Annotated in this window: 53 protein-coding genes and 1 pseudogene (2 of these 54 running past the window's edge); 37 read left to right on the forward strand and 17 right to left on the reverse strand. The window is 67.7% G+C overall.

Features of this window, described 5'->3' with window-relative positions:
• The 4 genes from JTE92_RS17805 to glxR all read left to right on the forward strand — a co-directional run.
• Positions 1-303, forward strand: the 3' end of a protein-coding gene (locus JTE92_RS17805) for a PDR/VanB family oxidoreductase (RefSeq protein ID WP_063238471.1). It extends 663 nt beyond the left edge of the window; the window shows 303 of its 966 coding nt (coding positions 664-966); its start codon lies beyond the left edge, outside the window; the stop codon is at positions 301-303.
• On the forward strand, positions 293-1,501 hold the full coding sequence (locus JTE92_RS17810) for a RidA family protein (RefSeq protein WP_147318549.1): 1,209 nt from the start codon (positions 293-295) through the stop codon (positions 1,499-1,501). The genes JTE92_RS17805 and JTE92_RS17810 overlap by 11 nt, the downstream gene beginning before the upstream one ends.
• Positions 1,498-2,610 (forward strand): M20 family metallopeptidase, encoded by a 1,113-nt coding sequence (locus tag JTE92_RS17815; RefSeq protein WP_063238473.1) that lies wholly within the window; start codon positions 1,498-1,500, stop codon positions 2,608-2,610. The genes JTE92_RS17810 and JTE92_RS17815 overlap by 4 nt, the downstream gene beginning before the upstream one ends.
• 98 nt (positions 2,611-2,708) lie before the next feature.
• The gene (gene glxR, locus JTE92_RS17820; RefSeq protein ID WP_063238474.1) at positions 2,709-3,620 is read left to right on the forward strand and encodes a 2-hydroxy-3-oxopropionate reductase; all 912 of its coding nucleotides are present in this window, start codon (positions 2,709-2,711) and stop codon (positions 3,618-3,620) included.
• Between the two features lie 135 nt (positions 3,621-3,755).
• Here glxR and JTE92_RS17825 read toward each other — a convergent pair whose 3' ends face one another.
• On the reverse strand, positions 3,756-4,106 hold the full coding sequence (locus JTE92_RS17825; protein ID WP_063238475.1) for a hypothetical protein: 351 nt from the start codon (positions 4,104-4,106) through the stop codon (positions 3,756-3,758).
• A 181-nt stretch (positions 4,107-4,287) separates the two neighbouring features.
• On the opposite strand from JTE92_RS17825, the gene JTE92_RS17830 reads away from it, so the two are divergent.
• A complete protein-coding gene (locus tag JTE92_RS17830; protein WP_063238476.1) occupies positions 4,288-4,542 on the forward strand; it encodes a hypothetical protein in 255 nt (84 codons plus the stop codon).
• A 102-nt stretch (positions 4,543-4,644) separates the two neighbouring features.
• Here the strand turns inward: JTE92_RS17830 and JTE92_RS17835 are convergent, their stop codons facing one another.
• The gene (locus JTE92_RS17835; RefSeq protein WP_063238477.1) at positions 4,645-5,415 is read right to left on the reverse strand and encodes a ferredoxin--NADP reductase; all 771 of its coding nucleotides are present in this window, start codon (positions 5,413-5,415) and stop codon (positions 4,645-4,647) included.
• 198 nt (positions 5,416-5,613) lie between these two features.
• Here JTE92_RS17835 and JTE92_RS17840 point away from each other — a divergent pair, with 198 nt between their 5' ends.
• Together JTE92_RS17840 and JTE92_RS17845 are read left to right on the forward strand one after the other, a co-directional pair.
• Positions 5,614-6,036 (forward strand): hypothetical protein, encoded by a 423-nt coding sequence (locus JTE92_RS17840; protein WP_147318550.1) that lies wholly within the window; start codon positions 5,614-5,616, stop codon positions 6,034-6,036.
• 103 nt (positions 6,037-6,139) lie between these two features.
• Positions 6,140-9,649 (forward strand): pyruvate carboxylase, encoded by a 3,510-nt coding sequence (locus tag JTE92_RS17845; protein WP_063238479.1) that lies wholly within the window; start codon positions 6,140-6,142, stop codon positions 9,647-9,649.
• Between the two features lie 27 nt (positions 9,650-9,676).
• Here JTE92_RS17845 and JTE92_RS17850 read toward each other — a convergent pair whose 3' ends face one another.
• Positions 9,677-10,552 (reverse strand): LysR family transcriptional regulator, encoded by an 876-nt coding sequence (locus JTE92_RS17850; protein ID WP_063238480.1) that lies wholly within the window; start codon positions 10,550-10,552, stop codon positions 9,677-9,679.
• 168 nt (positions 10,553-10,720) lie between these two features.
• On the opposite strand from JTE92_RS17850, the gene JTE92_RS17855 reads away from it, so the two are divergent.
• Positions 10,721-11,155: a VOC family protein gene (locus tag JTE92_RS17855; protein WP_063238481.1), complete on the forward strand. Its 435-nt coding sequence runs from the start codon at positions 10,721-10,723 to the stop codon at positions 11,153-11,155.
• 64 nt (positions 11,156-11,219) lie between these two features.
• Here the strand turns inward: JTE92_RS17855 and JTE92_RS17860 are convergent, their stop codons facing one another.
• Positions 11,220-12,161 carry a CaiB/BaiF CoA transferase family protein gene (locus tag JTE92_RS17860; RefSeq protein WP_371136926.1) on the reverse strand — a complete coding sequence of 314 codons (942 nt, stop codon included), beginning with the start codon at positions 12,159-12,161 and terminating at the stop codon, positions 11,220-11,222.
• A gap of 217 nt (positions 12,162-12,378) precedes the next feature.
• Here JTE92_RS17860 and JTE92_RS17865 point away from each other — a divergent pair, with 217 nt between their 5' ends.
• The 3 genes from JTE92_RS17865 (at position 12,379) to JTE92_RS17875 (ending at position 14,210) form a co-directional block, all read left to right on the forward strand.
• On the forward strand, positions 12,379-12,618 hold the full coding sequence (locus JTE92_RS17865) for a hypothetical protein (protein WP_063238482.1): 240 nt from the start codon (positions 12,379-12,381) through the stop codon (positions 12,616-12,618).
• A 51-nt stretch (positions 12,619-12,669) separates the two neighbouring features.
• A complete protein-coding gene (locus JTE92_RS17870; RefSeq protein ID WP_063238483.1) occupies positions 12,670-13,134 on the forward strand; it encodes a MaoC family dehydratase in 465 nt (154 codons plus the stop codon).
• Between the two features lie 191 nt (positions 13,135-13,325).
• Positions 13,326-14,210, forward strand: coding sequence for a pirin family protein (locus JTE92_RS17875; RefSeq protein WP_063238484.1), 885 nt, complete (start codon positions 13,326-13,328; stop codon positions 14,208-14,210).
• A 189-nt stretch (positions 14,211-14,399) separates the two neighbouring features.
• On the opposite strand, the pseudogene JTE92_RS30455 reads toward JTE92_RS17875, so the two are convergent.
• Together JTE92_RS30455 and JTE92_RS17880 are read right to left on the reverse strand one after the other, a co-directional pair.
• Positions 14,400-14,498 (reverse strand): annotated as a pseudogene (locus JTE92_RS30455) (3-oxoacyl-ACP reductase); the annotation flags it as partial.
• Between the two features lie 6 nt (positions 14,499-14,504).
• Entirely contained in the window at positions 14,505-17,351 is a 2,847-nt protein-coding gene (locus tag JTE92_RS17880) for a winged helix-turn-helix domain-containing protein (protein ID WP_063238485.1), read from the reverse strand.
• Positions 17,352-17,680: 329 nt separating this feature from the next.
• On the opposite strand from JTE92_RS17880, the gene JTE92_RS17885 reads away from it, so the two are divergent.
• The 8 genes from JTE92_RS17885 (at position 17,681) to JTE92_RS17920 (ending at position 26,251) form a co-directional block, all read left to right on the forward strand.
• Positions 17,681-18,439 carry an IclR family transcriptional regulator gene (locus JTE92_RS17885; RefSeq protein ID WP_063238486.1) on the forward strand — a complete coding sequence of 253 codons (759 nt, stop codon included), beginning with the start codon at positions 17,681-17,683 and terminating at the stop codon, positions 18,437-18,439.
• Positions 18,440-18,589: 150 nt separating this feature from the next.
• Positions 18,590-20,224 (forward strand): ABC transporter substrate-binding protein, encoded by a 1,635-nt coding sequence (locus tag JTE92_RS17890; protein WP_063238487.1) that lies wholly within the window; start codon positions 18,590-18,592, stop codon positions 20,222-20,224.
• 25 nt (positions 20,225-20,249) lie between these two features.
• The gene (locus JTE92_RS17895) at positions 20,250-21,221 is read left to right on the forward strand and encodes an ABC transporter permease (protein ID WP_063238488.1); all 972 of its coding nucleotides are present in this window, start codon (positions 20,250-20,252) and stop codon (positions 21,219-21,221) included.
• A gap of 54 nt (positions 21,222-21,275) precedes the next feature.
• A complete protein-coding gene (locus tag JTE92_RS17900) occupies positions 21,276-22,223 on the forward strand; it encodes an ABC transporter permease (RefSeq protein WP_063238489.1) in 948 nt (315 codons plus the stop codon).
• A gap of 16 nt (positions 22,224-22,239) precedes the next feature.
• Positions 22,240-23,208 carry an ABC transporter ATP-binding protein gene (locus tag JTE92_RS17905; protein ID WP_063238490.1) on the forward strand — a complete coding sequence of 323 codons (969 nt, stop codon included), beginning with the start codon at positions 22,240-22,242 and terminating at the stop codon, positions 23,206-23,208.
• A complete protein-coding gene (locus JTE92_RS17910; RefSeq protein WP_063238491.1) occupies positions 23,205-24,164 on the forward strand; it encodes an ABC transporter ATP-binding protein in 960 nt (319 codons plus the stop codon). Before JTE92_RS17905 ends, JTE92_RS17910 begins: the two co-directional genes overlap by 4 nt.
• Before the next feature lie 165 nt (positions 24,165-24,329).
• Positions 24,330-25,382, forward strand: coding sequence for a porin (locus tag JTE92_RS17915; RefSeq protein WP_063238492.1), 1,053 nt, complete (start codon positions 24,330-24,332; stop codon positions 25,380-25,382).
• A 2-nt stretch (positions 25,383-25,384) separates the two neighbouring features.
• Positions 25,385-26,251: an N-formylglutamate amidohydrolase gene (locus JTE92_RS17920; protein ID WP_063238493.1), complete on the forward strand. Its 867-nt coding sequence runs from the start codon at positions 25,385-25,387 to the stop codon at positions 26,249-26,251.
• 18 nt (positions 26,252-26,269) lie between these two features.
• Here the strand turns inward: JTE92_RS17920 and JTE92_RS17925 are convergent, their stop codons facing one another.
• Genes JTE92_RS17925 through wrbA form a run of 3 tightly spaced genes read right to left on the reverse strand, consistent with a single transcriptional unit; the run spans position 26,270 to position 28,728 of the window.
• A complete protein-coding gene (locus JTE92_RS17925) occupies positions 26,270-27,688 on the reverse strand; it encodes an FAD-binding oxidoreductase (RefSeq protein ID WP_063238494.1) in 1,419 nt (472 codons plus the stop codon).
• 33 nt (positions 27,689-27,721) lie between these two features.
• Positions 27,722-28,129, reverse strand: a complete 408-nt coding sequence (locus JTE92_RS17930) for a DUF2069 domain-containing protein (RefSeq protein ID WP_063238495.1) — start codon at positions 28,127-28,129, stop codon at positions 27,722-27,724.
• A complete protein-coding gene (gene wrbA, locus JTE92_RS17935; RefSeq protein ID WP_063238496.1) occupies positions 28,126-28,728 on the reverse strand; it encodes an NAD(P)H:quinone oxidoreductase in 603 nt (200 codons plus the stop codon). Before wrbA ends, JTE92_RS17930 begins: the two co-directional genes overlap by 4 nt.
• Before the next feature lie 288 nt (positions 28,729-29,016).
• Between wrbA and JTE92_RS17940 the strand changes: the two genes are divergently transcribed.
• Positions 29,017-30,357, forward strand: coding sequence for a YihY family inner membrane protein (locus JTE92_RS17940; RefSeq protein ID WP_063238497.1), 1,341 nt, complete (start codon positions 29,017-29,019; stop codon positions 30,355-30,357).
• Between the two features lie 18 nt (positions 30,358-30,375).
• Here the strand turns inward: JTE92_RS17940 and JTE92_RS17945 are convergent, their stop codons facing one another.
• Together JTE92_RS17945 and JTE92_RS17950 are read right to left on the reverse strand one after the other, a co-directional pair.
• Positions 30,376-31,200, reverse strand: a complete 825-nt coding sequence (locus JTE92_RS17945; protein ID WP_063238498.1) for an alpha/beta fold hydrolase — start codon at positions 31,198-31,200, stop codon at positions 30,376-30,378.
• Positions 31,200-32,507 (reverse strand): O-acetylhomoserine aminocarboxypropyltransferase, encoded by a 1,308-nt coding sequence (locus JTE92_RS17950; protein ID WP_063238499.1) that lies wholly within the window; start codon positions 32,505-32,507, stop codon positions 31,200-31,202. Before JTE92_RS17950 ends, JTE92_RS17945 begins: the two co-directional genes overlap by 1 nt.
• Positions 32,508-32,743: 236 nt before the next feature.
• On the opposite strand from JTE92_RS17950, the gene JTE92_RS17955 reads away from it, so the two are divergent.
• The 5 genes from JTE92_RS17955 to JTE92_RS17975 all read left to right on the forward strand — a co-directional run bounded on the left by JTE92_RS17955 (position 32,744) and on the right by JTE92_RS17975 (position 38,561).
• Positions 32,744-33,187 carry a CBS domain-containing protein gene (locus tag JTE92_RS17955; RefSeq protein WP_029049702.1) on the forward strand — a complete coding sequence of 148 codons (444 nt, stop codon included), beginning with the start codon at positions 32,744-32,746 and terminating at the stop codon, positions 33,185-33,187.
• 254 nt (positions 33,188-33,441) lie between these two features.
• Positions 33,442-35,340: an MFS transporter gene (locus JTE92_RS17960; protein WP_063238500.1), complete on the forward strand. Its 1,899-nt coding sequence runs from the start codon at positions 33,442-33,444 to the stop codon at positions 35,338-35,340.
• A gap of 45 nt (positions 35,341-35,385) precedes the next feature.
• Positions 35,386-36,084, forward strand: a complete 699-nt coding sequence (locus tag JTE92_RS17965; RefSeq protein WP_063238501.1) for a glutathione S-transferase C-terminal domain-containing protein — start codon at positions 35,386-35,388, stop codon at positions 36,082-36,084.
• Between the two features lie 82 nt (positions 36,085-36,166).
• Positions 36,167-37,276 carry a chorismate synthase gene (gene aroC / locus JTE92_RS17970; protein WP_063238502.1) on the forward strand — a complete coding sequence of 370 codons (1,110 nt, stop codon included), beginning with the start codon at positions 36,167-36,169 and terminating at the stop codon, positions 37,274-37,276.
• Between the two features lies 1 nt (position 37,277).
• The gene (locus tag JTE92_RS17975) at positions 37,278-38,561 is read left to right on the forward strand and encodes an MFS transporter (RefSeq protein ID WP_063238503.1); all 1,284 of its coding nucleotides are present in this window, start codon (positions 37,278-37,280) and stop codon (positions 38,559-38,561) included.
• On the opposite strand, the gene JTE92_RS17980 is transcribed toward JTE92_RS17975, so the two are convergent.
• Complete coding sequence (locus JTE92_RS17980) at positions 38,483-39,589, reverse strand: NAD(P)/FAD-dependent oxidoreductase (RefSeq protein ID WP_063238504.1); 1,107 nt, start codon at positions 39,587-39,589, stop codon at positions 38,483-38,485. The two genes, JTE92_RS17975 and JTE92_RS17980, sit on opposite strands and share 79 nt — an antisense overlap.
• A gap of 64 nt (positions 39,590-39,653) precedes the next feature.
• Positions 39,654-40,364, reverse strand: coding sequence for a FadR/GntR family transcriptional regulator (locus tag JTE92_RS17985; RefSeq protein ID WP_063238505.1), 711 nt, complete (start codon positions 40,362-40,364; stop codon positions 39,654-39,656).
• Positions 40,365-40,606: 242 nt separating this feature from the next.
• On the opposite strand from JTE92_RS17985, the gene JTE92_RS17990 reads away from it, so the two are divergent.
• Positions 40,607-41,530: a flagellar brake protein gene (locus tag JTE92_RS17990; RefSeq protein WP_063238506.1), complete on the forward strand. Its 924-nt coding sequence runs from the start codon at positions 40,607-40,609 to the stop codon at positions 41,528-41,530.
• An 81-nt stretch (positions 41,531-41,611) separates the two neighbouring features.
• On the opposite strand, the gene JTE92_RS17995 is transcribed toward JTE92_RS17990, so the two are convergent.
• Entirely contained in the window at positions 41,612-43,300 is a 1,689-nt protein-coding gene (locus JTE92_RS17995) for an electron transfer flavoprotein-ubiquinone oxidoreductase (RefSeq protein ID WP_063238507.1), read from the reverse strand.
• 302 nt (positions 43,301-43,602) lie between these two features.
• Here JTE92_RS17995 and JTE92_RS18000 point away from each other — a divergent pair, with 302 nt between their 5' ends.
• The 5 genes from JTE92_RS18000 (at position 43,603) to JTE92_RS18020 (ending at position 48,093) form a co-directional block, all read left to right on the forward strand.
• Complete coding sequence (locus JTE92_RS18000; protein ID WP_029049693.1) at positions 43,603-44,388, forward strand: SDR family oxidoreductase; 786 nt, start codon at positions 43,603-43,605, stop codon at positions 44,386-44,388.
• A gap of 269 nt (positions 44,389-44,657) precedes the next feature.
• Entirely contained in the window at positions 44,658-45,260 is a 603-nt protein-coding gene (locus tag JTE92_RS18005; protein WP_063238508.1) for a TRAP transporter small permease, read from the forward strand.
• Positions 45,257-46,561 (forward strand): TRAP transporter large permease, encoded by a 1,305-nt coding sequence (locus tag JTE92_RS18010; RefSeq protein WP_174544854.1) that lies wholly within the window; start codon positions 45,257-45,259, stop codon positions 46,559-46,561. The genes JTE92_RS18005 and JTE92_RS18010 overlap by 4 nt, the downstream gene beginning before the upstream one ends.
• 49 nt (positions 46,562-46,610) lie before the next feature.
• Complete coding sequence (locus tag JTE92_RS18015; protein WP_063238509.1) at positions 46,611-47,639, forward strand: DctP family TRAP transporter solute-binding subunit; 1,029 nt, start codon at positions 46,611-46,613, stop codon at positions 47,637-47,639.
• A 52-nt stretch (positions 47,640-47,691) separates the two neighbouring features.
• A complete protein-coding gene (locus JTE92_RS18020) occupies positions 47,692-48,093 on the forward strand; it encodes an acyl-CoA thioesterase (RefSeq protein ID WP_063238510.1) in 402 nt (133 codons plus the stop codon).
• Positions 48,094-48,096: 3 nt separating this feature from the next.
• Here the strand turns inward: JTE92_RS18020 and JTE92_RS18025 are convergent, their stop codons facing one another.
• A complete protein-coding gene (locus JTE92_RS18025) occupies positions 48,097-48,642 on the reverse strand; it encodes a PAS and helix-turn-helix domain-containing protein (RefSeq protein WP_063238511.1) in 546 nt (181 codons plus the stop codon).
• A gap of 189 nt (positions 48,643-48,831) precedes the next feature.
• Between JTE92_RS18025 and JTE92_RS18030 the strand changes: the two genes are divergently transcribed.
• The 3 genes from JTE92_RS18030 to JTE92_RS18040 all read left to right on the forward strand — a co-directional run bounded on the left by JTE92_RS18030 (position 48,832) and on the right by JTE92_RS18040 (position 50,771).
• Positions 48,832-49,533, forward strand: a complete 702-nt coding sequence (locus JTE92_RS18030) for a CoA transferase subunit A (protein WP_063238512.1) — start codon at positions 48,832-48,834, stop codon at positions 49,531-49,533.
• A 12-nt stretch (positions 49,534-49,545) separates the two neighbouring features.
• Positions 49,546-50,184, forward strand: a complete 639-nt coding sequence (locus tag JTE92_RS18035) for a CoA transferase subunit B (RefSeq protein ID WP_063238513.1) — start codon at positions 49,546-49,548, stop codon at positions 50,182-50,184.
• A gap of 206 nt (positions 50,185-50,390) precedes the next feature.
• Positions 50,391-50,771 carry a putative zinc-binding protein gene (locus JTE92_RS18040; RefSeq protein WP_063238514.1) on the forward strand — a complete coding sequence of 127 codons (381 nt, stop codon included), beginning with the start codon at positions 50,391-50,393 and terminating at the stop codon, positions 50,769-50,771.
• A 50-nt stretch (positions 50,772-50,821) separates the two neighbouring features.
• On the opposite strand, the gene JTE92_RS18045 is transcribed toward JTE92_RS18040, so the two are convergent.
• Together JTE92_RS18045 and JTE92_RS18050 are read right to left on the reverse strand one after the other, a co-directional pair.
• A complete protein-coding gene (locus tag JTE92_RS18045; RefSeq protein ID WP_116386766.1) occupies positions 50,822-51,310 on the reverse strand; it encodes a DUF411 domain-containing protein in 489 nt (162 codons plus the stop codon).
• A 35-nt stretch (positions 51,311-51,345) separates the two neighbouring features.
• The gene (locus JTE92_RS18050; RefSeq protein ID WP_063238515.1) at positions 51,346-52,122 is read right to left on the reverse strand and encodes a 3-hydroxybutyrate dehydrogenase; all 777 of its coding nucleotides are present in this window, start codon (positions 52,120-52,122) and stop codon (positions 51,346-51,348) included.
• Positions 52,123-52,361: 239 nt separating this feature from the next.
• On the opposite strand from JTE92_RS18050, the gene phaZc reads away from it, so the two are divergent.
• The 3 genes in view from phaZc to JTE92_RS18065 are tightly spaced (at most 52 nt apart) and all read left to right on the forward strand, a layout consistent with a single transcriptional unit that may run on beyond the window.
• Entirely contained in the window at positions 52,362-53,240 is an 879-nt protein-coding gene (gene phaZc, locus JTE92_RS18055; protein WP_063238516.1) for a 3-hydroxybutyrate-oligomer hydrolase PhaZc, read from the forward strand.
• A 52-nt stretch (positions 53,241-53,292) separates the two neighbouring features.
• On the forward strand, positions 53,293-53,655 hold the full coding sequence (locus tag JTE92_RS18060) for a RidA family protein (RefSeq protein ID WP_063238517.1): 363 nt from the start codon (positions 53,293-53,295) through the stop codon (positions 53,653-53,655).
• A 15-nt stretch (positions 53,656-53,670) separates the two neighbouring features.
• Positions 53,671-55,287: the 5' portion of a RelA/SpoT family protein gene (locus tag JTE92_RS18065; protein ID WP_063238518.1), read on the forward strand. Its footprint extends 609 nt past the window's final position; only the first 1,617 of its 2,226 coding nucleotides appear in the window; it begins with the start codon at positions 53,671-53,673; its stop codon lies beyond the right edge, outside the window.

Genomic DNA, 55,287 nt, shown 5'->3' on the forward strand with positions numbered 1-55,287 from the left:
TGGTTCGCTGCCCCCCAGGATGACGGCAAGCCGAACGAGCCTTTCGAGATCGAGATCGCTTCAAGCGGAAAGGTCTTCCCTGTGTCGGCAGAGGAGACCGCACTTGAGGTGTTGCGCGCCCACGGTATCGACATCGGGAGCAGCTGCGAGGAAGGGGTATGTGGCACCTGCGAGGTGCACGTCCTGTCCGGCTGCATCGAGCACCGCGATGTGCTGCTGAGCGAGGCGGAGCGCGCGGGCAACAAATGCATGATGACCTGTGTGTCCCGTGGCCGGCGTGAGCGCATAGTCCTTGACCTTTAACCTGACCATTAACCTGACCATTAACGCCGACGAGGAGAAGAAAATGGGCGTCCCCGCATCAAACGAGCATATTCCTTCGTTGCGCCGCGTCGGCGAGACTGTCTATGTGGGATTGCAGTTGCCACTCTCCTCCGCGGGAGGAACGGACATTGCCGAACAGACCGACCAGGTTTTTCGGAGCCTTGTCGCACGTCTGGAGGAGGCCGGTGGCACGATGGCAGACCTCACCAAACTACATACCTACTATCTCTTCGCAGGCGACGGTGCGGACGTGACCGCGTACTGGGAGCGAATGACCGCAGTACGCCTGCGCCATCTGGCCAACCCGGGGCCGGCGGCCACCGCGCTGCGTGTCCATGGGGTCGGACATGGCCAGGCATTGATTGCAGTCGATGGCATTGCCGAACTCTGCCGCGACAAGCAGCGCATCATGCCCGAACATGCATGGGATTGGAGTATTCCAACGCCATTCTCGCAAGGCTGGCGCGTGGGCGAGAAAATCTATGTCGGTGGCCAGATATCTGCAGACCGGCAGGGGCGGACCATTGCACCGGGTAGCGCGGTTGCACAGACGAAGAACACGCTGGAATACATCGAGCATGTCCTGCACGACGCGCAGGTAAATTGGGCCAATGTATGCGCGCTGAAGATTGCATACAAGCATGGCGGTGATGCCGAGGCATCCCGACAGCTTGGGGCGTCCATCGTGGCCGAGGTCGCGCGTCGCTTCCCGGCACAAAGGCCCGTCATCACCGTTATTGGCGTTGACTTGCTGTACGAGGGTTTGCTGCTCGAGATTGATGCAGTCGCTTCAAGAGACGTGGGTCTGCCAGTGAGGCCGGAATATGCGGCGTCGCACGTAGCGCCGCTGGCGTTCTCGCCCGGGTGGCTCAGTGGCGGCGAGCTGTACATAGGAGCGCAGTCAAAGTCGGATGCCGGACAGCTTGAGGCTCAGCTCGAAGGAGCCTTGGCCGGGCTCGCAGCGGTGATCCGTGCCAGTGGCGCTTCTGTCGGAGATCTGGTCAAGCTCAACGTGTTTCTTCTGCCGGGCGAGTCCACCGAGACAGTACACCGGGTTCTTGAGCGGTTCCTGTCACCGGGCCGTACGGTCGTCAGCATCGTCCAGGTGGCGGGCTTCCTCGTAGATGGCCAGAAAGTGCAGGTCGATGGCGTGGCCTTGCCGGAGCAGAGGTCATGATCGATGCGATCAGCCTTACTCAGGAATTGGTGCGGATTCCGTCCGTTAATCCGCCGGGCGACGAAGAGCGCTGTGCGCGCTATCTTGCTGGGTTGCTGGCCGACGCCGGCTTTAGTGTGGAACTGGATGTCTTCGGTCCGCACAGATTCAACCTGGTCGCGGTGCTCAACGGAAAGGGCGAGGGCAAGCCGCTAGGCTTTACCGGACATCTGGATACCGTTCCACTTGGCGCTGCCCGATGGGAGCACGATCCGTTTGGTGCGGAAATCGTCGACGGAAAACTATACGGTCGTGGCAGCAGCGACATGAAGGCTGGCATTGCCGCGTTCATCGTCTCCTGTTTGCAGGCACGCGACACAATCCGCGAAGGTAACGGTTTGCGGCTGCTATTGACCGGCGGGGAGGAAACCGGATGCGACGGTGCGCGAGCGCTTGCAGCCAGTGGAAAGGGGGCGCAGGCCCTCTCCCTGCTGATCGTCGGGGAACCCACCGCAAACTATCCGTGCATCGGCCACAAGGGGGCGCTTTGGCTTGAAGGCGTGGCATTTGGCAAGACCGCCCACGGCTCGATGCCCGAAAAGGGCGACAACGCCATCTACAAGGCAACACGCGCCATCGAGACATTGCGCGAGATGCGTCTTGAAGACCAGCATCCGCTGATGGGTCGTGCAACACTGAACATCGGAACCTTCCACGCAGGGCTCAATATCAATTCGGTGCCGGACCGGGCGACATTCACGGTCGACATGCGGACAGTACCAGGCATGGTCCACGAATGCCTGTGCAGCAAGCTCAGGAACCTGTTGGGCAATGGCATCGCGCTGGAGCCGCTTGTCGATGTCCCGCCCCTGCATTCCGAGGCAGGGAATCCGGCCATCGCAGCCGTGTTTGACGTCTGTGCGAAGTACCACGATGCCCCGCTCGTTTCCCGTTCCGTTCCGTTCTTCACTGACGGCAGCACGCTCGGCCCGCTCACAGGCAATCCACCGACGGTGATTCTGGGACCGGGTGAGCCCGCCATGGCGCATCAGACCGACGAGTATTGCCACACCGCACGCATCGAGGAAGCGGTGACCATCTATCGATCGATCATCGAGGCGCATTGCTGAGCGCCGGGGTCCAGGCGGGAAGACCGGTTCGGGCGTGTGTATATCGGCGCGTATCAAGAATCTATACGAGCGAAACACCATATCTTGGAGACTTTGAGATGAGTCGGAATGTTGGATTTGTTGGCCTGGGGATCATGGGCGCGCCGATGGCGGGACATTTGCGGTCGGCCGGTCACAAGCTGTTTGTCCACGATGTCAATCCTGCCCCGCAACACTTGGTGGATACCGGTGTGACGGTATGCACAAGTGCGGAGGAGGTGGCTAGGCGTGCAGACGTGTTGATCATCATGGTTCCAGACACGCCCCATGTCGAAGCGGTGCTCTTCGGCGAAAAGGGCGTAGCGGCAGCGTACCAGGCCGCTGGAACGGCTGCGACACAGGGCAAGGTTGTCGTCGACATGAGTTCGATCTCGCCGATTGCGACAAAACAATTTGCTTCACGTATTAACGGACTAGGCGCTGCCTACCTGGATGCGCCTGTTTCAGGCGGGGAGGTTGGCGCGAAGGCGGCGTCGCTGACCATCATGGTGGGTGGGCCCGCGGAGGTTTTCGAAAACGTAAGGCCCTTATTCGAGCTGATGGGCAAGAACATCACCCTGGTTGGTGGAAATGGCGACGGACAGACGACGAAAGTCGCCAATCAGATCATTGTGGCCCTTAACATCCAGGCAGTGTCCGAAGCGTTGCTGTTTGCATCCAAGGCCGGTGCGGATCCAGCCAAGGTAAGGGAAGCGTTAATGGGCGGTTTCGCGGCGTCTCGCATTCTGGAGGTTCATGGCGAGCGGATGATCAAGCGAACTTTCGACCCGGGCTTTCGCATTGCGCTGCACCAGAAGGACTTGAACCTTGCATTGCAAGGCGCGAAAGCGCTCGGGGTGTCGTTGCCCAATACCTCGACCGCACAGGAGCTTTTCAATGCCTGCGCAGCCAATGGCCTTGGAGGATTGGATCACTCGGCACTGTGCCGGGCCATCGAGATCATGTCGAATCACGCCATTGGCGTGGACTGAGCGTGATCATATGCCGGATACTGGCTGTCTAGTGCCTTCCATGGCACATCTTGGGGCTGTTTTATCCCGTTGTTCTTGAGACCGCAGTTCCCTTATGACGCGGGTTCGTGCAGCCTGGCCCCCCGCGATGCACCGCTACGTGCAATTATCCCGATACGCCTGCTGCAGCTCCTTGCGCGACTTGTCGCGCTCGATCTTTGGAACCGGCCGGCCTTGCGCGTTCTGCGTCGCCGTAGTGGTCGTCTGGTACGAGCGCTTCTTCGACGTGGCGTTGTACTGCTCTTTCAGCGACTCGCATTTGTCGCGCGTGATCTGGTCGGGGTCGAGCGTGGGGGCGGACGGCGGGCGGTAGGGGTTGGTGCCTTCCTGCACGGCTTCCGAGATGGCACCCGCGGCGCCCTTTGGCGGGGATTGCTGGGCCAGCGCTGTCGAGGCGCTGCCCAGTGCCAGCAGTCCGGTCACGAGCCATCTAGTCGATATCGGCATTTTGTCCCTCCCCGAATGCGAGGCCGCCGGCCTCCCGACAATCATCATATGTGCCATGCCCGGAAATGCCAGGATCCGATGGCGGGGGGCGGTGGGCCGCCATTTGCGTTCTGGCCCTGCCTGCCATAAACCTAGATCAGGGACACGCCCGCAAGGGCCTCCAGGACTTCAGGAGACGTCAATGAGTGTGCTGATGCTTTCGAACGTCGACATGGAAACCACCGACGACGAGATCCGCGATTTCCTCATCCGCTACGGTTTCCCGGCGTTCGACGAGATCGAGCGGCTGCCGGGGGATGGGACTCGCCCGGCGGTGGCGGTGCATTTCAACGCGGTGGAGGATGCCGCGCTGCGGATGCTGCAGCCGCGCATCAATCATTTGTTCTGGAATAAGCGCCAGGTTGACGCAATGGTGCTCACCGAGCGCTTCGAGTAGGCGGGAAGTCAGGCAGGGAGTCTGGCAGGGAGTCTGGCAGGAAGGGCGCCCGCGGGCGCGACGTCCCGCAGGCTGCAGGCCGGGCCTGCGGGGTGCCGGCGCTTAGCCGACGAAGGCCTTTTCGAGCACGAAATGGCCGGGCTCGCTCATATTGCCTTCCTCGAAGCCACGCTCCTCCAGCATGACGCGGATTTCCTTGAGCATATCGGGGCTGCCGCACAGCATCAGGCGGTCGTTCTCGGTGGAGAACGGGGGCAGGTCCAGGCGCTCGAACAGCTCGCCCGACTCGATCAGTTCGGTGATGCGGCCGCGCGTGTGGAAGTCTTCGCGCGTGACGGTGGGGAAATAAACCAGCTTTTCGCGCACCATCTCGCCCAGGTACTCGTGCTCCGGCAGATGCTCGTTCAGCAGCTGCTGGTAGGCCAGTTCGTCGACATAGCGGCAGGTGTGGGTCAGCACGATCTTGTCGTAGCGCGCATACACCTCGGGATCGCGGATGATCGACAGGAACGGGGCCAGGCCGGTGCCGGTGGCCAGCAGCCACAGGGTCTTGCCGGGCAGCAGGTTTTCGACCAGCAGGGTGCCGGTCGGCTTCTTGCCGACAAAAATCTGGTCGCCTTCGCGCAGGTGCTGCAGGCGCGACGTCAGCGGGCCGTCCGGCACCTTGATGCTGAAGAATTCCAGGGTTTCTTCATAGTTGGCGCTGGCGATGCTGTAGGCACGCAGCAGCGGGCGGCCGTTGACTTCCAGGCCGACCATGGCGAACTGGCCGTTTTCGAAGCGGAATCCCGGGTCGCGCGTGCAGGTGAAGCTGAACAGCGTGTCGGTCCAGTGGTGAACGGAGAGGATGGATTGCTGGTAGAGGTTGCTCATCGGAGGAAACGCCAAGGCCCGCGGGCAAGCCGCCGGGAAGGATGGTGACCGGACATGTGCGCCTGTCGGCGGTTACCGGCAAGGCGGCGGATCACGGGAACGCAATGATCCACTTCGTCGCGTATTGTAAAGCGGCAGCGCCGGACGCGCCCGGGCCGCGTCGGGGGAACCCCGAGCGGGATAGGGTTATGCGCAGCAATGAAATCCGGAATTTCAATTCTGAAATCCGTATGCCGGATTTGCAGCGCGGAATCTTGCCAGATCAACGGAATTCGCCTTGGCCCGCTTTTTGCGCTCCGAGACCCGCCGCGCGTCCAGCCGTCGTGCCGGCACAGCTGCCGTGACCCGACGATCGCATTGCGTTGCAGGGCAGGCGCCCTTGGTCTTGAACAGGAATGCATCGCGATGTACTACGGAACCAACGCAGCCGGCGCAGATGGCGGAGATCGCCGCGCGCTTGCCGCAGACGCCAGCCAGCCACGTGCCGGCCACCACCACGAAACGCGTTGCGGCGGCAAGCCGGCGCCCCAACGCACCAACTGGGCCTGGGCGGCCGTGGCCAGGCATGACGACTGGATGGATTCACACACCCCGTTTGCGCAGTTTGCGCATCTCGACTAGCCGCCGGCCACGGCACTTGCCGTTGCGCTGTTCCTTCGAATGACCCGAGACGCCGTGCCGACCGCGCGGCGTCTCAGTTGCCCTCAGTTTCCTTGTGCGTGCCATGAACTACGCTCCCATCAAATCGCTGCTGATTGCCAACCGTTCCGAGATCTCGATCCGCGTGATGCGCGCTGCGGCCGAGATGAATATCCGCACGGTGGCGATCTATTCCAAGGAAGACCGCCTGGCGCTGCATCGCTTCAAGGCCGACGAAAGCTACCTCGTCGGCGAGGGCAAGAAGCCGCTGGCGGCCTATCTCGATATCGACGACATCCTGCGCATCGCGCGCCAGGCAAAGGTCGATGCGATCCATCCGGGCTACGGCTTCCTGTCGGAGAACCCGGACTTCGCGCAGGCCGTGATCGATGCGGGCATCCGCTGGGTCGGCCCCTCGCCCGACGTCATGCGCAAGCTCGGCAACAAGGTGGCCGCGCGCAACGCGGCGATCGAGGCGGGCGTGCCCGTGATGCCGGCCACCGACCCGCTGCCGCACGACCTGGAGGCCTGCAAGCGCCTGGCCGCGGGCATCGGCTATCCGCTGATGCTCAAGGCCAGTTGGGGCGGCGGCGGGCGCGGCATGCGCATCCTGGAGAGCGAACAGGACCTGGAAGGCTCGCTGGCCGCGGCGCGGCGCGAGGCGCTGGCTGCGTTCGGCAACGACGAGGTCTATGTCGAGAAGCTGGTGCGCAACGCGCGGCACGTCGAAGTGCAGGCGCTCGGCGACACGCATGGCAACCTGGTGCACCTGTACGAGCGCGACTGTACCGTGCAGCGCCGCAACCAGAAGGTGGTGGAGCGCGCGCCCGCGCCGTACCTTGACGATGCCGGCCGTGCCGAGCTGTGCGAGGCGGCGATGCGGCTGATGCGCGCGGTCGGGTATTCCCATGCCGGCACGGTCGAGTTCCTGATGGACGCCGACACTGGTCAGTTCTATTTCATCGAAGTCAACCCGCGCATCCAGGTCGAGCACACGGTCACCGAGATGGTCACCGGTGTCGATATCGTCAAGGCGCAGATCCGGATCACGGAGGGCGGCTATATCGGCATGACCGAGAACACGCGCAATGAAGACGGCGACATCGTCGTGCGCGCCGCGGGCGTGCCGGTCCAGCAGGATATCCATCTGAACGGCCACGCGCTGCAGTGCCGGATCACGACCGAAGACCCGGAGAACGGCTTCCTGCCGGACTACGGCCGTCTCACCGCGTATCGCAGCGCCGCCGGTTTCGGCGTGCGCCTGGATGCCGGCACCGCCTATGGCGGCGCGGTGATCACGCCGTACTACGATTCGCTGCTGGTCAAGGTCACCACCTGGGCGCCGACCGCGCCCGAGTCGATCCGGCGCATGGACCGCGCGCTGCGCGAGTTCCGCATCCGCGGCGTGGCCTCCAACCTGCAGTTCCTCGAGAACGTCATCAACCATCCCGCGTTCCGCGCCGGCGACGTCACCACGCGCTTTATCGACAAGACGCCGGAGCTGCTGGAGTTCACCAGGCGCCTGGACCGCGCCACCAAGCTGCTGCGCTACCTGGGCGAGATCAGCGTCAACGGCCACACGGAAATGACCGGCCGCACGCTGCCGCCGTTGCCGCTGCCGGCACCGGTTCTGCCCGCCGTCGACAACAGCAGGCCGCTGCCTTACGGCACGCGCGACCGCCTGCGCGAGCTTGGCGCCGAGAAGTTCTCGCGCTGGATGCTCGAGCAGAAGCAGGTGCTGCTGACCGACACCACCATGCGCGACGCGCACCAGTCGCTGTTCGCCACGCGCATGCGCACCGCCGACATGCTGCCGATCGCGCCGTTCTATGCGCGCGAGCTGTCGCAGCTGTTCTCGCTGGAGTGCTGGGGCGGCGCGACCTTCGACGTGGCGCTGCGCTTCCTGAAGGAAGACCCGTGGCAGCGCCTGGAGCAGTTGCGCGAGCGCGTGCCCAACGTGCTGTTCCAGATGCTGCTGCGCGGCTCCAATGCCGTCGGCTATACCAACTATGCCGACAACGTGGTGCGCTTCTTCGTGCGCCAGGCCGCCAGCGCCGGCGTGGACGTGTTCCGCGTGTTCGATTCGCTCAACTGGGTGCGCAATATGCGCGTGGCCATCGATGCCGTCGGCGAAAGCGGCGCGCTGTGCGAAGGCGCGATCTGCTATACCGGCGACCTGTTCGACAAGTCGCGCGCCAAGTACGACCTGAAGTACTACGTAGGCATCGCGCGCGAGCTGCAGCAGGCCGGCGTGCATGTGCTGGGCATCAAGGACATGGCGGGCATCTGCCGTCCGCAGGCGGCGGCCGCGCTGGTCAGGGCGCTCAAGGAAGAGACCGGGCTGCCGGTGCATTTCCATACGCACGACACCAGCGGCATCTCGGCCGCGTCGGCGCTGGCCGCGATCGAGGCCGGCTGCGATGCGGTGGACGGCGCGCTCGATGCGATGAGCGGGCTGACTTCGCAGCCCAACCTGTCGAGCATCGCCGCGGCGCTGGCCGGCACCGAGCGCGATCCGGGCCTGAGCCTGGAACGCCTGCACGAAGCGTCGATGTACTGGGAAGGGGTGCGCCGCTACTACGCGCCGTTCGAATCCGAAATCCGCGCCGGCACCGCCGACGTTTACCGCCACGAGATGCCCGGCGGCCAGTACACCAACCTGCGCGAGCAGGCGCGCTCGCTCGGCATCGAGCATCGCTGGACCGAGGTGTCGCAGGCGTACGCAGAGGTCAACCAGATGTTCGGCGATATCGTCAAGGTGACGCCGACCTCCAAGGTCGTCGGCGACCTGGCCCTGATGATGGTGGCCAATGACATGAGCGCCGCGGACGTGTGCGACCCGGCCAAGGAAATCGCTTTCCCCGAATCGGTGGTGTCGCTGTTCAAGGGCGAGCTGGGCTTCCCGCCCGACGGCTTCCCCGCGGAGCTGTCGCGCAAGGTGCTGCGCGGCGAGCCGCCCGCGCCGTACCGGCCCGGCGACCAGATTGCGCCGGTCGACCTCGATGCCGCGCGCGCTGCGGCGGAAGCCGCCTGCGAGCAGCCGCTCGACGACCGCCAGCTGGCGTCGTACCTGATGTACCCGAAGCAGGCCGTGGACTACCACGCGCATGTGCGCAACTACAGCGATACCTCGGTGGTGCCGACGCCGGCATTCCTGTACGGCCTGCAGCCGCAGGAAGAAGCGGCTATCGACATCGCCGCGGGCAAGACGCTGCTGGTTTCGCTGCAAGGCATGCACCCGGATGCCGAAGAGGGCCTCATCAAGGTCCAGTTCGAGCTGAACGGGCAATCGCGCACCGCGCTGGTCGAGCAGCGCAGCACCGCGCAGGCGGCAGCCGCGCGCCACAGCAGGCCGGTGGCCGAACCCGACAACCCGCTGCATATCGCCGCGCCCATGCCGGGCTCGATCGTGACCGTGGCGGTGCAGCCGGGGCAGCGCGTGGCCGCGGGCACGACGCTGCTGGCGCTGGAAGCGATGAAGATGGAAACCCATATCGCCGCCGACCGCGACTGCGAGATCGCCGTGGTGCATGTGAAGCAGGGCGACCGGGTGGCGGCGAAGGACCTGCTGATCGAGCTGAAGCCGGCGCAGTGACGCGGCCGGCGCCGCTGCAGCGCGGCGTCAGGAAGGCGCCATGCTCTGCGCGGCCTGCGCGATGCGTTGCGCCAGCAGCGTGGCCGCCGCCTGGCGGCTATGCTGCGGGCGCTCGACCAGCCCGATCTCGCGATGGAAGGTGTCGTCGCCGAGGCTGAGCGGCACCACGCCTTTCGGCCATGGCGCCGTGCCGGTGATCGGCACCAGCGCGACGCCGAGGCCGCGCTGCACCAGCTGCGCGATACCCTCCAACTCGTCCAGTTCGATCGCGTCCCTGACCGGGATACGCGCCCGCCGCAGGAACTGGTCGACCACGCGCCCGCCGAACGAGCCGCGGTCATAGCGGATAAACGGCTCGCTCTCCAGCAACTCGCGCCATGGCCGCTTGCCGTGGGCGCGAGGCGCCAGCAGCACGAAGGGTTCGGCCAGCAGCGTGCGCCACCGCAGGTCGGAAGGCAACGCGAACGGCGGCCTGATCATCACCGCGATATCGATCTCGCCCGAATCGACCTGGCCAAGCAGGTTCAGCGACACGCCCGGCACCAGCCTGACCCGGTATCCCGGCATCTCCTGCCGGAAGCTGGCCAGCGCATCGGCAAGGAACGAGACATGGACCGATGCGATCGCGCCGATGCGGACCAGCCCGGTGCGCGGGCTGCCCGCATGGCGGCCGAGCCTGGCGTACACCGCCATCAGCTCTTCGGCCACCGCCAGCGTTTCGCGGCCATCCGCATTGAGCACGGCCGCACGGCCGGTGCGGTCGAACAGCGCGAAGCCCAGTTCCTGTTCCAGCCGCTGGATCTGTGCGCTGACCGCCGATTGCGTCAGCCCGATATGGGCGGCCGCGTTGGCAAAGGTGCCGTAGCGGACCACCGCGAGGAACGTCTGGAGTTCGCGCAGCATCGCGACTGATCGAAATATTTGTTGCTCAGGGCAAAAATATATCGCTTTTCATGGTGAATGGCGATGCTTAGACTAGGCGGACGGTGGCGGTTTCGAGACGGTTTCGAATGGATTGCAAGAAGCCGCCGCCCGATTCATTCCCCACTCAGCCTCACTTAGTCCGAGCCCATGACCACTGCCGCCCCCCGCATCCCTCCCTTCCACCTTGCCTTCCCCGTGCGCGACCTCGCCGAGGCGCGCGCATTCTATGGCGAACTGCTCGGCTGCCCCGAAGGGCGCAGCTCGCCGGACTGGATCGACTTCAACTTCTTCGGCCATCAGATCGTGGCGCACCTGGCACCGGAGGAAGTCGGCCACAGCAAGACCAGCGCGGTCGATGGCGACCAGGTGCCCGTGCGGCACTTCGGCGCGGTGCTATCGATTCCCGAATGGGAGGCGATGGCCGAAAAGCTGCGCGCGGCAGGCGTCAAGTTCATCATCGAACCCCATATCCGCTTCAAGGGTGAGCCCGGCGAGCAGGCCACCATGTTCTTCCTCGACCCGTCGGGCAACGCGCTGGAGATCAAGGCCTTCGCCGACCTGTCGTCGTTGTTCGCCAAATAAGGCGGCTACGCGCGTTGAATAAGGTCAGGCAGCCGCTCCGGCTGCCGCCTGCCCGCCTGGCGCCTCAGATGGCGCCCGCTGCCGCCAAGGCCTCGATCTCCGCATCCGGCATCCCGATCGATCGCAGCACGGCGGCGGAATGCTCGCCCACGGACGGCACATCGCCCATGCATGCGGCCACGCCCGACAGCGTCGCGGGCGGCAACAAGGCCTGCACCACGCCACCCGGCGTGCGCACGTCGCGCCAGCGCTCGCGCGCGGCGAGCTGCGGATGGCGCCAAAGGTCGTGCATGTCGTTCAACGGCGAATTGGCGATGCCGCCGCGATCGAGCCGCTCGACCAGCTGCTCGCGGGTCATGCCGCGCAGATGCCGGCCGATCTCCTGGTCCAGCTCGGCACGATTGGCGACGCGCTGCAGGTTTGAGTTGAAGCGCTCGTCCGCGGCCAGCGCGGGGTCTTCTAGCACGTCCACGCAGAAGCGCTGCCATTCGCGCTCGTTCTGCAGCCCGAAGATCACGCTGGCGCCGTCGCCGGTCTGGTACTGCCCGTAAGGTGCAATGCCGGGGTGCGCCACGCCATTGCGCGCAGGCGGCGTGCCGCCGTAGTGGGCGAAGTTCAGCGGGTACGACATCCATTCGCCGAGCGCCTCCAGCATGGTGACTTCGACGCGCACGCCGGTGCCGGTGCGGGCGCGCTGCAGCAGCGCCGAGAGGATGCCGGTATAGGCATACATGCCCGCGGCGATGTCGGCGATCGAGATGCCGGTGCGCGACGGCGCGCCGTCGGTGCCGGTCACCGAGATCAGGCCGGCCGCCGCCTGGATCAGCAGGTCGTAGGCCTTCTTGTCGCGGTACGGGCCGCTGTCGCCGTAGCCGGAGATATCGCAAACGATCAGGCGTGGAAAATCCTCATGCAACGACGCGAAGTCCAGCCCCATGCGCCGGGCCGCGCCGGGGGCCAGGTTCTGGATAAAGACGTCGGCACCGGCAAGCAGCTTGCGCACCACGGCTTTTGCCTCCGATGGCAAGGAATACGCGCAGGTCGGTCAGTTCGAAACGCATGCTTGTCTCCGGTTTCCAGCCGCGCCGGCGAGCCCTTTAGAAGATTTCTAACGGCACCCGTGGCGCTTTCGACTGGTGTGTTCTGAAGGTCGGATTTTATAGTTCCGCTCGTCGCGGCAGCCAGTCCATGGCGATGCCGGGAACCAGAACCAGGAGACCGACATGACTTCAAACTCGCGCAGGATCGCCGCCGTCCTGGGCAGCGCCGCGGCATGGCTGGCGTGCGTGCCGCCGGCAGCGGCACAGGGGGTGCTCGGCGATCCGGCGCTGCAGGGCAAGGCCTATGAGCTTGGCCTGGTGCTGGAAAGCAAGCCGACGCCGCAGGGCCTGCGCGATTTCCTGCATGCCGAACTGGAAAAGTGGAAACGCGTGGCCGTTGCGACCAGCATGAAGGCGGAATGACCGGAGTTTCCCGGCTTGCCGCGAGCGATTCCATCGCAACAAGGAGAACCGATGAAGGCCTACCAGCTTTGCCCGCAACGCTATTTCGAGGATTTCGAGCTCGGCGAGCGTTTCAACCTGCCGTCCCGCACCATGACCGATGCGCTGTTCGCCGCCTTCCAGCTGGCCAGCGGCGACAACCATCCGGTCCACTACGACGTCGAGTATTGCCGCGCGCATGGCATGCCGCATATGCTCGCCCACGGCTTCCAGGTCGTGATCCAGACCGCGGCAGGGGCGGGGCTGTTCCCGCATATGGTCGAGGAATCGCTGAAGGGCTTTATCGAGCAGAGCAGCCGCTTTCTTGCGCCGGTCTACGTGGGCGACACCTTGTACAGCAGCCTCACGGTCAGCGAGCTGGTGCCGGGGCGCACCACCGGCGTGCTGGCGATGCGGTCCGAGGTGCGCAACCAGAACGACGTGTGCGTGATGGAAGGCACGCAACGCTACTTGCTGCGTAAGCGCACCGCCAGCTGAGCCGGCGTGGCCGGCCGGCTGGGTGCGATGCCCCGGGCCCATCGTTCCAGCGGCAGAACGCTGCGATGCGCCGGCGCCGTCTACCGCACCTGGCACGCGACACCTATGATCGATCCATCAACTGGCGCCGGCCGCCTCGGCAAGATCCCGCGCATCGCGGACTGTCCCGGCCGGCATTTCCGGAGATCGACATGAAGCGCATCCTGGGTGTCTACAGCGCACCGCGTTCGCACTGGGTCGGAGACGGCTTTCCGGTGCGTTCGATGTTCTCTTACCAGAGCCATGGCAGGCAGCTCAGCCCGTTCCTGCTGCTGGACTATGCCGGCCCGGCGGACTTTACGCCGACGCAGGCGCCACGCGGCGTGGGTCAGCATCCGCACCGGGGCTTCGAGACGGTGACGATCGTCTACAAGGGCGAGGTCGCGCACCGCGATTCGACCGGGCAGGGCGGCGTGATCGGGCCCGGCGATGTGCAGTGGATGACCGCGGGCGCGGGCATCCTGCATGAGGAGTTCCATTCGCCGGACTTCAGCCGCAGCGGCGGCGCGCTGGAAATGGTGCAGCTGTGGGTCAACCTGCCCGCCCGCGACAAGATGGCCGCACCCGGCTACCAGGCCATCGTCGACCGCGATATTCCCGAGGTGGCGCTGCCCGATGGCGCCGGCAGCGTGCGCGTGATCGCCGGCGAGTACGGCGGCAAGGCCGGCCCGGCCCGCACCTTTACGCCGATGCACGTGTGGGACCTGCGCCTGCAGCAGGGTGGGGCGGTCAGGCTGCCGCTGCCCGACGGCTGGCATACCGCGCTGGTGGTGCTGCGCGGCCGCGTCACCGTCAATGCCGAGGCAACCGTCCGGGATGCCGAGATGGTGGTGCTGGACGGCGCCGGTGACGGTGTCACGCTGGAGGCGGGCAGCGACGCGGTGGTGCTGCTGCTCAGCGGCGAGCCGATCGACGAACCCATCGTCGGCCACGGTCCGTTCGTGATGAATACCGAGGCGGAAATCGCGCAGGCCTTCCAGGACTTCAGCAGCGGGCGCTTCGGCAACATGGCGGCGACCGGCAGCCCGCGCGGGTAGAAGGGAAAAAAGGGCCCCGCGGGGTAATGCCGTTCAGTTAAGGTATCAAGCCCGACCGTCATTCCCGCGAAGGCGGGAATCCAGCGTCTTTTGAAGTCACTGGGTTCCCGCCTTCGCGGGAACGACAGTGGTTAACTGAACGGCATTAGGCCCCGCGGGGCCCTTGCAGGAACCGCGATGCCGGGCAACTTACTGCACGTTGCCCGCCACCGCGATCACCTGGCCGGTGATGTAGTTCGCATCCGGCGAGCAGAACAGGTACACCCCGCCTGCTGCTTCCTCCCCTGTGCGGTGTCAGCGCGCCCCGTCGGCCGGCTGGCCGCCCTGGCCAAGCTCGCGGTCGCGCACGCGCGCCACCGCCTCGTCGCGGCTGCTCACGCCGAGCTTGCGGAAGATGTTGCGCAGGTGCCATTTCACCGTCTCCGGCGACAGGCCCAGCGTGCGCGCGATCTTCTTGTTGGGCAGCGCCTGGCCGAGCAGGCGCACCACGTCGGCCTCGCGCTCGCTCAGCTCTTCGGTGCGGCCCTCCGCCGGTCCCGCGGGCGCTGCGCCGGCTGCCGCCGCGCTGGCCGGTGCCCGCTCCGGCATGGCCTGCTGCAGCCGCTCGATGTAGAACGCCAGCACCGGGTCCAGGCCGGGCATGCCGGCGATGTCTTCGATCTGCCGCATCGCGCCCGGGCAGGCATCGATCAGGCTGCGCATCAGCCCGAGCCGGTGCCCGCGGCGCAGGCCTTCGAGCGCATGCTCGCGCGCGGCTTCCGGATCGCCGCGGCGCATGGCGACGCCCGCGGCCAGCATGTGCAGCTGCGCCACGTGGCGCTGCCAGCCGCGCGTCTCGCAGTAGGCGATCAGCGGCGCCAGCCGCGTCCAGGCGGCGCGCAGGTCGTCATGCGCGAGGCTGGCCATCACGTGGGCCCGCTCGGTCACCATGTGGATGGCGTCGAGGAAGCCGCGCGGCGCATCGCGGTGGCGTATGGCAATGGCGTCGAGGCGCGCCAGCACCGCTTCGGCCGTGGCGATGTCGCCGCTGGCCAGGTGCAGGCGGACCTGGTTGGACAGGCTCTGTGCCACCAGCCGGTCCAGGCCCTGCTGGGTGCCGTAGTCCTCCAGGCGCTCCAGCTGGGCAAAGGCATCGAGCTGGTGGCCGATGATCCAGTGCGCCGCGGCCAGCACGATATGCACGCGCAGCACGGAATCGGGGATCGACACGCGTTCCAGCACGTCGACGCGGTCTTCGAGCAGCTTGCGCGCGGCGTCCAGGTCGTTGTGCTCGTACAGCACTTCGCCCAGCAGCGCGGCGGCAAAGTACTCCGGCTCGGCGCCGGCGCCGCCGTGCCCCACCAGTTCGGCTTCGCGCAGCACGTCGCGGCTGATGCGCTCGACCTGCGTCACGTTGCCTTCCATCGCATGGCTGAACCCGGCCAGGCAGCGGCCGTTGAGCATGCCGCTGGCGGTGCCCAGCAGCGGCACGCCGTCGAACAGCAGCGGCGGCGTCTCGGCATGGATTGCGCGCGCGCGTCCGTAGTCGCCCAGGTGCATGTACAGCAGCGACAGCAGGTTGTTGCGCGAGCCCATGTAGATGGGCGCGATATCGGCCGGGGCGGCTTCGATCTCGGGCAGCAGCGCCAGCGCGCCGGCCGTGTCGTCGCGCAGCAGCGCCAGGCTGAAGCGCAGCAGCGCCAGCCGGTAGCGCAGCGAGGCGTTGCCGGGGCCGATATCGGCTTCGAGCCGGTCGGCCGCCGCGGCACAGCCGTCGAGGTCGCGCGTGAGCATCTGCATGCGCAGCGCCAGCAGCCGCAGTTCCGGACGCGCCTGGATCTCGCTGGCGGGGAGCAGGCGCAGCAGTCCCAGCGCTGTGCGCACTTCGCCGCGAGCCATCAGGGTGTCGGCATAGCGTTCCACCAGCTCGGCTGCGGTGCCGGCATCGCCGGCGAGCACGGCGTGGTGGACGGCCTCCGCCAGCATGCGGTGGTCGCGGAACCAGCGCCAGGCCGCCCCGTGGATGGCGCGCTGCTGCGCCTCGCCGCGCGCGTGGAGGCGCTCGGCCAGGGTCTCGCGCAGCAGCGGGTGCAGGCGGTACCAGGCTTCGCGTTTCGGGCCGGGCGTGGGGGTGATGAAGAGGTTCTCCTGCTCCAGCCGCGTCAGCAGGGCCAGCACCTCGTGCTCGCCCATCGCCTGTTCGCCCAGCGCCTGGCACAGCGATGCCGTGAAGCGTTCGCACGCGGCCGCGCGCACCAGCAGCTCGGCTTCGCCGGGCGCCAGCCGCGACAGGACTTCGCGCTCGAAATACTCGGCGAAGGCGCCGGCATCCTGCACGTTCGCCTGCACGAAGCCGCCGGCGAAGGTCAGGCCGCTGGCGCTGGCCTTCTTGCGTTTCCAGTGCGCGGCGAACAGCTGCAGGCCGGCGACCCAGCCGTCGGCCAGTTCGTGCAGCAGGCGCGCATCGCGCGCGCTGATCTCGCCCAGCTGGGCCCGCAGGAAGTGCTGCGATTCGGCCAGCGTGAAGCGCAGGTCGCGCTGGTCCAGTTCCAGCAGCTGGCCCTGGTCGCGCAGGCGCCCCAGCGACAGCGGCAGCGCCGCGCGCGTGGCGAGCACCACGTGGAAGTTGGGCGGGGCGTAGTCGAGCAGCCATTGCAGCGGCTGCAGCATGCGTGCGGAGCCCAGATGATGCACATCGTCGAGCACCAGCGTCACTTCACGCGAATGCGCGCCGATGCCGCGCACCAGCGCCACGATGGCGCGCTCGACGGCCTCGTCGTCGCTGCCGCGTTCGGCCAGCAGCATGGCCTCGCGGGTGATGTCGGGGCTGATCTCGGCCAGGCAGGCGAGCACGCGGTCGAGCCAGCGCTGGCGCTCGTGGTCGGCGGGTTCCAGCGCCAGCGCGGCCATGTCGAAGCCGAGCGCCAGCAGGTCCAGGCGCCAGGCGCTCAGCAGCGCGGTCTTGCCGTAGCCGGCCGGCCCCTGCAGCACGATGCAGCGCCGCCGGCGCGCCTCGGTCAGCTGCGCCAGCAGCCGTTCGCGCGCGACCACGCGCGCGGCGCTGCGCAGCGATGCCGGGCGCGACGGCAGCGAGGGCAGCGAGGGCAGCGCAGTGGGCTGGCTGCCGGGTGGCGACAGAGGGTTGGCTGGCGAGGTGGGCATCGGAACGGCGGGAGATGTAAGCCTGTACAAGCCCATGCAGGTGGCCGCGCTGGCGCGCAGGCGCCAGGGGCGTCCAGCCCTGGCGGGACCAGGGGCGGCTGTTGCTGCGATTGTATGGCAGAAGCCGCGGCCCGGCGCCAGAGGTATCGCGCTGCGCCCCAGGCCTGTTCCGCGGTGGCGCCGCTGGTCTTGATCATGCGCGCGATCAAGTTCACCACGCGTGCCTTGCCTACCCAGTGCGGCGTGCGCAGGTCCCGCTGGAGGATCTTGCCGGCGCCGACCGCTACAATCTGCGATGGGACATTTCTGAATACATGTAAGAAGACTTGATGACATACATCGTTGACGCGGTGGACGAAGCGCTGGGCCTGCTGCTGCTGGTGGCCGAGCATCCTTCGCTGGGGGTGACCGAACTGGCCCGCCGCGCGGGGCTGACCAAGGCCCGCGCCTTTCGCCTGCTGGCCACGCTGGAGCATCGCGGCATGATTGCGCGCGAGCCCGCGGCCGCGGTCTACAAGCTCAGCTACAACGCCTTGCTGGTGGGCAACGCCGCGCGCGACCAGTTCGACCTGGTCAAGGTGGTGGCGCCGCGGCTGGCGGCGATCGGCGCGGCCTGCGGCGAGAACGTGATCGTGCGCGTGCGCGACGGGCTGGAATCGGTCTGCGTGGCGCGGCACGAATCGTCGCAATCGGTGCGCGTGCATACCGAGGTGGGCAACCGGCGGCCGCTGCACGTGGGCGCCTCGGGCAAGCTGCTGCTGGCTTTCGCCGCGCCCGAGGTGGTCGACGCCGTGGCGGCGCAGAGCCTGGAGCGCTTTACCGAGCGCACCATTGCCACTGCCGAGCAACTGCGCGAGGAACTTGCCGCGATCCGTGCCGCCGGCCACGCCGTGTCGCTGGGCGAGCGCGATGCCGATGCGGTGTCGGCGGCGGCGCCGCTGCGCGACCACGGCGGTGCGGTGGTGGCGTCGCTGAGCATTGCCAGCCCGGCCAGCCGGACCACGCCCGAGGCGCTGGACCGGCATGTCGCGATGGTGGTGGAAGAGGCCGCGGCGCTGTCGCGAGCGTTGGGATATGCCGGTGGCTGACGCGGCGATCGCGTAATCATGGTCCGGTCAAAAGCGGCGCTTCGGTGCCGCTTTTTCTTTGCCCGCATTTTTGTCTTGCCGGGTAAACCCTCGTTACTGATCTCGTCCTGATGTTTTATTCTCCGACACATCGTATCGACAAGTGAAACAATGTTTCGATCAGCGAGATTTCCCCGAGCCGCACTAGCGCTTGCCTTCGCCCTGTCCGCACTGGCGGCCGCGAGCCGCCCGGCGCATGCCGCCGACCTGCGCATCGGCTACAAGACCGAGGTGAGTGCTGCCGACCCGCACGTGCTTGACGCCGCCGGGCGCAACCTGTGGGGTCACGTGTACGAGACCCTGGCCGGCCTCGACAACGCCTTGCGCCCGGTGCCGCTGCTGGCCACCGGCTGGCGCCAGCTGGACGACCACAACTGGGAATTCCAGCTGCGCCCGGGCGTGAAGTTCAGCAATGGCGCGCCGTTCACCGCGGAGGACGCGCGCTATTCGATCGAGCGCGCACGCAAGCTGCCCGGCGCGCGCACCTTCCGCACCTACCTGAAGTCGGTCGAGGCGGTCGAGGCCACAGGCCCGCTGACGCTGCGCGTGCGCACCCGCACGCCCAACCCCGTGTTGCCGCAGAACATCGGCATGGTGGCGATGCTGCCGCACACGCTGGGGCCGGCCGTGCGCGAGGCGGACTTCGCCCATGGCCAGGCGAGCATCGGCACCGGCCCGTACCGGCTGGTGGCGTGGGAGCATGGCCAGCAGCTGACGCTGGCGCGCAATCCCGGCTACTGGGGCGGCGCGCAGCCGTGGGACCGGGTGGTGTTCCAGTTCATCCCCAAGGAGCCGGCGCGGGCGTCGGCGCTGCTGTCGGGGCTGGTGGACGTGATCGATGCCTCGTCGGCCAGCATTGCCGAGGCCTTCGCGCGTACCAACGGCCGCATCCGCACGGTGGCGGCGACGTCGTACATGCTGAACTACCTGCAGCTCGACCAGGGGCGGGCGGTCTCGCCCTATGTGCAGGATGCCGCCGGCCGGCCGCTGCCCGCCAACCCGTTGCGCGACGTGCGCGTGCGCCAGGCCATCAGCCTCGCGATCGACCGCGACCTGATCGCGGCGCGCGTGACCAAAGGGGATTCGGTACCCGCCGGGCAGATGGTGCCGGCAGGCTTCTTCGGCTTTGCCCCGGACGTGCGCGCGCCGCGCGCCGACGCCGCGGAGGTGCGCCGGCTGCTGATCGCGGCCGGCTATCCCGACGGCTTCCGCCTGACGCTGCATTGCCCGAGTGACCGCTACCTGAACGATGCCAAGACCTGCGAGGCGGTGGGCCAGATGCTGACCCGCGCCGGCATCCGCACCGAGGTGCGCACGTTGCCGTACTCGGTCTATATCACGCGCGCCACCTCGGGCGGCGAGGGCGGCAAGCCGGAGTTCAGCGCCTTCCTGCTCGGCATCGGCGCGGTCAGCGGCGATTCGCTGGAACCGCTGGTGGCGGTGGCGCATGCGCAGGACAAGGCCGCCGGCCTGGGTGCGAACAACCGCAGCGGCTATGCCAATCCCGCGCTCGACGCACTGGTCGAAACCTCCATGCGCACCATGGCGCCGGCGCCGCGCGAGCAGTTGCAGCGCCGCGCCGCCGAACTGCTGGCCGCCGACGCCGGCATCGTGCCGCTGCACCACCTGCGCGCCGCCTGGGCGTATCGCGCCGGGCTGGAAGTGCAGCCGCGCGCCGACGGCTTTACCTACGCCGGCAACATCCGCCCCGCAGCGCCTGCAGCAACCCCTGCGGCGCAACCCTGATTCACCGCCTCCTGTCCTGATCGCCATGCTCGAAACCCTGTTGAAGCGGCTGCTGCAAAGCCTCGTCGTACTGTGGCTGATGTCCGTGCTGACCTTCTGCGCCGTCAACCTGATCGGCGACCCGGTCCACCTGCTGGTCAGCCCCACTGCCACCGAGCAGGAAATTTCCGACGCGCGCCACGCACTCGGACTGGACCAGCCGGTGCCGCAGCAATACCTGCGCTTCATGCAGGGCGCGCTGCGGGGCGACCTTGGCGAATCCTTTATCTACAACCGTCCCGCGATCGAGCTGATCGTCAGCCGCGTGCCGGCCACGCTGGAACTGGCCGTGACCGCGCTGCTGCTGTCGCTGGGCATCGGCATCCCGATGGGCGTGTTCGCCGGGCTCAAACCGGACAGCCGGCTGGCGCGCGCGCTGATGGCGGGCTCGCTGGGCGGCGTGATCATGCCGACGTTCTGGGTCGGCATGATCGGCATCCTGGTGTTCTCGGTGAACCTGGGCTGGCTGCCATCGGGCGGGCGCGGTCCGGTCACCAGCGTGCTCGGCATGCCGCTGTCGGTGACCAGCTGGGAAGGGATCCGCTTCCTGCTGCTGCCGGCGCTGACGCTGTCGCTGTTCAAGATCTCGCTGGTGGCGCGGCTGGCCGAGGCCGGCACGCGCGAAGTGGCGGGGCAGGAGTACATCAAGTTTGCCCGCGCCAAGGGCGTGGGCGGCGCGCGGCTGGTGCTGCGCCACGTGGTGCCCAATGTGCTGATCCCGATCGTCACCGTGGTCGGGCTGGAATTCGGCCACCTGATAGCCTTCTCGGTGGTGACCGAGTCGGTGTTCTCGTGGCCGGGCATGGGCAAGCTGATCATCGATTCGGTGCTGGCGCTGGACCGCCCGGTCGTGGTGGCTTACCTGCTGGTCACGCTGGTGCTGTTCGTGGTGCTGAACCTGGTGGTCGACCTGCTCTACGTGGTGCTCGATCCGCGGCTGCGCCACAAGGCCGGCTGAGCCCGGCCGCATCCATCCCCACAGAAGCCATAGAAAACGAACGAGAACCCATCGATGTCCCTGCCTGCATCCCAACCTGACACTGCCGTGCCGGCGCTGGCGGCAAGCGCCGCGCCGGCCGCGCCGCTGCCAGCCGCGCGGCCCTCGCTGCTGCGGCGCTTCGTCGCCAACCGCGTCGCGGCGGCGGCACTGGTGCTGCTTGTGGTCCTGCTGCTGATCGCCGCGCTGGCCCATGTCATCAGCCCGCAGAACCCGTATGACCTGGCCTCGGTGTCGGTGATCGACTCCGAGCTGCCGCCCGGCAGCGCCGGCTATGAGGGCAACGCGCACTACTGGCTGGGCACCGACGGCGCCGGCCGCGACCTGGTCAGCGCGATCTTCTATGGCATCCGCATCAGCGTGGGCGTCGGCGTGATCAGCGCGGTGGTGGCGCTGATGGTCGGCAGCGCGGTTGGCCTCGCGGCGGCCTACTTCGGCGGCGTGGTCGATGCCGCGATCATGCGCGTGGTCGACCTGCAGCTGAGCCTGCCGGCGGTGCTGGTGGCGCTGATCCTGCTGGCCGTGCTGGGGCAGGGCGTCGACAAGACGCTGCTGGCGCTGGTGATCGTGCAGTGGGCCTACTTCGCGCGCACGGTGCGCGGCGCGGCGCAGGTGGAGCGGCGCAAGGAATATGTCGAGGCGGCGCTGGGCCAGGGGCTGCCGGCACTGCGCGTGATGTTCCGGCATATCCTGCCCAACTGCATGGCGCCGCTGGTGGTGACCGGCACGCTGCAGATCGCGCATGCCATCACGCTGGAGGCGACCATGAGCTTCCTCGGCATCGGCCTGCCGCGCACGCAGCCGTCGCTGGGCATGCTGATCGCCAACGGCTTCGAGTACATGCTGTCGAACAAGTACTGGATCAGCATTTTCCCGGGCGTGGCCCTGGTGCTGCTGATCGGCTCGATCAACCTGGTGGGCGACCGCCTGCGCCGCGTGCTGAACCCGCGGCTGGACGGCTGAGGCCACGGAGACACACATGGCACTACTGGAAGTTTCCGGGCTGAGCACCAGCTTTGCATCGGCCAACGGCCGCAGGGAGTTGAAGGCCGTCGACGATGTCTCCTTCACGCTGGAGCCGGGCGAAATCCTCGGCATCGTCGGCGAGTCCGGTTCGGGCAAGTCGGTGACGGCGTTCTCGCTGATGAACCTGCTGGACCCGCCCGGGCGCGTCAGCGGTGGCTCGGTCCGCTTCAAGGGGCAGGAGCTGCTGGCGTGCTCGCCGCGCCAGTGGCAGGCGTTGCGCGGCGACCGCATCGCGATGGTGTTCCAGGACCCGATGATGTCGCTGAACCCGGTGATGCGCGTCGGCGACCAGCTGGTCGAGACGGTGCGGGTGCACCACCGCCGCACCCGCGCGCAGGCGCATGCGCAGGCGGTCGATGCGCTGGCGCGCGTGGGCATCCCGGCGCCGCAGGAACGCATGCGCGCCTATCCGCACGAGCTGTCCGGCGGCATGCGCCAGCGCGTGGCGATCGCCAATGCGCTGATCAACCGGCCCGACCTGATCATTGCCGACGAGCCCACCACGGCACTGGACGTCACCATCCAGGCGCAGATCCTGTACGAGATGAAGCAACTGGTGCGCGAGACCGGCGCCGCCGCGATCTGGATCAGCCATGACCTGGCCGTGGTCAAGGACCTGGTCGACCGGGTCTGCGTGATGTACGCCGGCAGGGTCGTGGAGCAGGGGCCGGTGGCCGAGCTGATCGCGCGGCCGCTGCATCCCTACACGCGCGGGCTGCTCGATTCATTGCCCACGCCCGAAATGCGCGGCGCCACGCTGCGCGCGATTCCCGGCGCCGCGCCGGCCCTGGCGGCGCTGCCGCCGGGATGTGCCTTCGCGCCGCGCTGCCCGCGCGTGCGCGAGGCCTGCATCCAGCCGCCCGCGGCAACCCAGCTGCGCGGCCGCACGCTGCGCTGTTTTTATCCATTGGAGTCGGCATGACCGTGCTGCTTGAAACCCGCCAGCTGCAGAAACGCTTTTCGCTGAAGCCCGGCCTGCTGGGCCGCATGGCCGGCAAGCCGGTGCAGGCGGTGCATGCCGTCAACGAGGTCTCGCTGCAGGTGCGCAAGGGCGAGGTGCTGGGCGTGGTCGGCGAGTCCGGCTGCGGCAAGTCCACGCTGGGCCGCATGCTGGCCGGGCTGCTGCCACAGAGCAGCGGCGAGATCGCGTGGGAAGGCCAGCGCGCCGATGTCGCATCGGCCGGCTATCACCGCGCGGTGCAGATGGTGTTCCAGAATCCCTATGCCTCGCTCAATCCACGGCTGCGCATCGGCCACGCCATTACGGAGGGCGCGGTCTACCACCGCATGGTCAGCCGCGCGCGGGCTGCGGAGCTGGGCGGCGACCTGCTGCAGCAGGTCGGGCTCGACCCCAGCTACGCCGAGCGCTATCCGCACGAGTTCTCCGGCGGCCAGCGCCAGCGCGTGGCAATCGCCCGTGCGCTGGCGCTGCGCCCGCGGCTGCTGATCTGCGATGAGGCCGTGTCCGCGCTCGATGTCTCGGTGCAGGCGCAGATCATCAACCTGTTCATGCAGCTGCGGCGCGAGCATGGGCTGACCTACGTCTTCATCAGCCACAACCTGGCGGTGGTGGAGCACATGTCCGACCGGGTCGCGATCATGTACCTGGGCCGCGTCGTCGAGAGCGGCGATGCCCGCACGGTGTTCGCCGCGCCCAACCATCCCTATACCCGGGCGCTGCTGGCCGATGCGCCGCGGCTGGGCGGCGGCACCGCCAGCCACCAGCCGATCCGCGGCGAGCTGCCGAGCCCGCTGGCGCCGCCCAGCGGCTGCGCCTTCCATCCGCGCTGTCCGCATGCCAGCGCACGCTGCGCCGCCGAAGTGCCGGTGCTGCGCGATATCGGCGGACGCCTGTCCGCCTGCCACCTGAATGACTAGCTAGCCGCCGCACGCGGCACGCCTCGCTTCCGGATTTGCACTGCCGTCCCGCCATGGCGGGACGGCGGGGGAGCGTTCGCGCCGCGCGCAGGAACAAGACCACGGCAGACGGGAAATCCAACGGGGGAAGTCATGCATCGCCAACCAAGGAAAGGGAGAAGAGCCATGAATCAAGCCAGACCATATCGGGGGCCATACCGGCAGCAGGTGCGTCATGCCTGCATCGGCAGCGCGCTGGCGCTGTTGTCGGCCGCGGCCGACGCCTCGGTGACGCTGTACGGCCGCATCGATACCGACATCGAATACCAGAAAGGACCGGACGGATCGGCCACGCAGATGGTCGACAACGCCTCGCGCTGGGGCATGCGCGGCAGCGAAGACCTCGGCGGCGGGCTGCGCGCCGCGTTCGGCCTGGAGCAGGGCTTTGCCGCCGACAGCGGCGTGCCCACCAACCCGCAGTTCCGCAATGCCTTCGTCGGGCTGCAGGGCGGCTTTGGCGCGTTGGCGCTGGGCCGGCTGGATTCCGCCACCATCACCGGCTCGCCGATCTATTCGCAGGTGACGCAGAACGTGGACTTTGCCATCCACGATGCCGGCGCCACCGCGATCGGCACCAAGGTGCTGAATGCGCGCAACCGCGTGTCCAATGCCCTGGGCTACATGACGCCCACCTTTGGCGGCTTTTCCATGCGGGCGCGCGTGAACCTGGCCGGTCCGGATCCGGCCACGCCCAATGCCACCTCGCCGGTGAAGACGGAAGACGATTTCCGCCAGGTCGACATCGGCCTGAACTATGCGGCGGGCAAGTTTGCTGCGGGCCTGGGCTATTCGCGCGATGCCAAGACCGGCGGCCTGGCCGCCAACGACTTCCGCGACAAGGTGCAGGCGGTGGCGTCCTATGACTTTACCGTGGTCAACGTCTACGGGCTCTACGGGCGCGACCGCTACGCCGGCACCGCCACCACGCGCACCGACGTGCCGTACTGGCTGGTCGGCTTCACCGTGCCGTACGGCGCGCACAGCGTGACCGTCAACTACATGGAGCGCGCGGTGCAGCGCGACCCGCAGGGCCGCCTGAAGAAAGTGCAGGCCGCCTATGGCTACCGCCTCAGCAAGCGCACCATGCCCTATGTCTTCTTCGATCGAGAGGATCCGAACTCGCACAAGGCCGGCGATACCGTGACCACGGCCGGCATCGGCATCCAGCACAAATTCTGAGCATGACATTTCCCTATACGCTGACCGAACCGGCTGGCGCGGCATTGCCGCTGGTGGTCGATTCCCCGCACAGCGGGCAGGCCCGCGCCGGCAGCCTGCCGTCCGCGCTGCCGCTGGCGGCGCCGCCCGAAGCCCTGCTGACGGGCTGGGACGCCTATGTCGACGAGTTGTTCGCGCATGCGCCGGCGGTGGGCGGCACGCTGCTGTGCGCGGAGTTTCCGCGCTGGCTGGTGGACGTGAACCGCGCCCGCGACGATATCGACCCGGCGCTGGTCGACGGCGCCATGCCGTTCGCGCTGCGGCCCAGCGACAAGGCCGGCCGCGGCATGGGCGTGCTGCGCCGGCTGGCGCTGCCGGGCGTGCCGGTCTACGGCGCGCCGCTGTCGCCCGCCATGGCCGAGCATCTGCTGAAGACGTACTACGATCCCTACCATGCCGCGCTTGCCGGCGCGATGGCAGCGCACCATGCGCGCTTCGGCGCGGTGTGGCATCTCGACTGCCATTCGATGAAGTCGCGCGGCAATGCCATGAACGTGGACTTTGGCTCGGAGCGGCCGGACTTCGTCCTCAGCAACCGCGACGGCGCTACCTGCCCGGAAGCGTTTATCGAACTGGTCGGGCAATGCCTGCGCGGCTTTGGCTACCAGGTCGGCGTCAACTGGCCGTACAAGGGCGCGGAACTGGTGACGGCGTATTCGGACCCGGCGCGCGGGCGCTACAGCCTGCAGATCGAGATCAACCGCGCGCTGTACCTGGACGAGGCGCGCTTCGTGCCGCATGACGGGTTTGCCCGGCTGCGCGGCCATCTCGACCAGTTGCTCGAGCGCGTGGCGGACCATATCCGCGCGGAGGTGGCGCGCGGCGCGTAAGTGAGCGCATGAGCGTGCTCAGAGCACCTTGCCCGGGTTCATCAGCCCCAGCGGGTCGAGCGCGCCCTTGATCGCGCGCATCAGCGCCAGCTCGACCTCGCTCTTGTAGTGCTGCAGTGCCTCGCGCTTGAGCTGGCCCACGCCATGCTCGGCCGAGATCGAGCCACAGTGCGAGCGCACGCTGTCGTGCACGATGCGGTTGACCTGGTCCTGGCTGGCAAGAAAGGCGTCATGGTCGACGCCCTCCGGCGGCGAGACGTTGTAGTGCAGGTTGCCATCGCCGAGATGGCCGAAGGTCACCATGCGCGCGCCGGGGAAGGCGTTCTGCAGCAGCGCGTCGGTGGTCTCGATGAAGTCGGCCACGCGCGAGACCGGCACGGCGATATCGTGCTTGATGTTCTTGCCGTCCTCGACCTGCGCCAGCGGGATATGCTCGCGCAGGTTCCAGAAATCGCGCGACTGCTGCACCGACTCGGCCACCACGGCGTCAAGCACCACGCCGGCGTCGAAGGCGGCGTTCATCAGCGTTTCGAAGATGCCGCGCGCGTGCGCTTCGCCCTCGCTGTCGGACAGCTCCATCAGCACCAGCTGCGGGTGGATGTCGGCGAACGGGTAGCGCAGCTGGGGGTAGTGCTGCGTCACCAGCGCCATGCAGCGCGCCGACATCAGCTCGAAGCCGGTCAGCATCGCACCCGCATGCGACTGCGCGATCGCCAGCAGCGCCAGCGCGGCGCGCGGGCTCTGCACCGCGGCCAGCGCGGTGACCGAGGCGCGCGGCAGCGGGAACAGCTTCATCACGGCGGCGGTGATGATGCCGAGCGTGCCTTCGGCGCCGATATACAGGTCGCGCAGGTCATAGCCGGTGTTGTCCTTGCGCAGGCCGCGCAGGCCATGCCAGGTGTCGCCCGTCGGCGTCACCACCTCCAGCCCCAGGCACAGCTCGCGCGTATTGCCATAGCGCAGCACCGCGGTGCCGCCGGCATTGGTCGACAGGTTGCCGCCGATGGTGCAGCTGCCCTCGGCCGCCAGGCTCAGCGGAAACAGCCGGCCGTGCTCGCGCGCCACGTCCTGCAGGTGCTGCAGCACCACGCCGGCTTCGACGGTGATGGTGTTGTTGAGCGGATCGACCTGGCGGATGCGGTTGAGCCGCTGCAGCGACAGCACCACCGCGTCGCGCCCGGCCGCCGGCGTGGCGCCGCCGCACAGGCCGGTATTGCCGCCCTGCGGCACCACCGCCACCTTGTGCGCATGGCAGGCATGGACCGCGGCGGCGACTTCCTCGGTGGTGCCGGGACGCAGCACGGCCAGCGCCTCGCCGCTATAGCGCTTGCGCCAGTCGGTCAGGTAAGGAGCCTTGTCGGCGGCCTCGGTCAGCACGTGCTGCGGGCCGAGCGCCGCGCGGCAAAGGGCGAGGAAGGAGTCTTGGGACGAGGTCATGGGCGGGGAATCGATTGCATGGGGAGCGCTGGCTCAGCGTTCTTTTGCAGCTGCCTTGGTGGCCGCGCGGGCGCGGCGCTTGTACGGCCGCAGGTACAGGATGGTGCTGACGAAGAACACCAGCGTCAGCGCCACCTCCACCCAGGCCAGCGTCGCCGAGAAGCCGCGGTCGCTGGTGGCGCGCACGATGCCCTCGGTGAAGAACAGCAGGATCAGCATCGACGACCACTGCATGGTGTAGCGGTTGCGCGTCAGCACGCCGCGCAGCGGCAGCAGCAGCGGCAAGAATTTGATGATCAGCCACGAGCCGCCCGGACGCAGCGGCGCCAGGAACCATTCCCAGGCAATGCACAGCACCATCAGCGCCACCAGGCTGCCCGCGCTGATCCGGTGCAGCCAGGGGCTGTGCAGCGCGCTGTCGCTGTCGGCGGGCCGGTTCATGCCTGCGCTCCGGCCAGCCGCAGCGCCGTTTGCGCCAGGCGCCGGCCCATGGCCATCGCCAGCACCGATTCGTCCTCGGTGATGGGGCCGCGGTTGTCGGCATAGGCATGGTGGCTGGGGCCGTACGGCGTGCCGCCCGACATGGTCGTCATCAGGCCCTTCTCGGAATAGGGCAGGCCCATGATCAGCATGCCGTGGTGCAGCAGCGGCAGCATCATCGACAGCAGCGTGGTCTCCTGGCCGCCGTGCAGGCTGCCGGTGGCGGTGAACACGCAGGCGGGCTTGCCGGTCAGCGCGCCCGACAGCCACTGGGCCACGGTGCCGTCCAGGAAATACTTGACCGGCGCGGCCATGTTGCCGAAGCGCGTGGGGCTGCCCAGCGCCAGGCCGGCGCATTCTTCCAGGTCGCGCAGCTCCGCGTAAGGCGGGCCGTCGGCGGGGATGTCGGGGGCGGTGGCCTCGCACACGGTCGAGACCGGCGGCACGGTGCGCAGGCGCGCCTGGGCGCCGGGGACGCTGTCGATGCCGTGGGCGATCAGTTCGGCGAGTTTGCGGGTGCTGCCGTGGCGGCTGTAATACAGGACGAGGATGTCGGTCATGGAGCGGGATGGCCGGCGGTGAAGGTGATGTGGCGAGACAGGCGCCGAAAGCAATGCGCGTATTATAGATGCGCCTCCCGCGCATCAACGCGGCCCGGTAAGCCACCGTCGTTCCCGCGCAGGCGGGAACCCAGTGGCTTTTTCTGCGAAGGGGGCGTGAAAGACGCTGGATTCCCGCCTGCGCGGGAATGACAGCGGTGTTGATGCGTCATATGAACTGACTGGCCCCCGCGCTCGCCTGCCCGTGCTGCCCGGGGGGGCTATATCCGACAAGGAGATTGCTGCCGCATGCTTGGTACCCGCGTTGCCCGCCTGCGCAGGGAATGGAACCTGCAGAAGGTCCGCGCGCTGGCGCGCTATGTCGTGCGCCGCGCCGGCGAGGACCGGCTGCCGCAGGTGTCCGCGAGCCTGACCTTTACCACCGTGCTGGCCGTGGTGCCGGTGCTGACGGTGGCGTTCGCGCTGCTGGCCGCGTTCCCGGTGTTCCGCGACTTCCGCAATGCCATCGAGGCGTTCCTGTTCCAGAACCTGATTCCCGGCAACGTCAGCGAATCGATCTCGCGCTACATCGGGCAGTTCGCCAAGAGCGCGCGCGGGCTGACCGCGGTGGGCCTGGGCGCGCTGATGGTGACGTCGGTGCTGACCATGCTGACCGTGGAGGACGCGCTCAACGCGATCTGGCGCGTCAAGCAGCGCCGCCCATTGGCGCAGCGGGTGCTGGTGTTCTGGGCGGTGCTGACCTTCGGGCCGGTGCTGATCGGCGCGAGCCTGTCGATCAGTTCCTACCTGATCTCGATCTCGGCGGGCTACGTCGGCACCATGCCGGTGGGGATCGGCCTGCTGGTGAGCGCCACGCCGGTGGCGCTGTCGGCGCTGGCCTTTGCCTTCCTGTACACCGCGGTGCCCAATGCCTACGTGGAGTGGCGCGACGCCATCGTCGCCGGCGTGGTGGCCGCGATCGCGTTCGAGTTCGCCAAGCGCGGCTTCGGCTATTTCATCACGCATATCCCGGCCTATACGGCGGTCTACGGCACCTTTGCCGCGCTGCCGATCTTCCTGCTGTGGATCTACCTGAGCTGGCTGGTGACGCTGCTGGGGGCCACCATCGCCGCCAACCTGCCGGTGATCCGGCAGGGCTACTGGCGCCGCCGCACCTTTGCCGGCAGCGAGTTCTTCGATGCGCTGGGCGTGCTGCTGCTGCTCTACCGCGCCCGCGACGAGGTGCCGCGCAGCGTGGGCGAGCTCGACCTGGGCCGCAAGCTGCGCGTGGAAGCGGATTACCTGGCGGGGCTGCTCGGCAAGCTGAAAGCCATGCACCTGGTCGGGCGGCTGCAGCAGGAGCGCGGGCAGGCGCACTGGGCCTTGCTGTGCGATCCGTCGCAGGTGACGCTGCGCATGCTGCACGACCGGCTGGTGCTGAATTTGCCGCGGTTGCCACGCACCGCGCTGGCGCAGCACCTGCGTGGCGCCGAATCGCTCAGGTCGGTGCTGGACAATCCGCAGCTGGACCAGACGCTGGAGGCGGTCTTCAACCAGCAGCCAGCCGGCCCGCAGCCCGCGGCGGACGGTGCCGCGCCGCAGCGGCGCACGCTGGAAGTGGTGCCGCCGGGCTGGCACGGGCAGGTGTGAAGCCCAGCGAGCGCAGCGTCAGCCGGCCGCGACCACCTTGCGCGCAAAGCCCGCCAGCGTGTCCAGCACTTCGTCCGGGCGTTCGCCCATCAGCGCATGGCCGCACGGCACCGACACCACGCTCGCCTGCGCCATCTTGCCGGCCAGCGCCTGCGCCGCCTTGGGCGAGGTCATCATGTCCTTGCTGCCGGTGATGAACAGCGCGGGGCAGGCCACCGCGGCGGCGGCTTCCTCGCCGTGCGCATAGGCATTGCAGGCGGAGAAATCGTTGTGGAACACATGCGCCTGCGGGTTGTTGCGCGACACGCGCTCCATCAGCCGCTGGCTGCCGCCGTGCATCCAGGCACCGGGACCCGGCGACGAGGGCTTGTTGGCCAGGCTCGAATGCGACCAGGCGTTGACCATGGCGATGGCCTCGCTCTCCCGGTTCAGCGACGCATCGAGCAGCGCATCGGAAACCTTCATCGGGTAGGCCGTGGCCAGCAGGGCGATGCCGCGCACCGCCTGCGGATGCCGCGCCGCGCATTCCAGCGCGATCAGCGAGCCCATGCTGTGCCCGAACACGAAGGCCGGCGCCTTGACGCCGGCGGCGGCCACCAGCGCCATCACCCAGTCGGCCATGGCCTCGACGGTAGGCAGCGGCGTGCCCTGGCTGCGGTTATGGCCGGGCAGGTCCACCGCCAGCACCGAGAAGCCGTGGTTGGCGAACCAGCGCGTCTGCAGCGCCCACACGCTGTGGTCGTTCTGCGCGCCATGGACGAACACGGCGCAGGGCAGGGCGGGATCGAAGGGCTTGCCGCCGGTATAGGCGTAGGCCGGCTGGCCTGCAACGTTCAGTTCCATCAGGCCTGCCCTCCCTTGCTCATGGTCTTCTCGGCGGACTTCAGGCCGCGCTTGAGGTCGTCGATCAGGTCGTCCGGGTCTTCCAGGCCGATCGACAGGCGGATCGTGCCCTCGGCGATGCCGGCCGACTGCAGCGCCGCCGCATCCATGCGGAAGTGCGTGGTCGAGGCCGGGTGGATCACCAGCGAGCGCGCATCGCCCACGTTGGCCAGGTGCGAGAACAGCGACAGGCTTTCAATGAAGCGCTGGCCCGCCAGCCGGTTGCCCTTCAGGTTGAAGCTGAACACCGCGCCGCAGCCGCGCGGCAGCAGGCGCTTGGCCAGCTCGTAGTCGGGATGCGATTCCAGCTCGGGGTAGGACACCGACTCCACCATCGGGTGCGAGGCCAGGAACTGCACCACCTTGCGGGTGTTGTCGACATGGCGGCTCATGCGCAGCGGCAGCGTCTCCACGCCTTGCAGCAGCTGCCACGCGGCCATCGGGTTCATGCAGGCGCCGAAGTCGCGCAGGCCTTCGCGGCGCGCGCGCAGCAGGAAGGGCGCCACCGTGCTTTCCTCGGTGAACACCATGTTGTGGAAGCCTTCGTACGGCTCGGACAGCTCGGGGAAGCGGCCCGATTTCTCGAAGTCAAAGGTCCCGCCCTCCACCAGCACGCCGCCGATGGTGGTGCCATGGCCGCCCAGGAACTTGGTCGCGGAGTGGTAGAGCAGGCCGGCGCCGAGATCGAACGGGCGCAGCAGGTAGGGCGTGGTGAAGGTCGAATCGACCAGCAGCGGGATGCCGTGGTCCTGGCCGAGCTGCGCCAGCGTGGGGATGTCGAGCACGTCCAGGCCCGGGTTGCCCAGCGTCTCGCCGAACAGCAATCTGGTATTGGGGCGGATCGCGGCGCGCCAGGCGTCGATGTCGCGCGCCTTGACGAAGGTGGTCTCGATGCCGAAGCGGCGCAGCGTGTAGTGCAGCAGGTTGTGCGAGCCGCCGTACAGCGCCGACGACGCCACCACGTGCGAGCCGGCCCCCATCAGCGTGGCCACGGCGAGGTGCAGCGCGGCCTGGCCCGAGGCGGTGGCGATCGCGCCGGCGCCGTTCTCCAGCGCGGCGATGCGCTCTTCCAGCACGGCCACGGTCGGGTTGGAGATGCGCGAATAGACGTGGCCCGCGCGCTCCATGTTGAACAGCGACGCGGCGTGCTCGCTGTCGCGGAACACGAAGGAGGTGGTCAGGTGGATGGGGGTGGCGCGCGCCCCGGTGGCGGGGTCGGGCGCGGCGCCGGCGTGCAGCGCCAGCGTATCGAAGCGGGTTCCGGACATGGTCGGTCGGGTGTAGTTATCTCCGGCCAGCATCGTAGCATCGTGCGCACGCCCACGCTGGCCGATCACCCGCAAACCGGCCTCCTGCTTTACTTTGCCGGCTGGTTTGGGCTAGGATCGGTCGCACGGGCACCTCTGCCCGCACATCCCGGAACAGATAACGAAGCGACCGGCATCGCCCCGCGATGCGTTCGGCGCAAATCGGCACAGCACAGTACAAGGCAGTGGAGACCAACATGAAAGTCAGCGACATCCTGCAGATCAAGGGCAATACGCTCTACACCGTGACGCCTGACACCTCCTTGCTGGTCGCCGTCAACACCATGGCCGAGCGCGACATCGGCTCGCTGGTGGTGATGGAATACGGCGACCTGGTCGGCATGCTGACCTTCCGCGAGATCATCGAGACCCTGGCCCGCAACGGCGGCACCCTTGGCACCACCAGCATCCGCAAGGTGATGGACGATGCCCCGTTGACCTGCACCATGGAAACCGATGTCAACGAAGTTCGCCGGATGATGCTTGAGCGTCACACCCGCTATCTGCCGATTCTCGACAACCGCACGCTGATGGGCGTGATTTCCTTCTACGACGTTGCCAAGGCGGTGGTCGAGGACCAGAGCTTCGAGAACAAGATGCTCAAGGCCTATATCCGCGACTGGCCGGAAGAGCGGGCCTGAACCGAAGTCGTCCCCCCACAGCCTGAGCCAGTTTCGCAGGCACACAAAATACCGCTGTCATCCCCGCGCAGGCGGGGATCCAGTGTCTTTCAGGTGTTCAAAAGTCACTAGGCTCCCGCCTGCGCGGGAACGACGGGCATCAGCGGCGCCGCGCGGCCGCGTGGCGGTGGCATGGTGGCGGCCGGTTTCCGGCTCCGGCAAACTTACCGGCGTTTCCATTTCCGCGGCGGCCCCAGCCGGCCGACCGGCCATCCATGAGCCAACATAGCCAGTTCCGACTGCTCGGCGTGCGCCGCTTCGCCCCCTTTTTCTGGACCCAGTTCCTGGGGGCGATGAACGACAACGTCTTCAAGGTCGCCTTCACCTCGCTGGTGACCTACCACACGGCGCTGTTCGAGGGCGTGGACGCGCGCAGCGCCGCCTTCCTGATCTCGGCCATCTTTATCGCGCCGTTCGTGCTGTTCTCCGCCACCAGCGGCCAGATCGCCGACAAGATCGAGAAGTCGCGCCTGATCCGGCTGGTGAAGTCGCTGGAAATTGCCATCATGGGGCTGGGCCTGGCCGGCTTTGCCTGGCACAGCGCGCCGCTGCTCTACGCCGGCACGTTCCTGATGGGGCTGCATTCGACGCTGTTCGGGCCGGTCAAGTTTGCCTACCTGCCGCAGCACCTGGATGAAAGCGAGCTGGTAGGCGGCAACGGGCTGGTCGAGATGGGCACCTTCGTCGCGATCCTGATCGGCACGCTGGTCGGCGGCGAACTGGCCGGCCTGCAGCAGGGCGGCGCGGTGGTGGGGCCGCTGTATGTCGGTGCCGTGTGCGTGGCGATCGCGGTGGCCGGGCGCGTGGTGTCGGGCGGCATCCCGGTGACGCCCGCGCCGCAGCCCGAGCTGCGCATCAACTGGAACCCGTTCTCCGAGACCTGGCGCAACCTGGTGCTGGCGCACGGCAATCGCACGGTATTCCTGAGCCTGCTCGGGATTTCGTGGCTTTGGTTCCTCGGCGCGACCTTCCTGACCTCGTTCTTCAGCTATGCCAAGGACGTGCTGGGCGGCGACCAGAACGTGGTCACGCTGCTGCTGGCCGTGTTTTCGCTGGGGATCGGCACCGGCTCGCTGCTGTGCGAGCGGCTGTCCGGGCGCCATGTCGAGATCGGGCTGGTGCCGTTCGGCTCGATCGGCATGACGGTGTTCGCCATCGACCTGTACTTTGCCAGCCACGGGCAGCCGCCGGCCGCACTCGCCGGCATCGGCGCCTTCCTGGCCGAGGCGCGCCACTGGCGCGTGCTGGCCGACCTGTTCCTGCTGGCGATGTTCGGCGGCTTCTACAGCGTGCCGCTGTACGCGCTGATCCAGAGCCGCAGCGCGCCCACGCACCGCGCGCGCATCATCGCCGCCAACAATATCCTGAACAGCTTCTTCATGATCGCGGCATCGCTGCTGGGCGTGGCGATGGCGCTGGCGGGCTACAGCATCCCGCAGCTTTACCTGGTGGTGGGGCTGCTCAATGCGGTGGTGGCGGTCTATATCTATTCGCTGGTGCCGGAATTCCTGCTGCGCTTCATTGCCTGGATCCTGGTGCACACCCTGTACCGCCTGCGCCGCGTCAATGCCGAGCGTATCCCCGCCGACGGCCCGGCGGTGCTGGTCTGCAACCATGTCAGCTTCGCCGACGCGGTGGTGCTGATGGCATGCAGCCCGCGCCCGGTGCGCTTCGTGATGGACTACCGCATCTTCAACGTGCCGCTGCTGTCGTGGTTCTTCCGCCAGGCCCGCGCGATCCCGATCGCGCCCGCGCACGAACACCCGGAGATGCTCAGGCGCGCCTATGACAGCGTGGCGCAGGCGCTGGAGGAGGGCGACCTGGTCTGCATCTTCCCCGAGGGCAAGATCACTGCCACCGGCGAGATCAACCCGTTCCGGCAGGGCGTGCAGCAGATCATCCGCCGCACGCCGGTGCCGGTGGTGCCGATGGCGCTGCGCGGGCTGTGGGGCAGCTTCTTCTCGCGCAAGGACGCGCCGGCGATGTCGCGGCCGTTCCGCCGCGGCATCCTGAACCGGCTGGAACTGGTGGTGGGCGAGCCGGTGCCGCCGGAGGCGGCCACGCCCGAAGGGCTGCAGCAGATGGTGCAGGCCCTGCGCGGCGACTGGCGCTGAACCCATGCTCTCCTGCGCGGAGCCAGACCTGGACACGAATCCACGATGATCACGCTCTATACCTTTGGCCCGGCCTTTGGACTGCCTGACGCCAGCCCATTCGTCACCAAGGCCGAGATGCTGCTCAAGCTCGCCGGCCTGCCATACCACGCGCGCCCCGGCAGCCTGCGGCGCGCGCCCAAGGGCAAGCTGCCGTATCTCGACGACATGGGGCGGATCGTGGCGGATTCGACCATGATCCGCTGGCATATCGAGAAGACCTACCACATCGACTTCGACGCCGGCCTGAGCCCGGCCGAGCGCGGCATCGCCTGGGCGGCGGAGAAGCTGATGGAAGACCACCTGTACTGGGCGGTGGCGCGGGTGCGCTGGCTCGACCAGGCCAATTTCGAGCGCGGCCCGGCGCAGTTCTTCCGCGGCGTGCCGGCGCCGGTGCGCGGCCTGGCCGAGCGGCTGGTGCGCTACAAGGTCAAAAAGACGCTGTGGGGGCAGGGGCTGGGCCGGCACAGCGAGGAAGAACTGGTCGCGCTGGCCAGCAAGGGCGTGACCTCGATCGCCGATATCCTGGGCGACAAGCGCTACCTGATGGGCGACAAGCCATGCGGCGCCGACGCCACGCTGTTTGCCTTTGCCGGCAGCCTGCTGTGCCCCACGTTCGACACGCCGATCCGCACCGCGGCGGAGGGGCATGCCAACCTGGTCGCCTATATGGACCGGATGCGGGCGGAGTTCTACCCCGCCTGAGCCCGCCGGCCCGCCGGCCCGCCCGCGGGCGGGCAATGGCCTTACAATGGAGGCCGTCCCCAATTCCTGTGCGGTTTCCATCATGTCCGGCAACACCCTTGGCCTGCTCTTCACTGTCACCACCTTCGGCGAATCGCACGGCCCGGCCATCGGCGCGGTGGTGGACGGCTGCCCGCCGGGCATGGCGCTGAGCGAGGCCGATATCCAGGGCGACCTGGACCGCCGCAAGCCCGGCACCTCGCGCCACGTCACCCAGCGCAAGGAACCCGACCAGGTCGAGATCCTGTCCGGCGTGTTCGAGGGCAAGACCACCGGCACGCCGATCTGCCTGCTGATCCGCAATACCGACCAGCGCAGCAAGGACTACGGCAATATCGTCGAGACTTTCCGCCCGGGCCATGCCGACTACACCTACTGGCAGAAGTACGGCATCCGCGACTATCGCGGCGGCGGCCGCTCGTCGGCGCGCCTGACCGCGCCGGTGGTGGCCGCGGCGGCGGTGGCCAAGAAGTGGCTGCGCGAGCAGTATGGCACCGAGATCCGGGGCTACATGTCGCAGCTGGGCGAGATCGCGGTGCCGTTCGCCGACTGGTCGCATGTGCCCGAGAACCCGTTCTTCGCGCCCAACGCCGATATCGTTCCCGAACTGGAAACCTATATGGACGCGCTGCGCCGCGACGGGGATTCGGTCGGCGCGCGCATCGAGGTGGTGGCCAGCAATGTCCCGGTCGGGCTGGGCGAGCCGCTGTTCGACCGCCTCGATGCCGACATCGCGCACGCGATGATGGGCATCAATGCGGTCAAGGGCGTGGAGATCGGCGCCGGCTTCGACAGCGTGTCGCAGCGCGGCAGCGTGCATGGCGACGAACTGACCGCCGAGGGCTTCCGCACCAACAATGCGGGCGGCGTGCTGGGTGGCATCTCCACCGGACAGGACGTCACCGTGTCGCTGGCGATCAAGCCGACATCCTCGATCCGCACCCCGCGCGAGTCGATCGACAAGGCCGGCAACGCCGCCACGGTCGAGACCTTCGGCCGTCACGACCCGTGCGTCGGCATCCGCGCCACGCCGATCGCCGAGGCCATGCTGGCGCTGGTGCTGATGGACCACGCGCTGCGCCACCGCGCGCAGTGTGGCGACGTCAGGACCGACACGCCGCAGATTCCGGCGCAGGCCGGCCAGACGCACTGAGTTGACCACGCCGCCTGGGGCTGGCGGTGCCACCGGCACCGCTCGCCCGGACTACGCCCGCTTCGGGCTTTTCTATCTTGGCTACTACGGCTACGTCGGCGTCATCTCGCCGTATGTGAGCCTGTATTTCGCCGATCGCGGTTTCAATCCGGTGCAGATCGGCGTGCTGATGGCCAGCTTCCAGGTCAGCCGCATCGTCGGGCCCTACCTGTGGGGCTGGCTGTCCGACGTGATGCACACGCGCGTGCGCATCCTGCGCGTGAGCGCGTTCACCTCGCTGCTGGCGTTCCTGATGCTGCCCGGCGTGGGCAGCTACGGCGGCATGATGGCGATGATGCTGACGCTGAGCCTGCTCACCAGCGCGATGTCGCCGCTGGGCGATGCCCTTACCATCTCCACGCTGCGCCGCCATGGCGCCTTCGACCATCGTTATGGCCGCATCCGCATGTTCGGCTCGGTCGGCTTTATTGGCGCGGTACTGGCCGGCGGCGCGCTGTTCGAGGCGGTCGGCATGCGCGCGTTCCCGTGGGTGTCTAGCGCCTTGCTGGCGATCCTGGCCGGCGTGGTGATGACGATGCGCGATGCCGCCGACGAAGGCCCGCGCGTGCCCGCGCCGCCGGCCTTGCCGCTGCTGCGCCGGCCCGACGTGGCGTGGTTCCTGGCCTCGGCCTTCCTGATGATGTTCGCGCACGCCGCGCTCTACGTGTTCTATTCGCTGTGGCTGGAGAAGCTTGGCTACAGCAAGTTCGCCATCGGCGTGATGTGGACCATCGGCGTGGTCGCCGAAATCGTCTTCTTCTACTACCAGGGCCTGTTGTTCGCGCGTTTCGCGCTGCGCACCATCCTGGCTGGCACTTTCGTGCTGGCGGCGGTGCGCTTCGGCCTGACCGGCTACTTCGCGCAGCTTGCCTGGCTGATGGCGCTGGTGCAGGTATTGCACGCGGCCACCTTCGCCGCGCACCACAGCGCCAGCCTGAAGCGGCTGCAGGCATGGTTCGCGGGCCCGCTGCAGGGGCGCGGGCAGGCGCTGTACACGGGCATTTCCTACGGCGTCGGCGGCACGCTCGGCGGGCTGGCGATGGGCTGGACCTGGAATGCGCTGGCGCCAGAACACACCTTCGGGCTGGCCGCCTTGGCCGCGGCGGCCGGTGCCTTCTGCGCGGCGATGAGCTTCCGCGCGGAAGGTGCGGCAGGCGGCGATGCGCTTCAGGCCAGCGCCGCGCAGACGCGCTCGGCGATCGCCAGCGACGAGGTCAGCCCCGGCGACTCGATGCCGAACAGGTGAACCAGCCCCGGCACGCCGTGCACGGCGGGGCCGTCGATGCGGAAGTCCGCCGCCGCTTCGTGCGGGCCGCTGATCTTGGGGCGGATGCCGGCATAGCCCGGCTGCAGCGAGTTATCGGCCAGTCCCGGCCAGTAGCGCCGCACTTCGTCATAGAAGCTGTCGGCATCGGACGGGTCGACGCTGTACTCGATGTCGTCGATCCAGCGCACATTGGGACCGAAGCGTGCCTGGCCACCCAGGTCCAGCGTCAGGTGCACGCCCAGGCCGGCGGCCTCGGGCACCGGATAGATCAGCCGTGAGAATGGCGCGCGCCCGGCCAGCGTGAAATAGCAGCCCTTGGCGTAGAACTGCGGCGGGATATGTGCTTCGGGCATGCCATCGAGGCGGCGCGCCAGCTCCGGCGCGGTCAGGCCGGCCGAGTTCACCACCGTGCGCGCCAGCAGCGTGGTGGCGCTGCCATCCTCGCTGCCCACTTCCAGCCGAATCCCGTCCGCGGTGATCGCGCCGCCCAGCACCGGCGACTGCACCGCCAGCATCGCACCCGCATTCTCGGCGTCGCCCAGCAGCGCGGTCATCAGGCCGTGGCTGTCGACGATGCCGGTGGAGGGCGACAGCAGCGCGGCATGGCATTGCAGCTGCGGCTCCAGCGCCTGCGCTTCGTCGCGCGAGAGCAGCCGCAGGTCGTCGACACCGTTGGCCGCGGCCTTGGCACGGATGCCGTCGAGCGTGGCCACCTGCGCCGCGCTGGTGGCGACGATCAGCTTGCCGCAGCGCTGATGCGCGACGTGGTGCGTGGCGCAGTACTCGTACAGCATGGCCTTGCCGCGCACGCACAGCTCGGCCTTCAGCGAGCCGGCGGGGTAGTAGATGCCGGCGTGGATGACTTCGCTGTTGCGCGCGCTGGTGATGGTGCCGAAGGCGTTCTCGGCCTCCAGGATGATCACCTCACGGCCCTGCAGGGCCAGGGCGCGCGCGGCTGCCAGTCCTACGACACCCGCGCCGATGACGACGCAATCCACCTTTTCCATGCTCGTTTCCTTGTTGCTGTGGTTTGTTGCAGTGCTGGTTATTGTGAGTACTGTGGGGCGGGATTCAGCCCGCCAGGCCCAGCCGCGCGGCCGCCGCGGACAGGTGCCGTTGCGCGGCCTCGCGCGCCGCCGGGGCATTGCCGGCGGCGATGGCGTCGGCCAGCGCCGTGTGCTCGGTGTCGGCGGCGCGCGGGGCGCCGGTGGCGGCGCCGAGCCGCGCGGTGTTCTCCCACGCGCGCTGGCGTGCCGCCAGCATCTGCTGGCTGACGAAATCGGTCAGGCCGGTGAAGCAGGGGTTGTGCGCGGCCTCGGCGATGGCGTGGTGGAACGCCATGTCGGCCGCGGCCGCGCTGGCCATGTCGCCATGGCCGTCGGCCTGCGCCTGCATGGCCGCGAGCGCGGCGCGGATCGCGTCGACATCGGCCGCGGTGCGGCGCTCGGCCGCCATCTCCGCGCAGGCGGTTTCGACCACGCGGCGCAGCTCGAACAGCTGCGCCAGCGTGGGTCCGCCATCCGGCGCGCTCGCCACGCGCCAGGCCTGGCCGCCCGGGGTTTCCGAAACAAAGGCGCCGGAACCCTTGCGCGTGACCAGCACGCCATCGGCCTTGAGCTGGGCGATGGCTTCGCGCACGATCGGCCGGCTCACGCCGAAGGTGTCGGCCAGGCTGGCTTCGGCGGGCAGGCGTCCGCCCGCGGCGTAGCGGCCGGCTAGGATGTCGTCGTGCAAGGACTGGGCGATGCGGCTGGCCAGCGAGGCCGGGCGGTGCAGGGTCATAGGGTAGATATGTCAGGCTGTCAGACAGCTTTGGGCGATTGTGGTACCGAAGTTGTCGCGCGTCAAGCTTTCCGCAAAGGGGCGGTGCTACACATGGCGGCCTAGACCCATCGTATTCGCTTAACTTCTGCGGCCGGCGGCCGATAGAACCCTGATAGGTGGCGGATACTGCCCGGCAGCTCCGCCGTGGGTTTGCCATGCCCCACGCGCGGCCACAAACGCGGGGCCCTCTGCAAACAGCCATGATCCAGCTCACTCCCAACGATCTTCCGGTCGGACACCCGCTGCCCTGGTCGCTGCTCGACGGCGACGGCAACCTGGTGCTCGGCAGCGGCAGCGTCATCCCCGATGCGCGCGACCTCGCGCTGGTGTTCCGCCACGGCGTGGTCTGCCGCGCCGGCAATAGCGATGACCCCGACGGCACCGACGGCATCGACGACAACGGCGATGCCGACGCCGGACCGCGCACGGCCCCCGGGCCGCTCGGCCTGCAGGTCGGCACGCTGCTCCACGTCAAGCATGAAGGCGAGTCCGCACGCGCCGCCGCCAGCCGCCTGATCGGCTTTATCGAGCAGGGGCTGTTCGTGACCTGGCCGCAGCTGGGCGGGCGCGACCTGCCGCTGCAGGCGGGCGACACCGTGCTGCTGCGCGGCTTTTCCGGAAAGGCGATCCACAGCTTTACCTCGACCATCACCGCGGTCTGCCGCAGCCCGTTCCGCTACCTGGTGCTGTCGGCGCCGACCAACCTGCACGCGACCCCGGTGCGCAAGGCGGCGCGCGTGCCGACGCGGCTGGCGGCATACCTGACCGAGCCCGCGGAAGACGACGACGGCGATCATGGCGTGGCCGTCGCGGTGCGGGCGGGCACGGCGCGGCTGGCGCTGCTGTCCGACCTCAGCACCGGCGGCGCGCTGGTGCAGACCACAGCGCCGTCGCCCGCGCCGGGCAGCCGCGTGCGGCTGCGCTTCCAGCTGCGGGCCGCCTCATTCGACAGCGAAGTCACGGTCGACGGCTGGGTCCGGGCGGCGCCGGGGGCAGCCAGCCAGGACGATGCCGATTTCCCGGCCTTCGGCGTTGCCTTCGATGTGCTGGCAGAGCGCGAAATGACGCTGCTGCAGTGCTACATCTACGAGCAGCTGCTGTCCACCACGCGCCTGCCGCTGTAGCTGCCGCGCACGCGGTCAATAAAAAACGGCACCGGGAAGCCGGTGCCGTTTCATGCGCCAGGCGCTTGCGCGCCGGGGGCCTTACATGCCGACGTAGTTCGGACCGCCGCCGCCTTCCGGCGTGACCCACACGATGTTCTGCGTCGGGTCCTTGATATCGCAGGTCTTGCAGTGCACGCAGTTCTGCGCGTTGATCTGCAGCCGCTCCTTGCCCGAAGTCTCGTCCTGCACGAACTCGTACACGCCCGCCGGGCAGTAGCGCGACTCGGGGCCGGCGTACTTGTCCCAGTTGATGTCGACCGGCACGCTGGCATCCTTCAGCGTCAGGTGCGCCGGCTGGTTTTCCTCGTGGTTGGTGTTGCTGATGAACACCGAGCTGAGGCGGTCGAAGGTCAGCTTGCCGTCCGGCTTCGGGTAGACGATCTTCTCGCACTCGGCCGCCGGTTTCAGGTACACATGGTCCGGCTTGACGCGGTGGATGGTCCAGGGCGGGTTGCGGATGCCGAGCTTGGGCAGTAGCCATTGCTCGATGCCGGTCATCAGCGTCGCGGTGGTGCGGCCCTTCTTGAACCACTGCTTGAAGTTCTTGGCCTGCAGCAGTTCCTTGTACAGCCAGCTCTGCTCGAACGCGGCCGGGTAGGCGGTCAGCTCGTCGTGCTGGCGGCCGCCCTGCAGCGCGTCATAGGCGGCCTCGGCGGCCAGCATGCCGGTCTTGATCGCGGCGTGGCTGCCCTTGATGCGCGAGGCGTTGAGGTAGCCGGCATCGCAGCCGACCAGCGCGCCGCCCGGAAACACGGTCTTGGGCAGCGACAGCAGGCCGCCGGCGGTGATCGCGCGCGCGCCGTACGACAGGCGCTTGCCGCCCTCGAAGAACTGGCGGATTTCCGGATGCGTCTTGAAGCGCTGGAATTCCTCGAACGGCGACAGCCACGGGTTGGTGTAGTCCAGGCCGACCACAAAGCCGACGGCGACCTTGTTGTCTTCCATGTGGTACAGGAACGAGCCGCCATAGGTGGCAGGGTCCAGCGGCCAGCCGGCGGTGTGCACCACCAGGCCGGGCTTGTGCCTGGCCGGGTCGATCTCCCACAGCTCCTTCAGGCCGATGCCGTAGCTCTGCGGATCCTTGCCGGCATCCAGGCCGAACCTGGCGATCAGTTGCCTGCCCAGGTGGCCGCGCGAGCCTTCGGCGAAGATGGTGTACTTGGCATGCAGTTCCATGCCGAGCTGGAAGTTGTCGGTGGGCTCGCCTTCCTTGTTGATGCCCATGTTGCCGGTGGCCACGCCCTTGACCGAGCCGTCCTCGTTGTACAGCACCTCGGCGGCCGGGAAGCCCGGGAAGATCTCGACGCCCAGCGCCTCGGCCTGCTGGCCCAGCCAGCGCACGAAGTTCGACAGGCTGACGATGTAGTTGCCGTGGTTGTGGAAGCACTCGGGCAGCAGCGCGGGCGGCGTGCCCTTGGAGCCGGATTCGTTCAGGAACAGGAACTTGTCTTCGGTGACCGGCTGGTTCAGCGGCGCGCCCAGCTCCTGCCAGTTCGGGAACAGCTCGTTGAGGGCGCGCGGATCCATGATGGCGCCCGACAGGATATGCGCGCCGGGTTCGGAACCCTTTTCCAGCACGCATACGTTGACGTCGCTGCCTTTCTCCTGCGCGAGTTGCTTCAGGCGGATGGCCGTGGCCAGGCCGGCGGGGCCGCCGCCGACAACGACCACGTCGTATTCCATGGCTTCACGCGGGCCGAACTGCTCCAGGAGCTGTTGCTGATCCATTGTCTCTAACCCTCTATTTCTTTGCTGCTAGCTATGCAATTGTGGGAAGTGCGGTGATCGTTCTGCTCGAACTGGCGGCAACGGGGCACAGCAAGGGATTTTGGCGGCTGTTTGCGGCCGATAGCCGGCCGGATCGCTCGTTTTCCCTCTTTCCCTTTGCAGGCCAAGTTCTTAGAATCTCCGGCATTGTCCGGGACTCGCCACCCACAGGCAAGGATTTTTTTGGAACGGTCGTTCTTTTTTTTGATATGCTGCCTTCCGCACCCGAAGAGGCTGGAGGGGCGCCCGCACAAGAGGTCATCATGGGTTTGTCGATCAATCTGGAAGGCAAGGTAGCGCTGGTCACAGGCGCGTCAAGTGGGCTCGGCTCGCGTTTTGCCACGGTGCTGGCGGCCGCCGGGGCCAAGGTTGTGCTGGCCTCGCGCCGCACCGAGCGGCTCAAGGAACTGCGCGCGGCGATCGAGGCCGAGGGTGGCAGCGCGCACGTGGTGCGGCTGGACGTCACCGATCCGGACAGCATCCGCGCCGCCGTGGCGCATGCGGAAACCGAAGCCGGTTCGATCGACATCCTGGTCAACAATTCGGGCGTGTCGACCACGCAGAAGCTGACCGACGTCACGCCCGACGATTTCGATTTTGTCTTCGACACCAACACCCGCGGCGCCTTCTTCGTCGCGCAGGAAGTCGCCAAGCGCATGATCGCGCGGGCCAAGGGCGCCGAGAAGAACGGCAGCCCGCTGCCGCAGGCGCGCATCGTCAATGTCGCGTCCGTGGCCGGCCTGAAGGTGCTGTCGCAGATCGGCATCTATTGCATGAGCAAGGCGTCGGTGGTGCACATGACCAAGGCCATGGCGCTGGAATGGGCGCGCCACGGCATCAATACCAACGCGATCTGTCCCGGCTATATCGATACCGAGATCAACCACCACCACTGGGATTCGGACGCCGGCCAGAAACTGATCCAGATGCTGCCGCGCAAGCGCCTGGGCAAGCCCGACGACCTCGACGGCCTGCTGTTGCTGCTGGCGTCCGACCAGTCGCAATTCATCAACGGCGCCGTGATCACCGCCGACGACGGCATGGTCTGAGCCCGGCCGCCGGCGCCGCGCCGCCCGCTTCCCGCCTGCGCGCCACAAGCGTGCGGCGGGGCATCACAGTTGGCCACCCCAGGGCTTATCCGGTCCCCTTGGGGCGGGCTTTCGAGCGCGGCTTCCAGTTTCCGATCAAAGAAAGTTGATGCACGGTGTGCCAGTCTTGGCATAATCCGCCATGTCTTTAGACTAAGTCTTTACATACAAGCAAGAAAATGCCGCAGTGGCCGCCTGGCCCAAGCGGCCCTGGACCGGAGGCCGGGGAGATGGAGCAACAAGAAGAGGCACGGCGCAATGCCGTGCCGCAACACGTCGTCGATTCCGCGGTGATCCCGCAGGCCGCCGACGAAGCGCAGGACGCTGAATTCCGGGTTTCGCCCCGCCTTGAGGACTGGATCGGCGTGATCGTGATGGTGCTGCTGGTCGCCATTACCTTCGCCAACGTGGTGGTCCGCTATTTCACCGACGAGTCGTTCGCCTGGACCGAGGAGTTCTCGGTCTTCCTGATGATCGTGCTGGCGCTGGTCGCCGGCAGCGCCGCGGTGGCGCGCGATCGCAATATCCGCATCGAGTTCTTCTGTGAACGCGGCAGCGCTGCGCGGCAACGGCGCCTGGCGATCGTGTCGGCACTGGCCGTGGCCGTGATGTTTATCGCGCTGGCGGTGCTTGGCGTGCGCATCACCTGGGACGAATACACCTTCGGCGAGACCTCGCCGGGCATCGGCGTGCCGAGCTGGTGGTATTCGATCTGGCTGCCGGTGCTGTCGGCCGGCATCGCGCTGCGCGCGCTGGGGCTGGTGGCGCGCAACGTGCGCGCGCTCAAGGCGCTGCATGCAGAGAGCAAGGCTGCGAAGGAGCGTGCGCAATGACGCTGGTTGCCATCCTCCTGTTCGTGGTCTTTATCGGCCTGATGCTGCTGGGCGTGCCCATCGGCGTGTCGCTCGGCCTGGGCGGCCTGGTTGCGATCGGCCTGTCCAACCTCGATACCCAGATGTTCGGCCTGCTGGCCGTGCCGCAGAACTTCTACGCCGGGCTGGCCAAGTACCCGCTGCTGGCGATTCCGATGTTCGTGCTGGTGGGGTCGATCTTCGACCGTTCCGGCGTGGCGCAGCGGCTGGTGACGTTTGCCATTGCCGTGGTCGGGCGCGGACCGGGCATGCTGCCGCTGGTGGCGATCCTGGTGGCGATGTTCCTCGGCGGCATTTCCGGTTCGGGCCCGGCCAACGCCGCCGCGGTCGGCGGCGTGATGATCGCGGCGATGTCGCGTGCCGGCTATCCCGGCTCGTACAGCGCCGCGGTAGTCGGCGCGGCGGCCGCGACCGACATCCTGATCCCGCCGTCGGTGGCCTTCATCATCTACAGCGTGCTGGTGCCCGGCGCCTCGGTGCCGGCGCTGTTCGCCGCCGGCCTGGTCCCGGGCGTGCTGGCCGGCGTGGCGCTGATCGTGCCGGCGGTGTGGCTGGCGCGCAAGCACAATATGGGCGCGATCGAGGCCGCGCTGCCGCGCCCGCCGTTCTGGAAGAGCCTGCGCGAGGCCACCTGGGGCCTGGTGGCGCCGTTCCTGATCCTGGGCGGCATGCGCGCCGGCTGGTTCACGCCGACCGAGGCCGCGGTGGTGGCGGTGGTCTATGGCCTCTTCGTCGGCATGGTGGTGTACCGCAGCATCGGCATGCGCGACCTGTTCACGATCTTCCAGGAGGCGGCCGAGACCTCGGCGGTGATCCTGCTGGTGGTGGCGCTGGCCGGCATCTTTGCCTATGCGCTGTCGACGCTGGGCGTGATCGACCCGCTGGCACAGGCGATCGCCACCTCCGGCCTGGGCGAGTACGGCGTGCTGGCGCTGATCGTGCTGCTGCTGATGACGGTCGGCATGTTCCTCGACGGCATCTCGATCTTCCTGATCTTCGTGCCGCTGCTGCTGCCGATCGCCAATGCCTTCCAGTGGAACCCGGTGTGGTTCGGCGTGGTGCTGACGCTGAAGGTGGCGCTGGGCCAGTTCACGCCGCCGCTGGCCGTGAACCTGATGGTGTCGTGCCGGATTGCCCGCGTGCGCATGGAAGAAACCGTGCCCTGGGTGATCTGGATGCTGCTGGCGATGTTCATCGCCATGCTGATGGTGCTGGCCTACCCGCCGCTGGCGACCTGGCTGCCGGACTACCTCGGCTATTGATCTTTGGCTTTCCCAAACAAGAACTGACGCTTTCCCGAGAGGAGATGACATGAAACGTCGTGCCCTGATGCTCGCAACGGCTGCCGCCCTTGCCGCTTCCGCCTTCGCCCCCGCCGGCGCGATGGCCCAGACCTACAAGTCCGAGTACAAGATGTCGCTGGTGCTCGGCCCGGCCTTCCCGTGGGGCAAGGGCGGCGAGATCTGGGCCGACCTGGTCAAGCAGCGCACCAACGGCCGCATCAACATCAAGCTGTACCCGGGCACCTCGCTGGTGGCCGGCGACCAGACCCGCGAGTTCTCGGCGATCCGCCAGGGCGTGATCGACATGGCGGTCGGCTCGACCATCAACTGGTCGCCGCAGGTCAGGGAACTGAACCTGTTCTCGCTGCCGTTCCTGATGCCCGACTACAAGGCGCTGGACGCGCTGACGCAGGGCGAGGTCGGCAAGTCGATCTTCGCCACGCTGGAGAAGGCCGGCGTGGTGCCGCTGGCCTGGGGCGAGAACGGCTTCCGCGAGGTGTCGAACTCCAAGCGCGAGATCCGCAAGCCGGAAGACCTCAAGGGCCTGAAGCTGCGTGTGGTCGGCTCGCCGCTGTACATCGAGACCTTCAACGCGCTGGGCGCCAACCCGACGCAGATGAGCTGGGCCGACGCGCAGCCGGCGATGGCCTCGGGCGCGGTCGATGGCCAGGAGAACCCGCAATCGGTGTTCGCCGCCGCCAAGCTGTACACCGTGGGCCAGAAGTTCGTCACCACCTGGGGCTATGTGGCTGACCCGCTGATCTTCGTGGTCAACAAGCAGATCTGGGAAAGCTGGACCCCGGCCGACCGCGAGATCGTCAAGCAGGCCGCCATCGACGCCGGCAAGCAGGAGATCGCACTGGCGCGCAAGGGTTTGGCCGAGCCCGGCGCACCCGCGTGGAAGGACATGGAAGCCCACGGCGTCAAGGTCACGCACCTGACCCCGGCCGAGCATGACGCCTTCCGCAAGGCGACCGCCAAGGTCTACGACAAGTGGAAGAAGCAGATCGGCACCGACCTGGTGACCAAGGCCGAAGGCGCGATCGCCAAGCGCTGAGTCATGAAGCAGGCCCGCCAGCGTTGGTGGGCCTGTTGCTTTGGAGGCTGAGATGAAGCACGTCTATACGGTGGTCATGCCGATCCGCTGGGGCGACATGGATGCCATGGGCCATGTCAACAACACCGTCTATTTCCAGTACCTGGAGCAGGCGCGCATCGAGTGGTTCGCGTCGCTGGGGCGCGGCGGCAAGGATGCGCAGGGGCAGGGGCCGGTCATCATCAATGCGCATATGACCTTCCTGAAGCAGCTGCGCTATCCGGGCGAGATCGAATGCCGGGTCTATGCGGGGCAATTGGGGCGCACCAGTTTCGAGACGCGCATGGAGATCCGGCGTACCGATATGCCCGACGTGGTGTGGGCCGAGGGTGGGGCCAAGGTGGTGTGGTGCGATTATGCGGCGGAGAAGTCGGTGCCGGTGCCGCCGGAGATCCGGGCGATCATCGAGGGGTAATCCTCAGTGGTTCACCAACCGCTGCACCAGATCCACCGACGTACTCGCCCCATATTTCTTCATCAGCCGCGCCCGGTAGATATCCACCGTGCGCGGGCTGATCGCCAGCAGCTTGCCGATCTGCTTGCTGGTCTTGCCTTCCACCAGCTGCGCCGCGATCTCGCGTTCGCGCGCGGTCAGCTCGGCCGTCACCTGCCGCTTCTGCGACAGGTCTTCAAAGGTCCAGATCCCCGCGCCCAGCGGCTGCGCGCGGTTCAGCGCGCGGCCGGTGACATGGCACCAGAACAGTTCGCCGCCGGCGCGCTTCATGATGCGCTCGTCCGAATACATCCCGTGCTTGTTCATGATCGGCGCGATGCGGGCGCCGGTGCGCTCGAACTCGTCGACGGTGGGGTAGAGCACCTGGAACGACTGGCCCAGCAGGGCCTCGCGGGTGGTGCCGAAGATGCGGCAGACTTCTTCGTTGCAGTCCTCGATCACGCGCTCGCGTGACAGCACCAGGCCCACGGGGGCGAGCTGGAAAGCGGTCTGGTAGTCGATGGCGGGCATCTGCTTATGTATTTTTACGTAATGGCGTTGCCGGCGCGGCTTGCGTATGCTGTCGGTCGGACGAGAGACGGCGACCGTCGCCGACTGCGCCGATTGTACCGTTACAATTTCCCTGCGTCGCCCACCGCACAAGCCGGCGGCGGAAGCGCGACAGCGGAACCCCGAGGAACTACCGAGGAAGGAGCGAACATGAACAAGGTCTACGCCAGCGCCGCAGAAGCGCTTGCAGGCGTCGTCCGCGACGGCCAGACGATCGCCGTTGGCGGTTTCGGCCTGTGCGGCATCCCCGAGGCGCTGATCGCCGCGCTGCGCGACAGCGGCGTCAAGCAGCTCACCTGCATCTCCAACAATGCCGGCGTCGACGGCTTCGGCCTGGGCCAGTTGCTGGCCACGCGCCAGATCAAGAAGATGATCTCGTCCTATGTGGGCGAGAACAAGGAGTTCGAGCGCCAGTACCTGGCCGGCGAACTCGAGCTGGAATTCACCCCGCAGGGCACGCTCGCCGAGAAGCTGCGCGCCGGCGGCTCGGGCATCCCGGCCTTCTTCACCAAGACCGGTGTCGGCACCATCGTCGCCGAAGGCAAGGAAGTCCGCGAATTCGATGGCGAGACGTACGTGATGGAGCGTTCGCTGACGGCTGACGTGGCGCTGGTCAAGGCATACAAGGCCGACAAGGCCGGCAACCTGGTGTTCCGCCGCACCGCGCGCAACTTCAACCCGATGTGCGCGATGGCGGGCAAGGTCACCATCGCCGAGGTCGAGCATATCGTCGAGACCGGCGAGCTGGACCCGGACGAGATCCACCTGGCCGGCATCTTCGTGAAGCGCCTGGTGCTGAACACCAATCCCGAGAAACGCATCGAGCAGCGCACCGTGCGCGCGGCCAGCTAAGGAGACACCATCATGGCATGGACACGTGACGAAATGGCCGCGCGCGCCGCGACCGAGCTGCAGGACGGCTTCTACGTCAACCTGGGCATCGGCCTGCCGACGCTGGTCGCCAACTGGGTGCCCGAGGGCATGGAGGTGTGGCTGCAGTCAGAAAATGGCCTGCTCGGCATCGGCCCGTTCCCGACCGAAGACCAGGTCGACGCCGACATGATCAACGCCGGCAAGCAGACCGTGACGACGCTGCCGGGCTCGTCGATCTTCTCGTCGGCGGACTCGTTCGCGATGATCCGCGGCGGCCACATCGACCTGGCCATCCTGGGCGCGATGCAGGTCAGCGAAAAGGGCGACCTGGCCAACTGGATGATCCCGGGCAAGATGGTCAAGGGCATGGGCGGCGCGATGGACCTGGTCGCCGGCGTCGGCCGCGTGGTGGTGCTGATGGAACACACCGCCAAGAAGAAGGACGGCACCGAGGACATCAAGATCCTGAAGCAGTGCAACCTGCCGCTGACCGGCGTGGGCGTGGTCAATCGCATCATCACCGACCTTGGCGTGATGGACGTGACTCCGGAAGGCCTGAAGCTGGTCGAAACCGCACCGGGCGTCAGCCGCGAGGAAATCCAGGCGAAGACCGGGGCGCCGCTGCTGTAAGCAAGCCTTCGGCGATTGCCTGACGGGCCCTGTGGCGCACTGCGCCCCAGGGCGTTTTTCATTTGGCGCCCGGGGTAACCGACGACGCCAATCGGCTGTCCGGGCTAGCTCTATCGGCGAATGGCCCGCCCGCGCACAAGTCACTATGCTGGCCGCTTCCCCGCAGGCGTGTTCCTGCCAACACAAGTCTTTACGGAAGGTGCGCGATGCCGGCTTCCCCCAACCGATCCCTGCCACTGGTGTACGCCTGCTCCGGCTGCTCCAGCGTGGCGCAACTGGCCAATGCCTGCGCGGTGCGGCTGGACCGCAGCGGCCGTGCGGAAATGTCGTGCATCAGCGGCGTGGGCGGCGGCGTGCCGGCGCTGACGCGCGTGGCGCAATCGGGCCGGCCGATCCTGGCCCTGGATGGCTGCCCGCTGGCTTGCGTGCAGGCTTGCCTGGCAAACGTGGGCGTGATGCCGGACCAGCACCTGGTGCTGAACCGGCTGGGCGCGGTCAAGCGCCAGCACGGCGAATGCACCGAGGGCGAGACCGAGGCGGTATGGCGGGAAGTCGAGGCCGCTCTGGAAAGCCTTGTGGGGATGTAGGGCAGGCCGGACGCGCGGCGGCGCATCCGGCAGGGCGGCTGGGCGGCGCCTTAGGCCGCCGGCTTGTTGTAGCGGGTGAACACCGAGGCCGCGCCGTCGGCCTTGACCAGCAGCACGTCGAAGGGATCCTTGCGCGAGCCCTGTTCCATGCCTGGCGAGCCAACCGGCATGCCCGGCACCGCCAGCCCGACCGCCTTGGGCTTGGCGGCCAGCAGCTTGCGGATATCGGCGGCCGGCACGTGCCCCTCGATCGCATAGCCGCCGATATGGCCGGTATGGCAGGAGCCGAAGCGCTCCGGCATGCCGAAGCGCTTGCGGTATTCGCCGGTATCCTCGACGTCATGCACCGTCACGGTGAAGCCGTTGGCGCGCAGGTGCTTGACCCATTCCTCGCAGCACCCGCACAGCGGGCTCTTGTAGACGTCGATGGCCAGCGGCCTGGCCTGCGCGAAGGCGTCTGCCGCGGGCCCCAGCACGCCCACGGCGAGCGTGCCTAGCGCCAGCGCGCCCAGGGTGCCGAGAAAACGTCGTCGTTGCATCGTTGCTCCTTGTTGTGGCGCCTTGCTGTGGCACCTTACTGTGCCACCCAGCCGCCATCCATGTTCCAGATCGCGCCGCGCACTTGCCGCGCCGCGTCGGACGACAGGAACACGGCCAGCGCGCCCAGCTCGTCGGGTGTCACGAACTCGCCCGAGGGCTGCTTTTCCAGCACCAGCTCGCGCTTGGCCTGCTCGACCGGGATGCCTTCCTTCTGCGCGCGGGCTTCGACCTGCTTCTGCACCAGCGGCGTCAGCACCCAGCCCGGGCAGATCGCGTTGGCGGTCACGCCGGTCTGCGCGGTTTCCAGCGCGGTCACCTTGGTCAGGCCGACGATGCCGTGCTTGGCTGCCACATAGGCCGATTTCTGCGCCGACGCCACCAGCCCGTGCGCCGAGGCCACGTTGATGATGCGGCCCCAGTTCTTCTGGCGCATGCCGGGCAGCGCGAGGCGCGTGGTGTGGAAGGCGGAAGTCAGGTTGATGGCGATGATCGCGTCCCAGCGCTCGATGGGAAAGTCCTCGATCGGCGCCACATGCTGGATGCCGGCATTGTTGACCAGGATGTCGGCGCCGCCGAAGTCGGCCTGCGCATAGCGCATCATGTCCTCGATCTCTGCCGACTTGCTCATGTCCGCGCCGTGGTAGCCGACCTGGATGCCCTGGCCGGCCTGCGCGATCTCGTTCTTTGCGGCGTCCACATCACCAAAGCCATTGACGATGATATTGGCGCCCTGAGCCGCCAGCGCCTTTGCGATGCCGAGCCCGATACCGCTGGTCGAGCCGGTCACCAGAGCGGTCTTGCCGTTGAGCATGTAAGCCTCCGTCGAGAGAAATTCCACAGGAAGGAAAGGGCGGCCCGGGTGGCCGGGACCGCCTGGTCTGGCACCGCCACGCACCGCTACCGATCGTTTCGCATCGACGTGTGGGCGCGTGCGGTGGCGCAGACAGTGTGCTGTGGCATTGTACCCGGTGCGGCGTACAATCCAGTTTTGCTCAACCACCGGCAGCGCCGCTTTTTCGCGGTCCCGGCCGGGTCCGTCAGGGAGTCCAGATGTCTGCCAGTCCGCGCCTCGGTTTTGTCCAGTGCATCAGTCCGGCGGGCCTGCACCGCATGGCCTACCACGAATGGGGGGATCCCGCGAATCCTCGCGTGCTGGTGTGCGCGCACGGGCTGACGCGCACCGGCCGCGATTTCGATGCCGTCGCCAGCGCGCTGTGCGGCGACTATCGCGTGGTCTGCCCCGATGTGGTCGGGCGCGGCCGCTCGGAATGGCTGGCCAATCCGGACAGCTATATCGTGCCGCAATATGTGTCCGACATGGTCACGCTGATCGCGCGGCTCAACGTGGAGCAGGTGGACTGGTTCGGCACCTCGATGGGCGGGCTGATCGGCATGGGGCTGGCAGGGCTGCCCGGGTCGCCGGTGCGCAAGCTGCTGCTGAACGATGTCGGCCCCAGGATCGCGCCGTCGGCGGTGGAGCGCATCGGTGCCTACCTGGGCCTGCCGGTACGCTTCAAGACCTTCGAGGAAGGGCTGGCCTACCTGCAGACCATCAGCGCGTCGTTCGGGCGCCACACGCCGGAGCAGTGGCGCGAACTCAACGCCGCCATCCTGAAGCCGGTGCAGGGCGGCGACGGCCTGGAATGGGGCTTGCATTACGACCCGCAGCTGGCCGTGCCCTTCCGCAAGTCCACGCCCGAAGCGGTCGCGGCGGGCGAGGCCGCGCTGTGGCGCAGCTTCGAGGCCATCGAAGCCTCGGTGCTGGTGGTGCGCGGCGCGCAGTCCGACCTGCTGCTGCGCGAGACCGTGGCCGAGATGGTGGCGCGCGGCAAGCATGTGAGCTCGGTGGAAGTCCCTGAAGTGGGGCATGCACCAACCTTTGTCGATCCGGCGCAGATCGCGATTGCCCGGCAGTTCTTTGTCGGGTGAGTAGAAGCGCATCGCGCAGGGGACCTGTTTTTTTATCGATCAACGCATTGTCATGAGTAACCTTGAACTGAAGCGCGCCCACGTGGGCAAGCGTTTGTCCGAATACGCGGTCTACAACGGCGTGGTCTACCTGGCCGGGCAGGTGCCCGAGGTCGATCCCAAGGCCGATATCCGCGGCCAGACGCGCGAGGTGCTCGGCCATATCGACCGCTTGCTGGCCGAGGCCGGCAGCGACAAGACCCGCATCCTGTCGTGCCAGATCTTCCTCACCAACGTCGACCTGATCGGCGAGATGAACGAGGTCTGGGACGCCTGGGTGCCGCAAGGCAACACGCCCCCGCGCGCCACGGTGGAAGCCCGCCTGGCCAATCCCGATTACCTGATCGAAGTGGTAGTGACCGCTGCGCTCAACTGATGCAGGCGTAGGGACATGGTGACGTCGACCGACCTGGCTGGCCGGGTCGCAGGCATTCCGGATGCCGAGCTGGTGGGCCGCGCGCTGGCGTACGTGCGCGAGCACGGCGCCGGCGTGGCGCTGCCTACGGGCGAGACCGTGCAGTCGCACGCCGAGGGGATGCTGCGCATCCTCGATGGGCTGCGCGTGGACGATGCCGCGCGCGCGGCTGCCTGCCTGTTCGGGCTGGCGGCATTCGTGCCCGAGACCGAAGCCGAGATCGAGCCGCGCTTCGGCGAAGAAGTGGCGCGGCTCGTCAACGGTGTGCGGCAGCTGCTGCGCATCGGCGCCATCGCCGGCAATCGCCCTGAGGTGGAAGCGGCCGCGCCGTCAAAGAACGAGGCGCAGGCGCGCCACGAGCAGGTCGAGGCGCTGCGCAAGATGCTGCTCGCGTTCGCGCAGGACATCCGCGTGGTGCTGGTGCGGCTGGCCTCGCGGCTGCAGACGCTGCGCTGGCTGGCCGACACCAAGCACGCGCCGACCGCGGGCGTGGCGCGTGAAACGCTCGATATCTACGCGCCGCTGGCCAACCGCCTGGGCATCTGGCAAATGAAGTGGGAGCTGGAAGACCTGGCGTTCCGCTTCGAGCAGCCCGACACCTACAAGCGCATCGCCAGGCTGCTGGACGAAAAGCGCATCGAGCGCGAAGGCTATATCGCCGGCGCCATCGCGCGGCTGCAGGCCGAGCTGACGGCCGCCGGCATCCGTGCCGAGGTGAGCGGCCGGCCCAAGCACATCTACAGCATCTGGAAGAAGATGCGCGGCAAGGAGCTGGATTTTGCCGACCTGTACGATGTGCGCGCCTTCCGCGTGATCGTCGACGATATCAAGGACTGCTATACGGTGCTGGGTATCGTCCACCATATCTGGCAGCCGATCCCGCGCGAGTTCGACGACTATATCTCGCGGCCCAAGGCCAACGGCTACAAGTCGCTGCACACGGTGGTGATCGGCGACGACGGCCGCGCCTTCGAGGTGCAGATCCGCACGCACGAGATGCACCACTTTGCCGAATACGGCGTGGCGGCGCACTGGCGCTACAAGGAAGCGGGCAGCAGGGGCTACGGGGGGCAGTTCTCCGCCAGCGAACGCTACGACGAGAAAATCGCCTGGCTGCGCCAGCTGCTGGCATGGAAGGACGATGCCGACCACAGCGTGGCGCACGACGAGTGGGAGCAGCTCAAGCACGCCGCGATCGACGACCACATCTACGTGCTGACGCCGCAGGCCCGCGTGGTAGCGCTGCCGCACGGCGCGACGCCGCTGGACTTTGCCTATTACCTGCACAGCGACCTCGGCCACCGCTGCCGCGGCGCGCGCGTGGACGGCACCATGGTGCCGCTGAATACCACGCTGAAGAACGGCCAGACCGTCGAGATCATCGCGGTCAAGCAGGGCGGGCCGTCGCGCGACTGGCTCAATGCGGAGCTGGGCTACCTGGCCAGCAGCCGTGCGCGCGCCAAGGTGCGGGCGTGGTTCAATGCGCTCGATTCGCAGGAGACCATCGCGCAGGGGCGCGCGCTGATCGACAAGACTTTGCAGCGCGAGGGCAAGACCGCGGTCAAGCTGGAAGACCTGGCCGCGCGGCTGAAC

The organism is Cupriavidus oxalaticus (assembly GCF_016894385.1).
GTDB lineage: Bacteria > Pseudomonadota > Gammaproteobacteria > Burkholderiales > Burkholderiaceae > Cupriavidus > Cupriavidus oxalaticus.

Excerpts from the sequence above, each read along its gene's own strand:
- JTE92_RS17875 (WP_063238484.1), top strand. The coding sequence starts at position 13,326 with ATGAAGCGCATCCTGGGTGTCTACAGCGCACCGCGTTCGCACTGGGTC.
- glxR (WP_063238474.1), top strand. The coding sequence starts at position 2,709 with ATGAGTCGGAATGTTGGATTTGTTGGCCTGGGGATCATGGGCGCGCCG.
- JTE92_RS18010 (WP_174544854.1), top strand. The coding sequence starts at position 45,257 with ATGACGCTGGTTGCCATCCTCCTGTTCGTGGTCTTTATCGGCCTGATG.
- phaZc (WP_063238516.1), top strand. The coding sequence starts at position 52,362 with ATGTCTGCCAGTCCGCGCCTCGGTTTTGTCCAGTGCATCAGTCCGGCG.
- JTE92_RS17825 (WP_063238475.1), bottom strand. The coding sequence starts at position 4,106 with ATGCCGATATCGACTAGATGGCTCGTGACCGGACTGCTGGCACTGGGC.
- JTE92_RS18045 (WP_116386766.1), bottom strand. The coding sequence starts at position 51,310 with ATGCAACGACGACGTTTTCTCGGCACCCTGGGCGCGCTGGCGCTAGGC.
- JTE92_RS17940 (WP_063238497.1), top strand. The coding sequence starts at position 29,017 with ATGCTTGGTACCCGCGTTGCCCGCCTGCGCAGGGAATGGAACCTGCAG.
- JTE92_RS17855 (WP_063238481.1), top strand. The coding sequence starts at position 10,721 with ATGACCACTGCCGCCCCCCGCATCCCTCCCTTCCACCTTGCCTTCCCC.
- JTE92_RS17845 (WP_063238479.1), top strand. The coding sequence starts at position 6,140 with ATGAACTACGCTCCCATCAAATCGCTGCTGATTGCCAACCGTTCCGAG.
- JTE92_RS17980 (WP_063238504.1), bottom strand. The coding sequence starts at position 39,589 with ATGGAAAAGGTGGATTGCGTCGTCATCGGCGCGGGTGTCGTAGGACTG.
- JTE92_RS17865 (WP_063238482.1), top strand. The coding sequence starts at position 12,379 with ATGACTTCAAACTCGCGCAGGATCGCCGCCGTCCTGGGCAGCGCCGCG.
- JTE92_RS17890 (WP_063238487.1), top strand. The coding sequence starts at position 18,590 with ATGTTTCGATCAGCGAGATTTCCCCGAGCCGCACTAGCGCTTGCCTTC.
- JTE92_RS18000 (WP_029049693.1), top strand. The coding sequence starts at position 43,603 with ATGGGTTTGTCGATCAATCTGGAAGGCAAGGTAGCGCTGGTCACAGGC.
- wrbA (WP_063238496.1), bottom strand. The coding sequence starts at position 28,728 with ATGACCGACATCCTCGTCCTGTATTACAGCCGCCACGGCAGCACCCGC.
- JTE92_RS18030 (WP_063238512.1), top strand. The coding sequence starts at position 48,832 with ATGAACAAGGTCTACGCCAGCGCCGCAGAAGCGCTTGCAGGCGTCGTC.
- JTE92_RS17965 (WP_063238501.1), top strand. The coding sequence starts at position 35,386 with ATGATCACGCTCTATACCTTTGGCCCGGCCTTTGGACTGCCTGACGCC.
- JTE92_RS17955 (WP_029049702.1), top strand. The coding sequence starts at position 32,744 with ATGAAAGTCAGCGACATCCTGCAGATCAAGGGCAATACGCTCTACACC.
- JTE92_RS17990 (WP_063238506.1), top strand. The coding sequence starts at position 40,607 with ATGATCCAGCTCACTCCCAACGATCTTCCGGTCGGACACCCGCTGCCC.
- JTE92_RS18035 (WP_063238513.1), top strand. The coding sequence starts at position 49,546 with ATGGCATGGACACGTGACGAAATGGCCGCGCGCGCCGCGACCGAGCTG.
- JTE92_RS17895 (WP_063238488.1), top strand. The coding sequence starts at position 20,250 with ATGCTCGAAACCCTGTTGAAGCGGCTGCTGCAAAGCCTCGTCGTACTG.
- JTE92_RS17945 (WP_063238498.1), bottom strand. The coding sequence starts at position 31,200 with ATGGAACTGAACGTTGCAGGCCAGCCGGCCTACGCCTATACCGGCGGC.
- JTE92_RS17910 (WP_063238491.1), top strand. The coding sequence starts at position 23,205 with ATGACCGTGCTGCTTGAAACCCGCCAGCTGCAGAAACGCTTTTCGCTG.
- JTE92_RS17830 (WP_063238476.1), top strand. The coding sequence starts at position 4,288 with ATGAGTGTGCTGATGCTTTCGAACGTCGACATGGAAACCACCGACGAC.
- JTE92_RS17885 (WP_063238486.1), top strand. The coding sequence starts at position 17,681 with ATGACATACATCGTTGACGCGGTGGACGAAGCGCTGGGCCTGCTGCTG.
- JTE92_RS18015 (WP_063238509.1), top strand. The coding sequence starts at position 46,611 with ATGAAACGTCGTGCCCTGATGCTCGCAACGGCTGCCGCCCTTGCCGCT.
- aroC (WP_063238502.1), top strand. The coding sequence starts at position 36,167 with ATGTCCGGCAACACCCTTGGCCTGCTCTTCACTGTCACCACCTTCGGC.
- JTE92_RS17900 (WP_063238489.1), top strand. The coding sequence starts at position 21,276 with ATGTCCCTGCCTGCATCCCAACCTGACACTGCCGTGCCGGCGCTGGCG.
- JTE92_RS17880 (WP_063238485.1), bottom strand. The coding sequence starts at position 17,351 with ATGCCCACCTCGCCAGCCAACCCTCTGTCGCCACCCGGCAGCCAGCCC.
- JTE92_RS17835 (WP_063238477.1), bottom strand. The coding sequence starts at position 5,415 with ATGAGCAACCTCTACCAGCAATCCATCCTCTCCGTTCACCACTGGACC.
- JTE92_RS17930 (WP_063238495.1), bottom strand. The coding sequence starts at position 28,129 with ATGAACCGGCCCGCCGACAGCGACAGCGCGCTGCACAGCCCCTGGCTG.
- JTE92_RS17995 (WP_063238507.1), bottom strand. The coding sequence starts at position 43,300 with ATGGATCAGCAACAGCTCCTGGAGCAGTTCGGCCCGCGTGAAGCCATG.
- JTE92_RS17850 (WP_063238480.1), bottom strand. The coding sequence starts at position 10,552 with ATGCTGCGCGAACTCCAGACGTTCCTCGCGGTGGTCCGCTACGGCACC.
- JTE92_RS17915 (WP_063238492.1), top strand. The coding sequence starts at position 24,330 with ATGAATCAAGCCAGACCATATCGGGGGCCATACCGGCAGCAGGTGCGT.
- JTE92_RS17870 (WP_063238483.1), top strand. The coding sequence starts at position 12,670 with ATGAAGGCCTACCAGCTTTGCCCGCAACGCTATTTCGAGGATTTCGAG.
- JTE92_RS18060 (WP_063238517.1), top strand. The coding sequence starts at position 53,293 with ATGAGTAACCTTGAACTGAAGCGCGCCCACGTGGGCAAGCGTTTGTCC.
- JTE92_RS18050 (WP_063238515.1), bottom strand. The coding sequence starts at position 52,122 with ATGCTCAACGGCAAGACCGCTCTGGTGACCGGCTCGACCAGCGGTATC.
- JTE92_RS18040 (WP_063238514.1), top strand. The coding sequence starts at position 50,391 with ATGCCGGCTTCCCCCAACCGATCCCTGCCACTGGTGTACGCCTGCTCC.
- JTE92_RS17840 (WP_147318550.1), top strand. The coding sequence starts at position 5,614 with ATGAAATCCGGAATTTCAATTCTGAAATCCGTATGCCGGATTTGCAGC.
- JTE92_RS17920 (WP_063238493.1), top strand. The coding sequence starts at position 25,385 with ATGACATTTCCCTATACGCTGACCGAACCGGCTGGCGCGGCATTGCCG.
- JTE92_RS17815 (WP_063238473.1), top strand. The coding sequence starts at position 1,498 with ATGATCGATGCGATCAGCCTTACTCAGGAATTGGTGCGGATTCCGTCC.
- JTE92_RS18005 (WP_063238508.1), top strand. The coding sequence starts at position 44,658 with ATGGAGCAACAAGAAGAGGCACGGCGCAATGCCGTGCCGCAACACGTC.
- JTE92_RS18020 (WP_063238510.1), top strand. The coding sequence starts at position 47,692 with ATGAAGCACGTCTATACGGTGGTCATGCCGATCCGCTGGGGCGACATG.
- JTE92_RS17925 (WP_063238494.1), bottom strand. The coding sequence starts at position 27,688 with ATGACCTCGTCCCAAGACTCCTTCCTCGCCCTTTGCCGCGCGGCGCTC.
- JTE92_RS17985 (WP_063238505.1), bottom strand. The coding sequence starts at position 40,364 with ATGACCCTGCACCGCCCGGCCTCGCTGGCCAGCCGCATCGCCCAGTCC.
- JTE92_RS17960 (WP_063238500.1), top strand. The coding sequence starts at position 33,442 with ATGAGCCAACATAGCCAGTTCCGACTGCTCGGCGTGCGCCGCTTCGCC.
- JTE92_RS18025 (WP_063238511.1), bottom strand. The coding sequence starts at position 48,642 with ATGCCCGCCATCGACTACCAGACCGCTTTCCAGCTCGCCCCCGTGGGC.
- JTE92_RS17905 (WP_063238490.1), top strand. The coding sequence starts at position 22,240 with ATGGCACTACTGGAAGTTTCCGGGCTGAGCACCAGCTTTGCATCGGCC.
- JTE92_RS17950 (WP_063238499.1), bottom strand. The coding sequence starts at position 32,507 with ATGTCCGGAACCCGCTTCGATACGCTGGCGCTGCACGCCGGCGCCGCG.